Source organism: Chelatococcus sp. GCM10030263 (assembly GCF_042666455.1).
Lineage (GTDB): Bacteria > Pseudomonadota > Alphaproteobacteria > Rhizobiales > Beijerinckiaceae > Chelatococcus.
The window spans coordinates 1-52,064 of record NZ_JBHTDB010000007.1 but is presented as its reverse complement, the minus strand read 5'-3'; the positions used below and the strand labels follow the sequence as shown (position 1 = coordinate 52,064).

General features: G+C 64.5%; 69 protein-coding genes, 1 tRNA gene and 1 pseudogene (1 of these 71 running past the window's edge). 19 read left to right on the top strand and 52 right to left on the bottom strand.

Annotated elements, in window-relative coordinates; genetic code table 11:
* Window positions 1-1,218: the 5' portion of a PleD family two-component system response regulator gene (locus ACFQU1_RS16445; protein ID WP_378134538.1), read on the bottom strand. 156 nt of this gene lie to the left of the window's left edge; 1,218 of the gene's 1,374 nt are visible here — the first part of the coding sequence; its start codon is at window positions 1,216-1,218; its stop codon lies off the left edge, out of view.
* A 12-nt stretch (window positions 1,219-1,230) separates the two neighbouring features.
* Window positions 1,231-1,602, bottom strand: a complete 372-nt coding sequence (locus ACFQU1_RS16440) for a response regulator (protein ID WP_378134536.1) — start codon at window positions 1,600-1,602, stop codon at window positions 1,231-1,233.
* 247 nt (window positions 1,603-1,849) lie between these two features.
* Between ACFQU1_RS16440 and ACFQU1_RS16435 the strand changes: the two genes are divergently transcribed.
* Both ACFQU1_RS16435 and ACFQU1_RS16430 read left to right on the top strand, forming a co-directional pair.
* A complete protein-coding gene (locus tag ACFQU1_RS16435; protein ID WP_378134533.1) occupies window positions 1,850-2,149 on the top strand; it encodes a DUF3572 domain-containing protein in 300 nt (99 codons plus the stop codon).
* Window positions 2,146-3,435 carry a DNA polymerase IV gene (locus tag ACFQU1_RS16430; RefSeq protein ID WP_378134531.1) on the top strand — a complete coding sequence of 430 codons (1,290 nt, stop codon included), beginning with the start codon at window positions 2,146-2,148 and terminating at the stop codon, window positions 3,433-3,435. The genes ACFQU1_RS16435 and ACFQU1_RS16430 overlap by 4 nt, the downstream gene beginning before the upstream one ends.
* Window positions 3,436-3,496: 61 nt before the next feature.
* Here ACFQU1_RS16430 and ACFQU1_RS16425 read toward each other — a convergent pair whose 3' ends face one another.
* Window positions 3,497-4,339: a cell envelope integrity EipB family protein gene (locus ACFQU1_RS16425; RefSeq protein WP_378134529.1), complete on the bottom strand. Its 843-nt coding sequence runs from the start codon at window positions 4,337-4,339 to the stop codon at window positions 3,497-3,499.
* Window positions 4,340-4,491: 152 nt separating this feature from the next.
* Here ACFQU1_RS16425 and ACFQU1_RS16420 point away from each other — a divergent pair, with 152 nt between their 5' ends.
* From ACFQU1_RS16420 to ACFQU1_RS16405, 4 genes are all read left to right on the top strand, one after another.
* Complete coding sequence (locus tag ACFQU1_RS16420; RefSeq protein ID WP_378134527.1) at window positions 4,492-4,962, top strand: RidA family protein; 471 nt, start codon at window positions 4,492-4,494, stop codon at window positions 4,960-4,962.
* Window positions 4,963-4,965: 3 nt separating this feature from the next.
* Window positions 4,966-5,706 (top strand): glycerophosphodiester phosphodiesterase family protein, encoded by a 741-nt coding sequence (locus ACFQU1_RS16415; protein ID WP_378134525.1) that lies wholly within the window; start codon window positions 4,966-4,968, stop codon window positions 5,704-5,706.
* Window positions 5,707-5,816: 110 nt separating this feature from the next.
* Entirely contained in the window at window positions 5,817-7,157 is a 1,341-nt protein-coding gene (locus tag ACFQU1_RS16410; RefSeq protein ID WP_378134523.1) for a GNAT family N-acetyltransferase, read from the top strand.
* A 79-nt stretch (window positions 7,158-7,236) separates the two neighbouring features.
* Window positions 7,237-7,677, top strand: a complete 441-nt coding sequence (locus tag ACFQU1_RS16405; protein ID WP_378134966.1) for an HIT family protein — start codon at window positions 7,237-7,239, stop codon at window positions 7,675-7,677.
* Window positions 7,678-7,769: 92 nt separating this feature from the next.
* On the opposite strand, the gene ACFQU1_RS16400 is transcribed toward ACFQU1_RS16405, so the two are convergent.
* The 4 genes from ACFQU1_RS16400 to ACFQU1_RS16385 form a co-directional block, all read right to left on the bottom strand.
* Window positions 7,770-7,967: a hypothetical protein gene (locus ACFQU1_RS16400; protein ID WP_378134521.1), complete on the bottom strand. Its 198-nt coding sequence runs from the start codon at window positions 7,965-7,967 to the stop codon at window positions 7,770-7,772.
* Between the two features lie 4 nt (window positions 7,968-7,971).
* Entirely contained in the window at window positions 7,972-10,455 is a 2,484-nt protein-coding gene (clpA, locus tag ACFQU1_RS16395; protein WP_378134519.1) for an ATP-dependent Clp protease ATP-binding subunit ClpA, read from the bottom strand.
* Between the two features lie 27 nt (window positions 10,456-10,482).
* Window positions 10,483-10,818: an ATP-dependent Clp protease adapter ClpS gene (gene clpS, locus ACFQU1_RS16390; protein ID WP_378134964.1), complete on the bottom strand. Its 336-nt coding sequence runs from the start codon at window positions 10,816-10,818 to the stop codon at window positions 10,483-10,485.
* A gap of 501 nt (window positions 10,819-11,319) precedes the next feature.
* On the bottom strand, window positions 11,320-11,661 hold the full coding sequence (locus ACFQU1_RS16385; RefSeq protein WP_378134517.1) for a phasin family protein: 342 nt from the start codon (window positions 11,659-11,661) through the stop codon (window positions 11,320-11,322).
* Window positions 11,662-12,135: 474 nt separating this feature from the next.
* Here ACFQU1_RS16385 and ACFQU1_RS16380 point away from each other — a divergent pair, with 474 nt between their 5' ends.
* A complete protein-coding gene (locus tag ACFQU1_RS16380; RefSeq protein ID WP_378134515.1) occupies window positions 12,136-13,596 on the top strand; it encodes a serine hydrolase in 1,461 nt (486 codons plus the stop codon).
* 138 nt (window positions 13,597-13,734) lie between these two features.
* Here ACFQU1_RS16380 and ACFQU1_RS16375 read toward each other — a convergent pair whose 3' ends face one another.
* The 8 genes from ACFQU1_RS16375 to lipB form a co-directional block, all read right to left on the bottom strand.
* Entirely contained in the window at window positions 13,735-14,460 is a 726-nt protein-coding gene (locus ACFQU1_RS16375; protein ID WP_378134513.1) for a DnaJ domain-containing protein, read from the bottom strand.
* A complete protein-coding gene (locus tag ACFQU1_RS16370; protein WP_378134511.1) occupies window positions 14,457-15,161 on the bottom strand; it encodes a VWA domain-containing protein in 705 nt (234 codons plus the stop codon). The genes ACFQU1_RS16375 and ACFQU1_RS16370 overlap by 4 nt, the downstream gene beginning before the upstream one ends.
* A gap of 31 nt (window positions 15,162-15,192) precedes the next feature.
* Entirely contained in the window at window positions 15,193-15,495 is a 303-nt protein-coding gene (locus ACFQU1_RS16365) for a hypothetical protein (RefSeq protein ID WP_378134509.1), read from the bottom strand.
* An 88-nt stretch (window positions 15,496-15,583) separates the two neighbouring features.
* Window positions 15,584-16,018: a DUF1489 family protein gene (locus tag ACFQU1_RS16360; RefSeq protein ID WP_378134507.1), complete on the bottom strand. Its 435-nt coding sequence runs from the start codon at window positions 16,016-16,018 to the stop codon at window positions 15,584-15,586.
* Window positions 16,019-16,101: 83 nt separating this feature from the next.
* Window positions 16,102-16,962: a protein-L-isoaspartate O-methyltransferase gene (locus ACFQU1_RS16355; RefSeq protein WP_378134505.1), complete on the bottom strand. Its 861-nt coding sequence runs from the start codon at window positions 16,960-16,962 to the stop codon at window positions 16,102-16,104.
* A 54-nt stretch (window positions 16,963-17,016) separates the two neighbouring features.
* On the bottom strand, window positions 17,017-17,364 hold the full coding sequence (locus tag ACFQU1_RS16350) for a RidA family protein (RefSeq protein WP_378134503.1): 348 nt from the start codon (window positions 17,362-17,364) through the stop codon (window positions 17,017-17,019).
* 77 nt (window positions 17,365-17,441) lie between these two features.
* Complete coding sequence (locus ACFQU1_RS16345; protein ID WP_378134501.1) at window positions 17,442-18,197, bottom strand: SDR family oxidoreductase; 756 nt, start codon at window positions 18,195-18,197, stop codon at window positions 17,442-17,444.
* Window positions 18,198-18,274: 77 nt separating this feature from the next.
* Window positions 18,275-19,009 (bottom strand): lipoyl(octanoyl) transferase LipB, encoded by a 735-nt coding sequence (gene lipB / locus ACFQU1_RS16340; protein ID WP_378134497.1) that lies wholly within the window; start codon window positions 19,007-19,009, stop codon window positions 18,275-18,277.
* Window positions 19,010-19,245: 236 nt separating this feature from the next.
* Here lipB and ACFQU1_RS16335 point away from each other — a divergent pair.
* The 9 genes from ACFQU1_RS16335 (at window position 19,246) to ACFQU1_RS16295 (ending at window position 26,933) form a co-directional block, all read left to right on the top strand.
* Window positions 19,246-19,331: transfer RNA gene (locus ACFQU1_RS16335), tRNA-Leu, on the top strand.
* Window positions 19,332-19,536: 205 nt separating this feature from the next.
* A complete protein-coding gene (locus ACFQU1_RS16330) occupies window positions 19,537-20,037 on the top strand; it encodes a CAP domain-containing protein (RefSeq protein ID WP_378134495.1) in 501 nt (166 codons plus the stop codon).
* Between the two features lie 117 nt (window positions 20,038-20,154).
* Entirely contained in the window at window positions 20,155-21,555 is a 1,401-nt protein-coding gene (gene mgtE, locus ACFQU1_RS16325) for a magnesium transporter (protein ID WP_378134493.1), read from the top strand.
* A gap of 36 nt (window positions 21,556-21,591) precedes the next feature.
* Window positions 21,592-22,323 (top strand): GH25 family lysozyme, encoded by a 732-nt coding sequence (locus ACFQU1_RS16320; RefSeq protein ID WP_378134491.1) that lies wholly within the window; start codon window positions 21,592-21,594, stop codon window positions 22,321-22,323.
* Between the two features lie 92 nt (window positions 22,324-22,415).
* Window positions 22,416-23,588 (top strand): isovaleryl-CoA dehydrogenase, encoded by a 1,173-nt coding sequence (locus ACFQU1_RS16315; RefSeq protein WP_378134489.1) that lies wholly within the window; start codon window positions 22,416-22,418, stop codon window positions 23,586-23,588.
* Between the two features lie 216 nt (window positions 23,589-23,804).
* Window positions 23,805-24,647 carry an aspartyl/asparaginyl beta-hydroxylase domain-containing protein gene (locus ACFQU1_RS16310; protein ID WP_378134487.1) on the top strand — a complete coding sequence of 281 codons (843 nt, stop codon included), beginning with the start codon at window positions 23,805-23,807 and terminating at the stop codon, window positions 24,645-24,647.
* Window positions 24,648-24,661: 14 nt separating this feature from the next.
* Window positions 24,662-25,510: an aldo/keto reductase gene (locus ACFQU1_RS16305; protein WP_378134485.1), complete on the top strand. Its 849-nt coding sequence runs from the start codon at window positions 24,662-24,664 to the stop codon at window positions 25,508-25,510.
* Between the two features lie 22 nt (window positions 25,511-25,532).
* Complete coding sequence (locus ACFQU1_RS16300; protein ID WP_378134483.1) at window positions 25,533-26,081, top strand: lysozyme inhibitor LprI family protein; 549 nt, start codon at window positions 25,533-25,535, stop codon at window positions 26,079-26,081.
* Window positions 26,082-26,933, top strand: coding sequence for a YdcF family protein (locus tag ACFQU1_RS16295; RefSeq protein ID WP_378134481.1), 852 nt, complete (start codon window positions 26,082-26,084; stop codon window positions 26,931-26,933).
* Here the strand turns inward: ACFQU1_RS16295 and ACFQU1_RS16290 are convergent.
* The 3 genes from ACFQU1_RS16290 to ACFQU1_RS16280 all read right to left on the bottom strand — a co-directional run bounded on the left by ACFQU1_RS16290 (window position 26,893) and on the right by ACFQU1_RS16280 (window position 28,442).
* Window positions 26,893-27,126 (bottom strand): DUF3253 domain-containing protein, encoded by a 234-nt coding sequence (locus tag ACFQU1_RS16290; RefSeq protein WP_378134962.1) that lies wholly within the window; start codon window positions 27,124-27,126, stop codon window positions 26,893-26,895. The genes ACFQU1_RS16295 and ACFQU1_RS16290 overlap by 41 nt on opposite strands.
* A 42-nt stretch (window positions 27,127-27,168) precedes the next feature.
* Window positions 27,169-27,882, bottom strand: coding sequence for a DUF599 domain-containing protein (locus ACFQU1_RS16285; RefSeq protein WP_378134479.1), 714 nt, complete (start codon window positions 27,880-27,882; stop codon window positions 27,169-27,171).
* 101 nt (window positions 27,883-27,983) lie between these two features.
* Complete coding sequence (locus ACFQU1_RS16280; RefSeq protein WP_378134477.1) at window positions 27,984-28,442, bottom strand: hypothetical protein; 459 nt, start codon at window positions 28,440-28,442, stop codon at window positions 27,984-27,986.
* A gap of 285 nt (window positions 28,443-28,727) precedes the next feature.
* On the opposite strand from ACFQU1_RS16280, the gene ACFQU1_RS16275 reads away from it, so the two are divergent.
* Both ACFQU1_RS16275 and ACFQU1_RS16270 read left to right on the top strand, forming a co-directional pair.
* A complete protein-coding gene (locus tag ACFQU1_RS16275) occupies window positions 28,728-29,927 on the top strand; it encodes a dipeptidase (protein WP_378134475.1) in 1,200 nt (399 codons plus the stop codon).
* An 18-nt stretch (window positions 29,928-29,945) separates the two neighbouring features.
* Entirely contained in the window at window positions 29,946-30,995 is a 1,050-nt protein-coding gene (locus ACFQU1_RS16270; RefSeq protein ID WP_378134473.1) for a glycosyltransferase family 8 protein, read from the top strand.
* Here ACFQU1_RS16270 and ACFQU1_RS16265 read toward each other — a convergent pair.
* The 4 genes from ACFQU1_RS16265 to crcB form a co-directional block, all read right to left on the bottom strand.
* Window positions 30,970-31,689 carry an ATP12 family chaperone protein gene (locus ACFQU1_RS16265; protein WP_378134471.1) on the bottom strand — a complete coding sequence of 240 codons (720 nt, stop codon included), beginning with the start codon at window positions 31,687-31,689 and terminating at the stop codon, window positions 30,970-30,972. The genes ACFQU1_RS16270 and ACFQU1_RS16265 overlap by 26 nt on opposite strands.
* A gap of 24 nt (window positions 31,690-31,713) precedes the next feature.
* The gene (locus ACFQU1_RS16260; protein ID WP_378134469.1) at window positions 31,714-32,097 is read right to left on the bottom strand and encodes a DUF305 domain-containing protein; all 384 of its coding nucleotides are present in this window, start codon (window positions 32,095-32,097) and stop codon (window positions 31,714-31,716) included.
* Window positions 32,098-32,192: 95 nt separating this feature from the next.
* A complete protein-coding gene (locus ACFQU1_RS16255) occupies window positions 32,193-33,500 on the bottom strand; it encodes an RluA family pseudouridine synthase (RefSeq protein ID WP_378134467.1) in 1,308 nt (435 codons plus the stop codon).
* Window positions 33,497-33,913, bottom strand: coding sequence for a fluoride efflux transporter CrcB (gene crcB / locus ACFQU1_RS16250; protein ID WP_378134465.1), 417 nt, complete (start codon window positions 33,911-33,913; stop codon window positions 33,497-33,499). The genes ACFQU1_RS16255 and crcB overlap by 4 nt, the downstream gene beginning before the upstream one ends.
* Window positions 33,914-34,041: 128 nt before the next feature.
* Here crcB and ACFQU1_RS16245 point away from each other — a divergent pair, with 128 nt between their 5' ends.
* Window positions 34,042-34,422, top strand: coding sequence for a hypothetical protein (locus tag ACFQU1_RS16245; RefSeq protein WP_378134463.1), 381 nt, complete (start codon window positions 34,042-34,044; stop codon window positions 34,420-34,422).
* 14 nt (window positions 34,423-34,436) lie between these two features.
* Here ACFQU1_RS16245 and ACFQU1_RS16240 read toward each other — a convergent pair whose 3' ends face one another.
* From ACFQU1_RS16240 to ACFQU1_RS16095, 30 genes and pseudogenes are all read right to left on the bottom strand, one after another.
* Window positions 34,437-35,744 (bottom strand): replication-associated recombination protein A, encoded by a 1,308-nt coding sequence (locus ACFQU1_RS16240; protein ID WP_378134461.1) that lies wholly within the window; start codon window positions 35,742-35,744, stop codon window positions 34,437-34,439.
* A gap of 48 nt (window positions 35,745-35,792) precedes the next feature.
* Window positions 35,793-37,211, bottom strand: a complete 1,419-nt coding sequence (locus tag ACFQU1_RS16235) for a DegQ family serine endoprotease (protein ID WP_378134459.1) — start codon at window positions 37,209-37,211, stop codon at window positions 35,793-35,795.
* 154 nt (window positions 37,212-37,365) lie between these two features.
* On the bottom strand, window positions 37,366-37,794 hold the full coding sequence (gene rplQ / locus ACFQU1_RS16230; protein WP_378134457.1) for a 50S ribosomal protein L17: 429 nt from the start codon (window positions 37,792-37,794) through the stop codon (window positions 37,366-37,368).
* Window positions 37,795-37,916: 122 nt separating this feature from the next.
* On the bottom strand, window positions 37,917-38,933 hold the full coding sequence (locus tag ACFQU1_RS16225; protein WP_378134455.1) for a DNA-directed RNA polymerase subunit alpha: 1,017 nt from the start codon (window positions 38,931-38,933) through the stop codon (window positions 37,917-37,919).
* Window positions 38,934-39,133: 200 nt separating this feature from the next.
* Window positions 39,134-39,523: a 30S ribosomal protein S11 gene (rpsK, locus tag ACFQU1_RS16220; RefSeq protein ID WP_110375492.1), complete on the bottom strand. Its 390-nt coding sequence runs from the start codon at window positions 39,521-39,523 to the stop codon at window positions 39,134-39,136.
* A gap of 118 nt (window positions 39,524-39,641) precedes the next feature.
* Complete coding sequence (rpsM, locus tag ACFQU1_RS16215) at window positions 39,642-40,010, bottom strand: 30S ribosomal protein S13 (RefSeq protein WP_378134453.1); 369 nt, start codon at window positions 40,008-40,010, stop codon at window positions 39,642-39,644.
* Window positions 40,011-40,230: 220 nt separating this feature from the next.
* Window positions 40,231-40,812 (bottom strand): adenylate kinase, encoded by a 582-nt coding sequence (locus ACFQU1_RS16210; RefSeq protein ID WP_378134451.1) that lies wholly within the window; start codon window positions 40,810-40,812, stop codon window positions 40,231-40,233.
* Window positions 40,809-42,155: a preprotein translocase subunit SecY gene (gene secY, locus ACFQU1_RS16205; protein WP_378134448.1), complete on the bottom strand. Its 1,347-nt coding sequence runs from the start codon at window positions 42,153-42,155 to the stop codon at window positions 40,809-40,811. The genes ACFQU1_RS16210 and secY overlap by 4 nt, the downstream gene beginning before the upstream one ends.
* A gap of 82 nt (window positions 42,156-42,237) precedes the next feature.
* The gene (gene rplO / locus ACFQU1_RS16200) at window positions 42,238-42,714 is read right to left on the bottom strand and encodes a 50S ribosomal protein L15 (RefSeq protein ID WP_378134446.1); all 477 of its coding nucleotides are present in this window, start codon (window positions 42,712-42,714) and stop codon (window positions 42,238-42,240) included.
* Between the two features lie 12 nt (window positions 42,715-42,726).
* Window positions 42,727-42,939 (bottom strand): 50S ribosomal protein L30, encoded by a 213-nt coding sequence (gene rpmD, locus ACFQU1_RS16195; RefSeq protein ID WP_378134444.1) that lies wholly within the window; start codon window positions 42,937-42,939, stop codon window positions 42,727-42,729.
* A gap of 14 nt (window positions 42,940-42,953) precedes the next feature.
* Window positions 42,954-43,520 (bottom strand): 30S ribosomal protein S5, encoded by a 567-nt coding sequence (gene rpsE / locus ACFQU1_RS16190; RefSeq protein WP_378134442.1) that lies wholly within the window; start codon window positions 43,518-43,520, stop codon window positions 42,954-42,956.
* A gap of 127 nt (window positions 43,521-43,647) precedes the next feature.
* Window positions 43,648-44,010: a 50S ribosomal protein L18 gene (gene rplR / locus ACFQU1_RS16185; RefSeq protein ID WP_378134440.1), complete on the bottom strand. Its 363-nt coding sequence runs from the start codon at window positions 44,008-44,010 to the stop codon at window positions 43,648-43,650.
* Between the two features lie 10 nt (window positions 44,011-44,020).
* Complete coding sequence (gene rplF / locus ACFQU1_RS16180) at window positions 44,021-44,554, bottom strand: 50S ribosomal protein L6 (RefSeq protein ID WP_378134439.1); 534 nt, start codon at window positions 44,552-44,554, stop codon at window positions 44,021-44,023.
* A gap of 35 nt (window positions 44,555-44,589) precedes the next feature.
* Window positions 44,590-44,988, bottom strand: coding sequence for a 30S ribosomal protein S8 (gene rpsH, locus ACFQU1_RS16175; RefSeq protein ID WP_378134438.1), 399 nt, complete (start codon window positions 44,986-44,988; stop codon window positions 44,590-44,592).
* Window positions 44,989-45,000: 12 nt separating this feature from the next.
* Window positions 45,001-45,306, bottom strand: coding sequence for a 30S ribosomal protein S14 (rpsN, locus tag ACFQU1_RS16170; RefSeq protein ID WP_378134437.1), 306 nt, complete (start codon window positions 45,304-45,306; stop codon window positions 45,001-45,003).
* A gap of 33 nt (window positions 45,307-45,339) precedes the next feature.
* Window positions 45,340-45,915 (bottom strand): 50S ribosomal protein L5, encoded by a 576-nt coding sequence (gene rplE, locus ACFQU1_RS16165; RefSeq protein ID WP_378134435.1) that lies wholly within the window; start codon window positions 45,913-45,915, stop codon window positions 45,340-45,342.
* Window positions 45,908-46,225: a 50S ribosomal protein L24 gene (gene rplX / locus ACFQU1_RS16160; protein ID WP_378134433.1), complete on the bottom strand. Its 318-nt coding sequence runs from the start codon at window positions 46,223-46,225 to the stop codon at window positions 45,908-45,910. Before rplX ends, rplE begins: the two co-directional genes overlap by 8 nt.
* A complete protein-coding gene (gene rplN, locus ACFQU1_RS16155; protein WP_378134431.1) occupies window positions 46,225-46,593 on the bottom strand; it encodes a 50S ribosomal protein L14 in 369 nt (122 codons plus the stop codon). The genes rplX and rplN overlap by 1 nt, the downstream gene beginning before the upstream one ends.
* 92 nt (window positions 46,594-46,685) lie before the next feature.
* Window positions 46,686-46,928 (bottom strand): 30S ribosomal protein S17, encoded by a 243-nt coding sequence (rpsQ, locus tag ACFQU1_RS16150; RefSeq protein ID WP_378134429.1) that lies wholly within the window; start codon window positions 46,926-46,928, stop codon window positions 46,686-46,688.
* Between the two features lie 10 nt (window positions 46,929-46,938).
* Window positions 46,939-47,154 (bottom strand): 50S ribosomal protein L29, encoded by a 216-nt coding sequence (gene rpmC / locus ACFQU1_RS16145; protein ID WP_378134427.1) that lies wholly within the window; start codon window positions 47,152-47,154, stop codon window positions 46,939-46,941.
* Window positions 47,155-47,162: 8 nt separating this feature from the next.
* Window positions 47,163-47,576: a 50S ribosomal protein L16 gene (rplP, locus tag ACFQU1_RS16140; RefSeq protein ID WP_378134425.1), complete on the bottom strand. Its 414-nt coding sequence runs from the start codon at window positions 47,574-47,576 to the stop codon at window positions 47,163-47,165.
* 21 nt (window positions 47,577-47,597) lie between these two features.
* On the bottom strand, window positions 47,598-48,308 hold the full coding sequence (rpsC, locus tag ACFQU1_RS16135; RefSeq protein WP_378134422.1) for a 30S ribosomal protein S3: 711 nt from the start codon (window positions 48,306-48,308) through the stop codon (window positions 47,598-47,600).
* A gap of 10 nt (window positions 48,309-48,318) precedes the next feature.
* Window positions 48,319-48,711, bottom strand: coding sequence for a 50S ribosomal protein L22 (gene rplV, locus ACFQU1_RS16130; RefSeq protein ID WP_378134420.1), 393 nt, complete (start codon window positions 48,709-48,711; stop codon window positions 48,319-48,321).
* Between the two features lie 3 nt (window positions 48,712-48,714).
* Window positions 48,715-48,993 (bottom strand): 30S ribosomal protein S19, encoded by a 279-nt coding sequence (rpsS, locus tag ACFQU1_RS16125; protein WP_378134418.1) that lies wholly within the window; start codon window positions 48,991-48,993, stop codon window positions 48,715-48,717.
* Window positions 48,994-49,003: 10 nt separating this feature from the next.
* Window positions 49,004-49,843, bottom strand: a complete 840-nt coding sequence (gene rplB, locus ACFQU1_RS16120; RefSeq protein ID WP_378134416.1) for a 50S ribosomal protein L2 — start codon at window positions 49,841-49,843, stop codon at window positions 49,004-49,006.
* 22 nt (window positions 49,844-49,865) lie between these two features.
* On the bottom strand, window positions 49,866-50,177 hold the full coding sequence (locus ACFQU1_RS16115) for a 50S ribosomal protein L23 (RefSeq protein ID WP_378134414.1): 312 nt from the start codon (window positions 50,175-50,177) through the stop codon (window positions 49,866-49,868).
* Complete coding sequence (gene rplD / locus ACFQU1_RS16110; RefSeq protein WP_378134412.1) at window positions 50,174-50,794, bottom strand: 50S ribosomal protein L4; 621 nt, start codon at window positions 50,792-50,794, stop codon at window positions 50,174-50,176. Before rplD ends, ACFQU1_RS16115 begins: the two co-directional genes overlap by 4 nt.
* Window positions 50,794-51,528, bottom strand: a complete 735-nt coding sequence (rplC, locus tag ACFQU1_RS16105; RefSeq protein ID WP_378134410.1) for a 50S ribosomal protein L3 — start codon at window positions 51,526-51,528, stop codon at window positions 50,794-50,796. The genes rplD and rplC overlap by 1 nt, the downstream gene beginning before the upstream one ends.
* Window positions 51,529-51,577: 49 nt before the next feature.
* Entirely contained in the window at window positions 51,578-51,886 is a 309-nt protein-coding gene (gene rpsJ, locus ACFQU1_RS16100; RefSeq protein ID WP_110375515.1) for a 30S ribosomal protein S10, read from the bottom strand.
* 66 nt (window positions 51,887-51,952) lie between these two features.
* Window positions 51,953-52,064: pseudogene (locus tag ACFQU1_RS16095) on the bottom strand (elongation factor Tu); the annotation flags it as partial.

Sequence of the window (52,064 nt, the reverse complement as noted above, 5' to 3'; positions counted from 1 at the left end):
GCGGATCGGGAATGGTTCCGATTCCACCCGTTCGCGAATGCGCTCGGCCACCGCTTGCGCCGCCTCGAGCGTCACATCGGGGACGAGGATCACGACCTCCTCGCCGCCGAACCGCGCGACCACATCGACGCCGCGCGTGTGGGTTCTGATCCGGCCGGCGAATTCCTTGAGCACCTCGTCTCCGACGTCATGGCCATGGCCATCGTTGATGGTCTTGAACCGGTCGATATCGAGAACGAGGAGGACGAGTTGCCGGCCGGCAAGCTCCGGCGCCTCGAAATAGGCCGCGAGATGGCTGTCGAGATAGCGGCGGTTGTAGAGCCCGGTCAAAGCATCGATGACGGCGAGTTGAAAGGATGCCTGGACGCTCTCGCGCAGCCGATCGGCGAAACGCTTGCGCCGCACCTGCGTGCGAACGCGCGCCACCAGCTCGTTGCGGTCGACCGGCCTGAGCAGATAGTCGTTCATGCCGATGTCGAGGCCGCGCAGGATGCGCTGCTTGTCCTCGGCGCGGGCCATCATGAGCACGACGGCATTGCGCGTGGCCTCGACGGCGCGTAGCTGCCCGCACAATCTCAGGCCGTCGAAACCGTCGATGTCGAGATTGGCGAGAATGACGTCATAGCTCTCCTCGGCGGCGCGCGCCAAGGCCCGCTGCGGGTCGGCTTCGCTGTCCACGCGATGGTAAGGGGCGAGTGCTGCGACGAGCCGCTCGGCGGTCGCGGGGCGATCCTCGATGACCAGAATGCGCGCATTCTGGCCCGTTTCGGCCGTGGCGACCGCGAGCGGATCCCGAAAGCCATACATCGGCGAGGCCATCACGCGGCTGCGCAATTCGTCGGTCACAGCCTTGAGGCGAACGAGACTGCGCAGGCGAGCGATCAGCGCCATGTCGTCCACAGGCTTCGTCAGGAAGTCGTCCGCGCCGGCTTCAAGCCCCCTCAACCGATCGCTCGGCTGGTCGAGGGCGGTGATCATCACCACGGGGATGTGGACGGTAATAGGCTGCGTCTTGAGTGTCCGGCAGACCTCGAAGCCGTCCATGCCGGGCATCATCGCGTCGAGCAGCACGATATCGCAGCGATTCTGCTCGCAGATCGCCAGAGCCTCCGGTCCGTCCGAGGCGCTGATCACGTCGAAATACTCGGCCGACAGCCGCGCCTCGAGCAGCCTCACATTGATGGGCGAGTCGTCGACGACGAGCACACGGGCGGACATTGCTTTCTCCGCTCAGGCCGCGTCGAGATAGTTACGCACCGTCTCCAGAAAGCGCGAGACGGAGATCGGTTTCGACAGGTAAGCTTCGCAGCCGCCTTCCCGAATCCGCTCCTCGTCGCCCTTCATGGCAAAGGCCGTCACGGCAATGACGGGAATAGCCTTCAGCTCGTCGTCGGCCTTGAGCCAGCGCGTCACCTCGAGGCCGGAGACCTCGGGCAGCTGAATGTCCATGATGATGAGATCGGGCCGGTCGCTGCGCGCAAGCTCCATGGCCTCGATTCCGTTCGACGTCTTCAGCGTCGCGTAGCCATGGGCTTCGAGGAGATCGCTGAACAGCTTCATGTTGAGCTCATTGTCCTCGACGATGAGCACCGTCTTGCGCATCAGCAACCCCCATACCGCAGATCGCGATGGATGAGGATCGCATCGATCTCAATCCATGCACGTGACCGATTCCAAGACGCAAGAGCATGATGCCGCCCATGAGCCGATGTCCACCTTATCACGGCCGGGACTTTCGCTTCAGCATCATCCGGTGGTGTAATCTGCGCGGCAACGGCATCGCCGATCATTAGCACGGACCCGTTGACGAAACACAAACTTGAGCCCCACATCAAGGCAGGACGAGACCATGGCTACCCATCGCACCGCCCCGCCCCCCGACCCCGAGGAGATCGCCGTCCAGGCGCTGTCGTTCCTTGCGAGCGACCCCGAACGCTTGGGCGCCTTTCTCGCTGCCACTGGACTTGGGCCGGAGACGATCCGCGCCAGCGCCCGGCAGCCCGGCTTCCTCTTGGCCGTGCTCGACCATCTCGCGTCCGACGAGGGCCTTCTCCTGACCTTCGCCGCCAATCTGAGGCTCGATCCGGCGGCGGTAGCGAAGGCACAGCTCCAGCTCGCTGCAGCCGTCGATCGAGGCCGGCGTCCGTGAGCACCCTGGCGACACGCGCCCTCTGTCGCGATTGTCTGACCGATACAGCCGCCGTTCCGCCCCCTCGACGGTGCGCCAGCTGTGGCAGTCCCCGCCTCATCATTCATCCTGAGCGCGACGCACTCGACATCGCCCATGTCGACTGCGATGCCTTCTATGCCGCGATCGAAAAGCGCGACGACCCTTCGCTCGCCGTCAAGCCCGTCATCATCGGCGGCGGCAAGCGCGGCGTCGTATCCACCGCCTGCTATGTCGCACGCACTTACGGCGTCCGTTCCGCTATGCCGATGTTCCAGGCATTGAGGGCCTGCCCCGACGCGGTCGTCATAAAGCCGGACATGGCCAAATATGCCCGCGTCGGTCGCGAGATCCGGCAGATGATGCTGGAGCTCACGCCCCTGGTGGAGCCCCTGTCGATCGACGAGGCCTTCCTCGATTTGAGCGGCACGGCCCGGCTTCACCATGCGAGCCCCGCCGTCACCCTCGCCCGTTTCGCGCGACGGGTGGAGCAGGAAATCGGCATCACGGTCTCGGTCGGGCTGTCGGTCAATAAATTCATGGCCAAGATCGCTTCCGATCTCGACAAGCCGCGGGGCTTCACGATCATCGGCGCGGCCGAAGTCGAGAGCTTTCTCGCGGACAAGCCCGTCTCGATCATCTTCGGCGTCGGCGCGGCCATGGTGGAGAAGCTTCAACGCGCCGGCATTCGCCGGATCAGCGACCTGCGGGCGGCCTCCCCGGCGACCCTTCTGGCCCTCATCGGACGTGAAGGCGCGCGCCTCAAGCGGCTCGCGCATGGCCTCGACGACCGTCGCGTCAGCCCGGACCGGGAAGTCAAAGGCCTCTCGGCGGAAACGACCTTCAGTGAAGATGTGAGCTCGGCCGAGGCTTTGATCCCCATTCTCTGGCGCCTCAGCGAGAAACTCTCGGATCGGCTCAAGAAGGCGGAGTTTGCCGGCCGTTCCGTCACGCTGAAGTTGAAGACCGCCGACTTCAAGCTGCGCAGCCGCTCACGCTCCGGCCTGCCCCCGACGCAGCTTGCGGGACGCTTGTTCGAGGTCGGACGCGAGCTCCTTCTGCCCGAATTGACGGGCACCCGCTTTCGCCTGATCGGCATTGGCGCTGCCGACCTCTGCCCAGCGGCCGACGCCGATCACGGCGATCTCGCCGACCAGACGGTGAAACGCCAAGCGCGCATGGAACGGGCGGTCGACGATCTCAGAGCCCGCTTCGGCACCGACGCCGTTTTCAAGGGCATCGTCTTCGACCACCGGCGGAAGCACTGAGCAACGCCCGGCGGCATCGGCTCGGCGCGGACGAAGCTCCCGCCGACCCTGCCGGCCATGATCAGTCGCAGGTCGAGGATTTCAGGAGCTGAAGCTGCTTCAGCTCACCCTTCAGGGTAAAATCATTGTACTGCAGCGCCAGCGAACGGGCGATCCCATTCTCGTAGAGGTCGAAGGACACGACATAGGTCGGAAGGCTCTCGCCCCTGAGCTTTGCCGGCCCGAAATAGCTGACCGACACCGGCCAGTGGGGCACATTGTCGAAAGCGGCGTTCATGGCTTGAGACGTCGTCTTGCCGGTTTCCACGGTGGCTCCCCCGGCCGCCGTTGCGCCAGACCGCCCGATCACGGCCAGCGTGTCGTAGGATTTTCGCCCGTCGTCCGACCCGTCGAAGACGCGTGCGGACACCAGCCTCTCTCCGCTCTTGGCGGCGCCGATCAGTTTCGCCAAATGCGCCATGGGAAAGATGATATCGCCGTTCAACTGAACCTTGCCGCGGCGTGGCTTCGTCAGCCTCACCGCGAGACCGTCTCCGCGACGAACGGCGTCGCCGTCGACCACCTTGCGCGCCTCCCGGCCGTTGCGCGTCTCGGTCTTGAAGCGGAATTTAGCCCCGCGCGGGTCCTCGAAGGTGGTGGTCCGCATGTCTGTCGCGACGGTGCCGCTCTCGCTTTCCAGCACGAGGACCTGGCGGGTTGTCGAGGCATATCCCTCGCAAGCGCCGCCCGTGACCTCGTAGACGATTCGCCCCCGCGCCGATTGCACGCTGCCGCTGTCGTCGGCGAGCGACAAATCATAGACCGCGCGATGCGCCGCAAGCGGAACTGCGGGGCCCTGCGCCTGCGCCGGGACGATCAGCCACACTGTCGCGAGAGCTGCAGGTGCAAGCCATACTCTTGTCATCACAGGATCCTTCAATGCCCCGCCCGATATTAGAGCTTGAGGACACCTGATCAATGATGGCCTTGCGAAGCGGGTGTGGCTGAGCGACAACCCCGAACGAGACAACGAACGGCTTCGTGCCGCAACGCCTCATTGCAAAGGGACCCTGCTTCATGAGCCGCATTGCATCCAAGCTCGCCGAACTCGGCATCGTCCTTCCAACGCCGGCCGCGCCCGTGGCGAACTATGTGCCCTATGTTCAGAGCGGCCGTCTGCTCATCATTTCCGGCCAGCTCTGTCTCGGCCCCGACGGCAGGATCGCGGATTCGTACAAGGGCAAAGTCGGCGCCGAGGTATCGCTCGAAGCCGGACAGGCGGCGGCACGGCTCTGCGGCATCAACCTTCTCGCCCAGGTGCATGCCGCGCTGGGCGACCTCGATCGCGTACGACGGGTCGTACGGCTCGGCGGCTTCATCAATTCAGCCCCGGACTTCGGCGCTGTGCCCGGCGTGATGAATGGCGCCTCCGACCTGATGGTGGAGATCTTCGGCGATCTCGGGCGCCATGCGCGCAGCACCGTCGGCGTGGCGCAGCTCCCCCTCGACGCCGCCGTCGAGGTGGAGGGCATGTTCGAGGTCGCGTAACCGATGGCCGCCCCCGATTGGCTTACCGCCCGACCGGTTGCCCATCGCGGTCTGCACGACCGCAAGCGCATCATCGAAAATACCGCCGACGCGGCCGAGGCTGCAATCGCCAAAGGCTTCGCCATCGAATGCGATGTCCAGCTGACGGCAGACGGCGAGGCTGTCGTCTACCACGACTTCATCCTCGATCGCCTGACCGAGGGGTCGGGCCGGCTCGACGCGCAAACGGCCGCGGCCCTGGCAGCCGTGCCCTACAAGGCGACCGGAAACCGCATCGAGCCACTCGCGGCCTTTCTCGACCGGATTGCCGGGCGTGTGCCCGTCGTCATCGAGATCAAGAGCCGCTTCGACGGCAATCTGACCCTCCTTCGTCGAACAGTCGAAGTGGTCCGGGAGCGCTCGGCGCCTCTTGCCCTCATGTCTTTCGACCCGGATCTGGTGGAGGCCCTGCGGGACCTTGCGCCTTCGGTGCCGCGCGGCGTCACCGCCGAGGCAACCTATGACGACGCCGATTGGGGCCATCTCAGCCCCACGCGCCGGCGCGATCTCGCGCATTTTGCGCATGTCGGGCGTACGCGCCCGGATTTCATCGCCTGGCATGTCACAGACCTGCCGAACGGCGTGCCGACCATGGCGCGCTATTTCGGCATGCCCGTGCTGACCTGGACGGTGCGCAGCCCGGCCGACCGGGAGCGCGCTGCCGCCCATGCCGACCAGATGATCTTCGAGGATTTCCTACCCTGATCGGCAACAGCGCCGTTTCCTAAAACGACGCGTGGCCGTTATGCTGCCATGATGCCGTTCTTCCGTAACGGGATGTCCCTCAATCGCCAACCGCGGCGGTGGCTTCACCCATGAGCAGCCCATTGTCCATCAGCGCGACGGGCTCGATCGCCAGCGTCGCTGCGGCGGATTGGGATCGCTGCGCCAATCCCGCCTCTACGGCCGAGATCGCGCTGGAAAGATCGCCTGCAAGCATCGGCCAGGACTCGGCAAATCCGGCTGGCCCTGCAGGCCCGAGACCGCCATCCCCCCGCTCCGTTGAATCGCTCTCTGAAGATCCTGAATCCAGCTGTGAGACGACTAAATCAAAGTCTCAGCAAGAGCGGCATAACCCCCTCATTAGTCACGCTTTTCTCAAAGCACTGGAGGATTCGGGGTCGGTTTCGCCGAAGACCGGCTGGGCGCCTGCCCATGTCCTGGTACACCGCGCCGGTGAGCTGATTGCCGCCGCCCCCACCTACATCAAATCCCATAGCCTCGGCGAATATGTCTTCGACCACGCCTGGGCCGATGCCTATGAACGCGCCGGCGGCGATTATTATCCGAAGCTCCAGGTCAGCGTGCCCTTTGCGCCCGCCACCGGTCGCCGCCTCCTCGTCCGCGCCGGCATCGATCAAGGCGAGGCGCGGACCACCCTGGTCAAGGGTTTGCGTGCGGTCAGGGAGCGCCTCGGCGCTTCCTCCATCCACGTCACCTTTCTGCCCGAAGACGAATGGCAGGCGCTCGGGGCCGCTGGCTTCCTGCAGCGCACGGACCGGCAGTTCCATTGGGACAATGAGGGCTATCCGACCTTCGACGACTTCCTCGGCGCGCTCGCCTCACGCAAACGCAAGACCATCCGCCGCGAGCGGCGTGATGCCCTGGCGCCTGGGATAGAGGTCGAGTGGCTCACCGGGTCGGATATCCGCGAAGCCCATTGGGATGCCTTCTTCACCTTCTATCAGGACACCGGCTCGCGGAAATGGGGGCGGCCTTATCTGACCCGGCGCTTCTTTTCGCTGGTTGGCGAAGCGATGGCCGATCGCATCCTGCTCGTGATGGCACGACGGGCGGGCGCCTATATCGCGGGCGCGCTTAATTTCATCGGCGACGACGCGCTCTACGGCCGCCACTGGGGCGCCATCGAGGAGCATCCCTTTCTGCATTTCGAGCTGTGCTATTATCAGGCGATCGACTTTGCCATCCAGCGCGGCCTGAAGCGCGTGGAAGCCGGCGCGCAGGGCGAGCACAAGCTGGCGCGCGGCTACCGGCCGGTCCTGACCTATTCGGCTCATGATCTCGCCGACCCGGCGCTCCGCCGGGCGGTGGCCGCCTATCTCGAGCGCGAACGTCTCTATGTGGCGGAGGAGGCCCGCGCGCTCGATGACTTCACGCCCTTTCGTCACGCGAGCGATACCGAGCGCCAAGAGTAGGCGCATCCCCACAGATGCTCTTGACGCTGCCCGCGACGGCTGCGACTCCTTGCTGACCAGCGAGTAAGGGGTGATTGTCGTGACGGCCTATGACCCGAATAATATCTTCGCCAAGATCATCCGAGGGGTCCTGCCCTGCGAGCGTGTCTTCGAAGATGAGCATACGCTCGCGTTCATGGACATCATGCCGCAAGGCGACGGCCACGTCCTCGTCGTGGCGAAATCGGCCTCACGCAATCTCCTCGATGCCGATCCGGCCGTGCTCGGGCCGCTCATGGTGACCGTCCAGCGCCTCGCCAAGGGCGTGAAGGCGGCCTTCGGCGCCGATGGTGTCACCATCATGCAGTTCAACGAAAGCTCCGCCGGTCAGACCGTGTTCCACATCCACGTCCATGTCATCCCGCGCTGGAACGACGTTCCGCTGCGCGGGCATACCGGCGAGATGGCGGACCCCGAATTGTTGCGGACACAAGCCGACAAGATCCGGCGCACCATCGGCTTCGTCGGTTTCACCGGCTGACCGGCCTTGATTTTGGCGGATTCGGGAGCTGGGCGGAAAAATAGAAGCGGGACGGCCGCACAAGGCAAGCCATCCCGCTCGGGAGCAACGGATTACGGCACGTTGTTGCCGCTGCCGCTCGTGAGATCGCGAATGAGCGCCCGCGCCGGCTCCTGGAAGGCTCCGTAGAGCTGGGTGCCGACCCACCACGTCATGATCACGACCATCGGCACGACGATCCAGGCAACAATTTCCTCGAAACGTTGCCGGCTGCGCCGCCGCTCGCGGCGGCGCTGAAAGTAAGACGCCACGAGGTCAGCTCCTGATCAGGGGCACCTTCGGCACAGTACGCACCGCTAGCGCCCCGCCACCACCGTCATCGCCCGAGCTTTTTGGCCGACGCGGCTTGCCCGCGCCCGGCTTTTTCGGCGAAGACGACCGCGGCTTGGCACGCTTTTTCACAGCCTCCGCGACGTCGGGCTCCGGCTTCGGCGTCACCGGTCCCTCGGGGAACTCGAAGCCGAGCGTCTTCGTGCCCTTCTCGTCCGTCTCGACGACAACCTTGACGGCGCCTCCGCCGCGCAGCCGCCCGAATAGCACGGCATCGGCGAGAGGCGTCTTGATCGTCGACTGAATGAGACGGGCCATCGGCCGCGCGCCCATCGTCTCGTCATAGCCGTGCTCGACCAGCCACTCACGCGCCTCTTCGCTGAGCTCGATCGTGACATTGCGATCGGCGAGTTGCGCCTCGAGCTGCAGCACGAACTTGTCCACCACCTTGGAGACGACCTCCTTGGGCAGGTGGCCGAAGGAAATGGTCGCGTCGAGCCGGTTGCGGAACTCCGGCGAGAATAGCTTGGAGATCGCCTCCTGGTCGTCGCCTTCCCGCTTGGTGCGCGTGAAGCCATAGGCAGGCTTCACCATGTCGGCGGCGCCCGCATTCGTCGTCATGATCAGGATGACGTTGCGGAAGTCGACCTGCTTGCCGTTGTGGTCGGTCAGTTTGCCGTGATCCATCACCTGCAGGAGCACGTTGAACAGGTCCGGATGCGCCTTCTCGATCTCGTCGAGCAGGAGGACGCAATGCGGATGCTGGTCGACGCCGTCGGTGAGCAGCCCGCCCTGGTCGAAGCCGACATAGCCGGGAGGCGCACCGATGAGCCGCGAGATGGTGTGGCGCTCCATATATTCCGACATGTCGAAACGCAGGAGCTCGACCCCGAGCGCATGACTGAGCTGACGGGCGACTTCCGTCTTGCCGACACCGGTCGGTCCCGCGAAGAGATAGCAGCCGATCGGCTTCTCTCCGTCGCGCAGGCCGGCACGGGCCAGCTTGATGGCCGACGAGAGCGCCTGGATCGCCGTGTCCTGGCCATAGACGACCCGCTCCAGCGTCTCATGCAGATGCTGCAGCACCTCGGCATCGTCCTTGGAGACGGTCTTGGGCGGAATGCGCGCCATCGTGGCGATCGTCGACTCGATCTCCTTGACGCCGATGGTCTTCTTCCGCCGGCTTTCCGGGACCAGCATCTGCGAAGCGCCGGTCTCGTCGATGACGTCGATGGCCTTGTCCGGCAATTTGCGATCGTGGATATAGCGCGCCGAGAGTTCCACCGCCGCCTTGATGGCGTCGTTGGTATAGCGCAGCTTATGGAAATCCTCGAAATAGGGCTTGAGCCCCTTCAGGATCGCGATCGTGTCGGGGACGCTCGGCTCGTTCACGTCGATCTTCTGGAAGCGACGCACCAGGGCCCGGTCCTTCTCGAAATACTGCCGGTACTCCTTGTAGGTCGTCGAGCCGATGCAGCGCAGCGTTCCCGAGGCGAGGGCCGGCTTCAGAAGGTTGGACGCATCCATCGCCCCGCCCGAGGTTGCACCAGCGCCGATCACCGTATGGATCTCGTCGATGAACATGATGGCGTTGGGATGGGCCTCGATCTCCTTCATCACCTGCTTCAGGCGCTCTTCGAAATCACCTCGATAACGGGTGCCGGCGAGCAGAGTGCCCATGTCCAGGGAAAAGACCGTCGCATCGGCGAGCACGTCTGGAACGTCGCCTGTCACGATCTTGCGCGCCAAGCCTTCGGCGATGGCCGTCTTGCCGACACCGGGATCGCCCACGAGCAAGGGGTTGTTCTTCTGCCTACGGCAAAGAACCTGGATGGTGCGCTGGATTTCGGGCTCGCGCCCGATCAAGGGGTCGATGCGCCCGTCCCTCGCCTTCCTGTTCAGGTTGACGCAATAGGCTTCCAGGGCATCCCCCTTCTTCTTGCGCTGGCCCTCGGCCTCCTCGGTATTGGCAGATCGGCTGTCGCTTTCCTCGTCCGTCCCGCGGGATGGCCGATTTTCCGACAGCCCCGGCCGCTTGGCAATGCCATGGCTGATGTAGTTGACCGCGTCGTAGCGCGTCATGTCCTGCTCTTGCAGGAAATAGGCCGCATGGCTCTCGCGCTCGGCGAAGATGGCGACGAGCACATTGGCGCCTGTCACTTCTTCGCGACCCGAGGACTGCACATGGATCACGGCCCGCTGGATAACGCGCTGGAAGCCGGCGGTCGGCTTTGAATCCTCGCGTCCGTCGGTCACCAGGTTCGTGAGCTCGGCGTCGACATATTCGTGGAGATTACGGCGGAGCGCTTCGAGATCGACATTGCAGGCGCGCATCACCGCCGCCGCATCCTGATCGTCGATCAGGGCGAGAAGCAGATGCTCGAGCGTGGCATATTCGTGATGCCGCTCATTGGCAAATGCGAGAGCCCGGTGCAACGCCTGCTCTAGGCTGCGAGAAAATGTGGGCAACGTCGAATCCTCTTGCGGTGGTGGCCGCTACTTCTTTTCCATCACACATTGCAGGGGATGCTGATGCTTGCGGGCAAAATCCATCACCTGCGTCACTTTCGTCTCGGCCACCTCATAGGTGAACACGCCGCACTCGCCGACGCCGTTGCGGTGCACATGCAGCATGATACGGGTCGCCTCTTCACGATCCTTATTGAAAAAGCGCTCCAGCACGTGAATGACGAACTCCATGGGGGTGTAGTCGTCATTCAGCAGTAGAACTCGGTACATGCTCGGGCGTTTCGTCCGAGGTCGTGTCTTCGTCAGAAGGGCAGTCCCGGGCCCTTCTGGGCCGACCGAATTGCCACGGCGGCGCTCCGCCATGCCGGTCGGCACAGCTTTGCTTGTGTCAGCACTCGCAGTTATCGTGACCATCCAACAATCGATCGGAATCCATTTCATTCGGTCGAGATTGGCGCGCCTTCGACCCCGCGGCAACCTCCAGCCGCCTCCTCCGCTCTAATCTAATGTCGCGACGGGTTTGGCGCCAGTGCGTTCACACGCCACACTCACCAACTTCAACGCCCCGTGAAGCTTGCGCCGGATTGCCTGCGCTTCGCAAGCGCTAGCCGAGCAACGGAAAAAGCCCGGCGTAGCGCCGGGCTTTGGGTCTCTATCGATCGAGAAATTTGGTTCACAACCGCGAAATCGCGCCGGCATGTGGCAGCCGGATGCGGTAGCGAACCGGTAACGAGGCCGGTCTATCCGGCGTCGGCGGCCAACCCGATCAAATTTGATGTCGGGCAACCGAGCAGTTCGGGAATTTTCGTGATCAATGCCGAAGCGTTCATCGCGCGGGGCTGAGCAGCCATCGCGACGACCGGCTCAGTTCGCCGCGTTATTCACCTTGGCATAAAGCCCTTCATAAGGCTTGAACATTTCTTTGGCGAGATCGGCATAGAGCTCGCTGAGCTTCGTGGACTGAGCGATGAAGCCCTCATAGGCGGTCTTCATATAATCGGTCTGAATCTCGACGGCCTTGTCGAGAGTCTTGGCACCGACAAGCTTCTCGATCGTTGCCGTGCTTTCCTCGAAAGACTTCTTCGAGTAATCAGCCAGCTCGACGGCAATATTCTGCGCGCCCTTGGACACGGATCCGAATGTCTTCAGAGTAGCCTCGACCTGTTCTTTGCCGAGCTTCTGAAAATTATCGAAGGGAACATTCATAGTGAGCCTCCTAAGCCCGCAGGGCGCCTTGCAGTGTGGCGACGGCACGCCAATGTGAACCGACGTCACTTGCTGGCCTTATATAGGTGCACCGCACAATGAAAGTCAAGACGGTTGCTGCGGCGCAAAATAGAACCGAATGAGACGATCAGGGAAGCACCCCGCCCGCCCAGATGCCCGGCGCGTGTCGCCCCCTTCCAGCACGCGTCAACCGCCCTCCCGACGAGAAGACACCGCCCCGGCAGAGGAGCCCCCGCCCTATGAACCGCCGCACATTGCCCACCCTTGAAGCACCTCGAACAAGCTTAACAAAGTATAAATATACTTTTTCTCGCCAATACGTTCATCACTACACCCTATTAACTCATCCGTAACCGCACGCACCTAGCGTCATTGACCGTGCCGCGCATGTAACGGTCTCAACGAAGGACCGACGCGCAGAGTAACTGTTTATCGAGTCGGGGACAGACGAATATGGTCTGGGGTTGCGTTGCGACCAAGCGCCAACGCCCTATGGCGCTTGCGGGTATCATCGGTGTCGTCACATTGTCCATGCTTGCGGCTTCGCCTGCAGAGGCGCGCCGCAAACGGGCACCCGCCTATCAACCTCCCTTCGCCGCGCTCGTGGTCGATGCCAAGACCGGCCGCGAGCTCTATGCGAAGAATGAGGACGCGCCGCGTATTCCGGCGTCCCTGACCAAGGTCATGACGCTCTACCTTCTGTTCGAGCGCCTCGACGAACGTCGCATCTCCCTCAACACGCCTTTGCAGGTTTCGGCCAGGGCCGCCAGCGAGCCGCCGACGAAGCTGGGCGTGCGCCCCGGATCCACCATCGACGTCGAGGACGCGATCAAAGCGATCGTGACCTTGTCGGCCAATGACGTGGCCACGGTGATCGCCGAAAACCTGGGCGGTTCGGAGGAGGATTTCGCGCGGATGATGACGGCCAAGGCACGCGCCTTGGGCATGAGCCGCACGACCTTCCGCAATGCCCATGGGCTGCCGGACAATCCGCCGAACGTCACCACGGCTCGCGATCTCGTGCTGCTCGGCCGGGCCATCCGCGAGCGCTTCCCGAACTACTTCAGCTATTTCGAAACGCGCGCCTTCACCTATAAGGGGCGCACCATCCGCGGGCACAACCGCCTGCTCGGCCGGATCGATGCGGTCGACGGTATCAAGACCGGCTATACCCGGGCCTCCGGCTTCAATCTCTTGACGTCGGCAAAGTCGAACGGCCGCGAGATCGTCGCCGCCGTCCTCGGCGGGCGCTCCGCCGCCCAGCGCGACAATATCATGGCCTCGCTCGTCACCAAGAACCTGCCGCGCGCCTATGCCGGCACTCGCCAGTCCTCGGCACTCGCCTATGCCGCACGTGAACCGGAGAAGCCGGTGCGCGTCGCCTCGGCCGCCGCGGCGGTGCTCGACGACACGACGAGTTCGATCTCCCCAACCCCGCGGACCAAGGCGCTCAATCTCGCCAGCATCCGCCCGGTGGTCGCCTCCGCCTCCGGCTCGGCAGTCACGCCTTCGCAGAGCATGCAGTGGTCACGCGGCGCCCAGCCGGTCCGGACCGCGGCGCCGGCGAAAGTTGAGGCGCCGGCTCAAAAGGTTGCGGCGCTGACGACTGTCGCCAAGACGGACGTGAAATCCGACGCCGATGACGAACCGTCAGTCAAGCTGACCCGGTCCAGCGGCTGGGTGATCCAGCTCGGTGCGACTGCCGATGCTGACAAAGCCAAGGACATTTTGTCGGAGGCCAAGGCCAAGTCGCGGGGCGTGCTCGCGAAGGCTTCACCGTTCACCGAGAAGATCGTCAAAGGCGGCACCACGCTTTATCGCGCGCGCTTTTCCGGCTTTAACCCCGACAGCGCTCAAGCGGCGTGCAAGACGCTCAAGCGCAAGGGCTTCTCCTGCTTTGCCACGCGCGGCTGATATGGGGAGAGCTGCCATCCAGCCGCGGCCCTCGGCTCAATCGAAGACAGTGATCCGGGGCGCGCGCATCTTGAAGCTGCAATGCGACGCAGCGTATGACATGATAAGCTTGGCTGCCGCCGATGTGCGAGCGGAGCGTTAGTGATGCCGGTTCAGCAGGACATCCTTGGCCTGGTTCACGCGGGAAGCGAGATAGGTCGAGCCCCCCTGGTCGGGGTGGAGTTTCTTCATGAGGGAGCGGTGCGCACGACGGATGTCGTCATCGCTCGCTCCCGGCGCAAGACCGAGTATCTGAAGCGCTTCCTCTTCGGTCAGCGTTCGCGTGCCACGGTCGCCACCGCGCCGCGCGTTCACGTCCGCCTCAGCGTTTTCACGCCAGGCGGGAAACCGGCGGTCCAGATAAGCCTCTAGCAGGCGGGCGCCCTCAGGGTCGGCTCCCAACGCCTCGCCGCGCAGGGCGATCAGTTCACCCTGTGCGAAGCTGGCGAGATCACGACCCGCCAAAGGACCGGCGGTGATGCGGCCCAACATCTCGCCGGTGTCATGGTCGAGTTCCATGGTGACCGTCGCCGAGCGCACCGAGGAGCGCCGCCCGGGCTTGGGTGCTGTGTCGCCGCGCCCCACCCCGCCCCAGCCCGGCAGGCTCAGGCTGCGGCCACTGAACAGCCACCAGCCGAAGCCCGCGAGCGGCACGGCCATGTCGAATCGCCCGCGCACGAGAAGAACTGCGGCAACGCCCATCGCCAACACGCCGCCGCCACGCCGCATCAAGTTCGCCAGCTTCTTGGGATCGGCGCGCGTGTAGTTTTGGCCAAGCCAACAGAAGAAAACCAGGGCGAGCACCCCTCCAAGCAGCGGGATCATCGCTCTTTCCCGAGTGTCGTGAGAAGGCGGCGGGCTGTCGGGTCGGATCCGGCGAGCCGGCTCAGGCCGGAAACGCCGCCGCTTGCATAGACGGCAGCCGCCCGCAACAAGGCCGCAAGCGACTGCGGCGCTCCGCTGTCGAAGCGCTCGTGCACACCGCCTGTCAGCCGCGCGACCTCGGCGAAGGCCCGTTCGGCCTGAGGATCATTGCCCTCTTGGAACATGAAGGCCTTGACGCCGACAAGGCCGAGCTCGCCCGCCGCCGCGCAGATTGCGTCGATATTCTCTTCCATCGCATCGCCGACGAAAACCAAAGCGCCGACGCGGGTGCGGGCGGCCTGAACCTTGACATGGCTCAGAACCCGCTCGAGCTGCGTGCGCCCTCCCCTGCAGTCGATGCGGTTCATCAAGGTCGTCAAAGTGCTCGCGTCGTCGAGCCATCGCGACGCCCGACACTCGCCGAAGCCGCGGAAATAGACGAGCTGCACGCGCAAGGCGCCGGTGCCGGCGACGGCCTCGAACATGCCGGCCTGGAGGCGGCAGGCGAGATCCCAGGTCGGCTGCCGGCTCATGGTCGCGTCGAGCGCGAAGACGAGATGGCCCTTGCCCTCGCCTGCAGGGGCAAGGGCTGTGGCTTTCTCCAAAAAGACATCGATCTCAGAGCCTTGACCGGTCGTCGGCGGTCTGTTCTTGCCTGTCATCGGCACTCCCCGGCCGGATGCGCTCCGTCCATCAACGGTTGAACGAGCCTTCGGCTCGCACTTGGCCGCCGATGCGGATCTCCGTATTGCCGAAACGCATGAAACCTGGAGTGCGATCCCCGACCGGCCGGTCGGCCCCACGGGCCGTATGAGGCTCGACGAAGCCCTTGCAGCCGGCAGCGGTCTTCCGGCCGTCGGCCTGCCACGCGGCGGGCGACCGCGACGTCGCCGATACGCCAGGTAGTACTTCGAACTCCGGGCAGGATGCAGCAAGCGCGACGGAACTCCCCATCGACGCCGCAAGGGCCGCGATGGCAATAACGCGAGGCAGCATGACTTGAACTCCCGGCCTGACCCGTTTGGCCCTCAACCGGTTCGAATCTACGCGAGGCGCAGCGCCGAACCAAGCATTCTCCTGCATCTTAGAGGAGACCGAGGCTCACGAGTTCGCGCCGCATCGGTTCGGGCATGTCCTCGGCGGCATCGCCACCAAAGAGGTCCTCGGGGGAATCCTTGATCGCGAGATAGCGCCAGCCCTGGAAGGGGCGCATCGGCCGAGGACGAAGGCGGGTCAGGATAGGCTCCAGCACGAGCGCGCACCGCCCGATCCCGTCACCATCCGTGAAGACGCGGACGTCGAGGAGCTTCTGGCGGCAGGCGATCTGCCCCTTGATCACCCAGAAGAGCGAGCCGCCGGACAGGAGCTCGTCGACGCGCTTCGGTGCCATTCGCGTAATATGCGTATGCTCGACGGGTTGACCCAGTCGCTTCTTGTCGGCCAATCGGCGCGCGATCCAGTCCTCGAGCTCCTGGATCGTCTCGACGCCGACGCATAACTTGATCAGATTGAGGGCCATGGATCCATCATCGTGGAGATGATCGGGCGAGACAACGGCCGCCCTGGAACGTTCCACGGAATATTGTCGCTGATGCGAGGCGCTCATTTCAAGGATCGGCTGGACAGCCACCAGCCCTCGCCCTTCAGGATGCAGGTGGCCGGATCGGCGTGAGGACCGAGGAACAGCGACCTGACACGCCGCAAACGGCCCTCTTCCGCCGCCGTGGCAATATGCGGGCTCGCCAGGTTGTCGCGGCCACCGACGAGCGGGATGAATTGAACAGATCCCAGGCAGCGAGCCGCAAAGGCATCCGCCATGGCCCGGCGCTCGACCAGCAGCATCACGCCCGTTCCGTCTTCGCCGGTCAGCGGAAACATGAGGCGCCCCTGCTCGCGAAGAGCAGCGATCCAGGCCGTCAGCGGCCCCCCGGCACCGGCGCTCACATAGATGGCATCGGCGTCGGGCAGCGGCTCGTCGCACTCGGCTGGATCGTGAATTGTCACGTTGCTGCGGTCGGCGAGATGCCGCGCAGCGAGCGAAGCAAGCCCGGCATCGATCTCGTAGCCGTGCACCTGGCCTCCGGCCCCGACCAGTTCCGCCAGGATCGCGGTGTAATAGCCGGTGCCGCAGCCCACATGCACCACACTATCGCCGCTGCCGAGGCGGAGTGCCGCCATTGCAGCCGCATGCAGCGACGGCTGGCCGTTGTTGAGGCGCCGAACGGGATCGAGCGCCACGAGCACGTCGTCGTAGATATGGGCGGGATCGGCGTCGGGCGTGCGGATATAGCCCTCACCGACGCGAACGAGCCACGGTCCCGGCCCGACGAAACGCTCCCGCGGCACGCGGGCAAAAGCTGCCACGAGCCGCGCATCGGGCGGGCGCACGCGGCCCGTGATGCGCTCCGCGAAGGCGAGGCGCACCGCCTCCAGACGTTCGAGCTGCCGCGGCGTCCTCGCCATGATGGAAGTCGTCCGCCGGCGCCCTTGCGAGCCCGGCGCCGGACCGCGCCGCGATCAGCGGGCGGCCACGACCATGATCTCAACGAGGATGTCCGGCGCGGCAAGCTTTGCCTCCACCGTGGCGCGTGCAGGCGTATGCCCCTGCGGCACCCAGGCGTCCCAGACCTCGTTCATTGCGCCGAAGTCCTTGATTTCGGCCAACCAGATATTGGCCTTCAAGATCTTCGTCTTGTCCGTCCCGGCCTTCGCCAGCGTCTCGTCGATGGATGCCAGGATCTGCCGCGTCTGGTCCGCGGCGCCCTGGCTCCGGTCGTTGGCGACCTCGCCCGAGAGAAAGACCAGATTGCCGTATGCCACCGCCTCGCTCATACGGGGGCCGACACCGAAACGCTCGATTGACATGAAGCTCTCCTAAAAAGCGGAGCCGATCGTCGATCGGCATCCGAAGACATGCGGATTTGACCCTTGTCCAGCGCGGCTCAGCCGCGGCCGACGAAGGGCATCTTGGTGGCCATGATCGTGATGAACTGGACGTTCACGTCGAGCGGCAGATTGGCCATCTGCAGCACTGCTTCGCCCACATGGGTCACGTCCATCAAGGGCTCGGGGCGAATTGAACCGTCCGCCTGCGCAACGCCCGTCGCCATCCGGCTCGCCATGTCGGTGGCTGCATTGCCGATGTCGATCTGGCCGCAGGCGATGTCATATTTGCGCCCGTCGAGCGACGTCGACTTCGTCAGGCCGGTGATGGCATGTTTCGTCGCCGTATAGGGCGCGGAATTGGGCCGCGGCGCCGTGGCCGACACCGAACCATTGTTGATGATGCGCCCGCCCCGCGGATCCTGATCCTTCATGATGCGGAAGGCTTCGCGCGTGCAGAGGAACGGGCCGGTGAGATTGACGTCGACCACTTCGCGCCACTTCTCGACGGGCAATTCCTCGAGCGGGACGCCCGGCGCATTCGTGCCGGCATTGTTGAAGAGGACGTCGAGGCGGCCGAAGCGGTCCTTGGCGGTCGCGAACAGGGCGGCCACCGAATCGGCGTCGGACACGTCGGTCGGCACGGCCAGCATGCGGTCGCCGGTCGCTTCGGCGAGCTTGATCGTCTCCTGAAGCGCCTCGGCACGCCGGCCGGCGAGCACGACCTGATATCCGTCGCGCGCGAAGGCGAGCGCCACCGCCCGGCCGACGCCGGACCCAGCGCCCGTAATGATTGCCACCTTGCCACTGCTCATGCGCCTCTCCCCGAACTCTTGTCGCGGTAACCTTCGCCCAGCTTATCGGCCGAGGCAACGGCAGGATGCAAGAGCGTTTAGGCCCGGACGAGATCGCGCCCCGCCGTCGCCGTCGGACCGAATTGGGTTTCGAAGGTAGCGCGCAGCACCTGGTCGACCTCCGGCATGGTCACTGGAATGCCGAGATCGACCAGGCTGGTGACGCCGTGCTGCCTGACGCCGCAAGGGACGATGCCGGAAAAATGACCGAGATCCGGCTCTACGTTCAGGCTGATGCCATGGAAGGTCACCCAGCGGCGAACACGGATGCCGATCGCCGCGATCTTGTCTTCGGCCATCACGCCTTTGTCGGGGCGGCGCACCCAGACGCCGACCCTGTCCTCGCGCCGCTCGCCGCGGATGTTGAAGGCATCGAGCGTTCCGATCAGCCAGCCCTCGAGCGCCGACACGAAGAGGCGCAGGTCCTGCGCCCGACGCCTAAGGTCGAGCATCACATAGGCGACCCGCTGGCCAGGCCCGTGATAGGTATATTGGCCGCCCCGCCCGCTCCGATAGACGGGAAAGCTCCCGGCATCGACCAGGTCGGCATCATTAGCTGACGTGCCGGCCGTATAGAGCGGCGGATGTTCCAAGAGCCACACGCATTCGCTCGCCTCGCCGTCCGCGATGGCGGCCACGCGCGCCTCCATCGCCGCAACGGCCGCCTCGTAATCGATCAGGCCGTCGCTCACCGTCCATTCGACCGGCGGCCCGGGCGAAATCGGCAAAAGGGGATTGGCGAGGCTGTCGCGGGATCGTTCGGTAAGCGTCATCGCAAGTGGCTGCATGTGAACGGCGGCGCGCCCGTTAGGCGACCGCGTCGGCAGCCCCTAACTTGGGCTTCGCTCGCGCTCGCGGCAACCCCTTGCGCTTGCGCCGCTTCGGAACGGCGCACGTCATCTCCGGCGCGCCGTTGCGGAAAGTCTCCCGAAAGCGGCGCGCTGCTCTTGTGGACCCTACATCGATCTGTTACATCGACGCCCGCTTCGGCATCGACCGCCGAAGCACTGCGGTCGTGGCGGAACTGGTAGACGCGCTACCTTGAGGTGGTAGTTCCCAAAAGGAGTGGAGGTTCGAGTCCTCTCGACCGCACCATCACATTCGACGTGATGGTCCCGCCAAAATCTTTCAAACAGACGCGCTTTGCGGATTTGCCGCCAATTCCCGGCTGGCAAGTTGGCCTGTCCGGCCCATTGAGCCTGTCCGGCTCCATGGCCGCGTCTTGCAGTTGAGCGCGGCCATCGAATTGCCACGTCGATGCTGTTCTCGGGACCGCCGCTGAAGCTGTCAGGTCCTTGCAATGTTCGTCACCCGCCGAGCCGTTCTTCTCGTCTGCCTTCTCGTCGCCGCCTGCGCCGCCCCTCGCGCCCACCTCAATGTGGACGAGGTCACGTCGCGTGATGCCTCCGCGGCGGCCGAGGCGGTCTCACAGTTCCGCAAGGCCAATGGTCTCGGGCCAGTCACCGTGGACCCGCGTTTCAACGAGGCGGCGCAGCGCCAGGCGGAAGCCATGGCGGCGAGCGCGACCTTGTCGCATACGGTCGCCGGGAATTTTTCCAGCCGCATGAAGGCGATGGGCTTTACCTGGGGCTACAGTGCCGAAAATCTCGGCATGGGCTATGCCGATGTCGCAGGCGCGATACGCGGCTGGCGCAAATCTCCCGGGCACCGCGAGAACCTTCTGATGCCGCAGGTAACCCGGATCGGCTTTGCCATGGCTGGTGCCGGTGGGCGCAAGTACTGGGCCCTCATTCTTGCAAGTCCGGATATGACGCCCACCGGCCAGCCGCGACTGTTCTGACGCGCACATTCGCGGCCAAAATTCTGTGAACGGCAAGGGAAGACTAGCAATCCGGCTTGGTCAGCGCCTATAGGCAGTTCGACAGCCCGTCCCGACAGCGAAGATCGGAAGTGAAGCATGGCTGACGTCGAAGAACCGGCGGCTGAGGCGGTCGTCTTTCGCGATGACGAGGGACGGATTGCGCCTGACTATGTCGAGCAGGCGACCTCCGCAATCCGCGCTCGGGACGCCGAGCGGTTGCGGACACTCGTAACCGATCTGCACGAGGCCGATCTCGGCGGCTTGATCGAAGCGCTAGAGTCGGACGACCGTGGGCATCTGATCCAGCTCCTCGGCAAAGACTTTAATTTCGCCGCGCTGACCGAAGTCGACGATTCGGTGCGCGAGGAGATCCTCAGGGATCTCCCCACGGAGACGGTCGCCGAGGGCGTCCGCGATCTCGATATCGACGATGCCGTCTACATCCTCGAAGACCTCGACGAGGGCGACAAGGCGGAAATTCTCGAGAAGCTGCCGGCGCTCGAACGCGTCGCGCTGCAGCGCAGCCTCGATTACCCGGAAGAGACAGCCGGACGGCGCATGCAGACGGACTGCATCGCCGTGCCGCCGTTCTGGACCGTGCGGCAGACGGTCGACTACATCCGCGACACGGCCGATCTGCCTGACACCTTCTACGAGGTCTTCGTCGTCGATCCCGGCTATCGCCTCCTCGGCACGGTGCCGCTCGACAAGCTGATGCGCGCCCGCTGGGCGGAGCGTGTCGGCGATATCGCTTCGTCCGATCGCCATCTTGTACGGGCAACCGACGACCAGGAGGAAGTGGCGCGCCTGATGCAGCGCTACAACCTCGTCTCGGCGCCCGTCGTCGATGACGGCGACCGGCTCGTCGGCGTCGTGATGGTGGATGACATCGTCGATGTCATCGAGGAGGAGGCAGACGAAGACCTGAAGGCGCTCGGCGGCGTCAACCGGCACGAGGAACTGACGGACCGGGTCTGGTTTATCGCCCGCAGCCGGTTCAGCTGGCTCTTCGTCAATCTGCTTACCGCCTTCCTCGCTTCGAGCGTGCTTGGGTTGTTCGAGAAGCAGCTAGAGCAGATGGTGGCCCTGGCGGTGCTCGCGCCCATCGTCGCGAGCCAGGGCGGGAATGCCGCCACGCAGACCATGACGGTCGCAGTGCGCGCCCTCGCCACACGCGAACTCGGCCGGGCCAACGCGATGCGCATCACATTGCGCGAAGTGCTCGTCGCGGTGATCAATGGCTTGGGCTTTGCAGTGATTACAGGAGCCGCCGCCGCCCTGTGGTTCGGCATGGTCGGCCTCGGCCTCGTCATCGGCGCGGCCATGATGGTCAACCTCGTTGCGGGGGCGCTCGGCGGCATTCTCATCCCGCTTGCGCTGGAGCGCTTCAAGGCCGATCCGGCCGTCTCATCCGGCACTTTCGTGACGACTGTGACGGATGTCGTCGGATTCTTTTCATTTCTGGGGATTGCAACGCTCTGGTTCGGCCTCTCGTAAAGAGAAACTCAACAATTTGCATCAAATCGTCTTGTCATGGTCACGCTGTATTCAAAACCCCTCTTCGCCGTCCTTGCCACCATGCTCGTGCTGGGCGTCGCCGCCTGCGCCACCTTCGAGAGGGAGCCGGTCCCGGAGGACTACCCGATCCACGGCATCGACGTCTCGCGATATCAGGGCGACATCGATTGGAATGCGGCGAGGCGAGGCGGCGTGGCTTTCGCTTGGATCAAGGCGACCGAGGGCGGCGACCACAGCGACCCGAAATTTCTCGAAAACTGGTATGAGGCCAAGGCGGCCGGCATGCCGCGCGGCGCCTATCACTTCGCCTACTGGTGCCGCCCGGCGATCGAGCAGGTGGAGTGGTTCAAGCAGAACGTGCCCTATGATCCGGACGCGCTGCCGCCTGTGCTCGACGTCGAGTGGAATGGCCATTCCAAGACCTGCCCGAAGAAGGTCTCCCGGTCCCAAGCCCGCGCTGAGATGCGCATCATGCTGGCGGAAATGGAGCGCGCCTATGGCAAGCGCCCGGTCATCTACACGGATATCACCTTCTTCAACGACGTCATGAAGGACGACTTCGAGGCCTATCCCATCTGGGTCCGCAGCATCCGCCGCTACCCGACGAGCCGCTTCGATCACCGCAACTGGTGGTTCTGGCAGTACACGGCAGTCGGCAAGGTGCCCGGGATCAAAGGCAATGTGGATCGCAACGCCTTCTTCGGCACCGCCAGCATGTGGGAAAAATTCCTCGACGGCCGCCTCTGACGGAGACCTGCCCCGCTCTCTCGTGCGATGACTTCGCTTGCGCCGGCGCTTAGACTGCTGGTCAAGAACGGACCACCACGGAGGACGCCGCCATGCTCGCCAATGCCACTGTGGGTTTGCGGTTCGACCTCGGCGAAGTGGCCGATGCCATTCGCGAGTCGGTGCGGTCCTTTGCCGCCGCAGAGATCGCGCCGCGCGCCGCCGAGATCGACCGCAGCAATGTCTTTCCCCGTGACCTCTGGCCGGCCATGGGCGCGCTCGGCCTGCATGGCATCACCGTGGAGGAGGAATACGGCGGCGCCGGCCTTGGCTATCTCGAGCATTGCATCGTCATGGAGGAAATCTCCCGCGCCTCCGCCTCGGTCGGCCTGAGCTACGGCGCCCATTCCAATCTCTGCGTCAACCAGATCCGCCGCAACGGCACGGAGGCGCAGAAGACGCGCTATTTGCCCAAGCTCATCTCCGGCGAGCATGTGGGCGCGCTCGCCATGTCCGAGCCCGGCGCCGGCTCCGACGTCGTCTCGATGACGACTCGCGCCGAGAAGCGCGGCGATCGCTATGTGCTGAACGGCCGGAAGATGTGGATCACCAATGGTCCGGTCGCCGAGACCCTGGTCGTCTATGCCAAGACCGATCCGGCGGCTGGCCCGCGTGGCATCAGCGCCTTCATCGTCGAGAAAGGCATGGCCGGCTTCACGACCGCCCAGAAGCTCGACAAGCTGGGCATGCGCGGCTCCGATACCTGCGAGCTTCTGTTCGATGATTGTGAGGTGCCGGCCGAGAACATCCTCGGCGAGGAGGGCCATGGCGTCCGCGTGCTGATGTCGGGACTCGACTACGAGCGTGCGGTGCTGGCAGCCGGGCCGATCGGTATCATGCAGGCCTGCCTCGACGTGGTCGTGCCCTATGTCCACGAACGCAAGCAGTTCGGCCGGCCGATCGGCGAGTTCCAGCTCGTCCAGGGCAAGCTCGCGGACATGTATGTGACGACCAATGCCGCACGTGCCTATGTCTATGCCGTGGCCAGGGCTTGCGACCGCGGCGACACCACCCGCGAGGACGCCGCCGGCGCTATTCTCTATGCCGCCGAGCGGGCGACCCAGTGCGCGCTCGACGCTATTCAGCTCCTCGGCGGCAACGGCTACATCAACGATTATCCAACCGGGCGGCTGTTGCGAGACGCCAAGCTCTACGAGATCGGCGCCGGCACGAGCGAGATCAGGCGCATGCTGATCGGGCGCGAGTTGTTCGAAGCCTCGAGCTGATCTGCGCGGCCGACGAGCACAGGCGCCCTCCACGATGCGCCAACTTGAACTTCAGCCGAGCTAAGGCAGCCATCCGCGACGATCTGTGGAATTTGCGTGCAAATGCAGGATCATGGCATTGTCGCCCAAATGGCTGCTGAAGGCATTGTAATCGCCGGGGGATCGCCGCGGCCCCCTCGCCGAGCCAACACGCGTTGTATCAACGGACTTCGCACAATGAACGCACCCGTGACGACCAAGCCGACGATTCAGTCGGCAACGACCGAGGCCCAACAAACCTTCGGCACCGAAGGCATCGCGCCCATGGAGCGCCCCAGCCTCGTCACCCGCATCCTCATGGCTGTGGTCGCCTGGGCAGAGCGCCTCAATCTGAAACATTCGAAGGTCGGCAATCCGCCCGTCTACGACAACGCGACCTTTCCCTGGGCGGCGGAGATCGAGAAGGAATGGCATCTGATCCGCGCCGAACTCGAGCGCGTGCTGGTACGCCAGAGCGAGTTGCCCTCGTTTCAGGATATATCGACGGACGTAAAGACCATCAGCCAGGACACTGGCTGGAAGACCTTTTTCCTCGCCGGCTACGGTCTGAAATCGGAAAAGAACGTCGCCCAGTGCCCCGAGACCTGGCGTATCGTGCAGAAGATCCCGGGTCTCAAGACGGCGATGTTCTCCATCTTCGAACCGGGAAAACATCTGCCGGCACATCGCGGCCCCTATAATGGCGTGCTGCGGTTGCATCTGGGCTTGATCGTGCCCGAACCGCGCGACAAGCTCGCCATTCGCGTCGAAAATCAGATTTGCCACTGGGAGGAAGGCAAGGCGCTCATTTTCGACGACGCCTTCAATCACGAGGCCTGGAACCATACGGACAAGACGCGCGTGGTCCTCTTCGTCGATTTCGTAAAGCCGCTGGGTTTCCCGGCGCGCTTCGTGAATTGGGCGCTGTTGAACATCGCCATCTTCACGCCCTTCATCCGCGAGGGGCTCGACAACCACAACGAGTGGGAAAAGCGGTTCTATGCCGAGGCGGAAGCCTTCCGCAACCGCGCAGCATCCTGATCGGACGGATAACCATGGCAGACAGCATGACTTCGGTCACCACGCCGGTCGTCGAGGCGCATGGTGCGAAAATCCCGGTGATCGGTTTGGGCACCTGGCGTGCGGGCACGGATGTCGCTGCAGCGGCCGTCGCGGCGGCGCTGCAATGCGGCTATCGCCACATCGACACGGCGATCGCCTATGCCAATGAGGAAGCGGTCGGCGAGGGGCTGCGTTCAGGCGGCGTGCCTCGCGACGAGATTTTCATCACGACGAAGATCCCGCCTGACCAGATCGGCTTGGGTGCGCTCGAACGCGCGGCGGAGGCGAGCCTGAAGCGCCTGAAGCTCGATCAGGTCGACCTCCTCCTCATCCACTGGCCGAATTCCGCCATTCCGCTGAACGACAGCATGCGTGCGCTTTGCGCGGCCAAGCGCGCCGGGCTCACGCGCCATATCGGCGTCTCGAATTTCCCGGTGGCGCTCCTCGACGAAGCGGTGCATCGCGCCGACGAGCCGCTGGTGACCAACCAATGCGAATATCACCCGCGGCTCGGTCAGACAGCGCTCATCGAATCCTGCCGACGGCACGGGATCGCCTTCACCTCCTACGCGCCGCTCGGCCGCACGCAGATCCTCGACGACGCGGTCGTGACCGCGATTGCCGCCCGGCTGCAGCGCACCCCCGCGCAGGTCATCCTGCGCTGGCACATTCAGCAGCCCGATGTGGTGGCGATCCCCAAATCGCAGTCGCCGGCGCGCATCAAAGAGAATTTCGAGATCTTCGATTTCGAGCTGCCGCCGGAAGATATGGCGGCGCTGTCGGCGCTCGCCCGCCCGGATGGACGCCTGGTCAATCCCGCCTGGGCGCCGCGCTGGGATTGATTGCCCAACCGAGAGCTGTGCCATGATCTTGCCGCGCCTGAGTGGCATAGCAGTCCGCATGAGACGATTGTCAGCGCTTTTCGCCATCTTCGCCCTGGTGCCGTCGATTGCTCTGGCGGCCGAGACTGCGGCACCGACGACGGCACCCGTCGAGGCAAAGCTCGTGGCCGGCCCCACCGACCAGGAGGCAATCGCCAACTGCTTGGCAGAAAGCGCCGATTCGCCCTACGCCTGCATCGGCTCGATCGCCGTCGTGTGCGCGCGCCTGGCGAGCAGCCGAGGCGATGATCCTGCCCTGACCTGTACCGAGCGCGAGGAGGCCATCTGGCGGTCCAGGCTCGATACCGCGGTTTCCGAACTGCGGCGCTCGCTGCCGGCCAGCGCGTTCCATCGCTTCGTTACCCTCCAGCAGGCTTGGCAGAACTATTATGCGCTGAAGTGCTCCTTCCTGGGCGAAGAAGGCGGCAGCCGCGCCGAACGCAGGAAGAATGGCTGTGAGCTGCGCGAGGTCGCCATGCGCGCCATCGAGGTGGATCGCTACCTGCGGCGGCAGAAGAAACAGCGCAGCTGAATGTTCTTCTATGCCGCGAAGCTGATCTGGTTCCTCGCCGCTCCTTCCACCCTCCTGACGCTTGCAGCCGCTCTCGGCGCCGTCCTTCTCTTCACCCGCTTCTTTCGTATCGGCCGCGTGCTCGTCGCGATGGCGGCGGCGGGTTTCGTTCTGTTCGGCTCAAGTCCCCTGCCCCGCCTGATGATCCGCAGTCTGGAAAACCGTTTTCCCCCCGGCGCGATGGATCCGACCCAAGTGGTTGACGGCATCATCGTGCTCGGCGGAGCGCTGGATTACCGACGCGGGCAGATGCGCCTGACCGACTCGGGCGTCCGCATGACGACGGCGCTCGCCCTCGCCCGGCGCTATCCGGAGGCCCGCGTCGTCTTTACCGGCGGCAGCGACGCGATCCTGCTGCGCGCGCCCGTTTCGGAAGCGGAGATGGCGCAGGCGCTCTTCCGCGACGCTTCGCTCTCCGGCAGCCGCGTCGTCTATGAAGGCCAGTCGCGCAACACGCACGAGAACGCTCTCTTCACCGCCCGCCTGGTGAAGCCGCAGCCCGGCGAGCGCTGGCTCCTGGTGACCTCGGCCTTCCACATGCCGCGTGCGGTCGGCACGTTCCGCGCCGCCGGCTGGCCAGTGGTCGCCTATCCCGTCGATTTCCGCTCGGATGACAGCTCCGACGACCTGCGTCCCTTCCGCATGGTCTCCGAGGGGTTGCGCATCACCGATGTCACGGTTCGGGAATGGCTCGGGCTCCTCGCCTACCGGCTGAGCGGCTATACCGACGCGCTCCTGCCCTCCCCATCCGATCCGGACGAGGCGACACCGGTCAGTCCGGCGGCGGAGGGCCCAGCCGGTAGACGCCCTTGAAATCCGCAGGATCGACTGGCCGGCCCTTGCGATAGATGACGAGCCGCCCCTCCTGGGCGAGCTTCACCGCCGCCCGCCGCACCGGCTGCATCATGCGCCCCCAGGCGTCCGGCGATGATCCTGCGACGGCGCGGGCCACCTCCGCCGGATCGATGGTTTTTCCAGCGCCGCGTTCAGCGAGCAGCGCCAACATGACGCGCGCCAGATCTTCATCGGAAGTCTGATCGGCCGACACTCAATTTCCCTCGCTTACTGGGCGCGCGGGCGGATCGTCATCTTCGGAGCCGAGCGCGGCGAGCGCCTCGGACGAGAATTGCCGCCGCCACATCACGACGAGCACGCCGCCGGTCGTGATGATGAGCGCATAGGGATTGATGAACCAACCGAGATAGGCCAGCGCGAAGAAAATGGCCCGCTGGCCGCGATTGAAATGGCGGGCGGCCGCGATACTCATGAGCGCTGCCCGGCGCGCAGCGGCCTGGGCCTGCGGTTCGTCCTTGTCGATCGCCATCGGCGTCGCGCCGATCAGGATCGCCGAATAGTTGAACAGCCTGTAGGACCAGGCGAATTTGAAGAAAGTATAGCCGAAGATGACGACGAGCCCGACGACCTTGGCCTCCCAGGCGACACGCGAGACAGGCACTCCGAGCGGCAGGTCGCTCAAGAGGGTCAGAGCTTCCTCGCCGGACCGCAGCAGCGCCAGCGCGCCGCCGAGCGCAATGATCGAGCTCGAAGCAAAAAAGGCCGCGCCGTTCTGCAACGTGCCCATGATCGCCGTATCGATCATGCGCAGATCGCGGTTGAGCATCTGATGCATCCAGGCATGCCTTGCCCGATGCATCCGGCTGTTGAGTCCCCGCCCCGCGAAGCGCGATTCCTCCACCGCGAAGCGGTAGCCGAGCCATGCCGTGATGAAGAAGGCGAGCCCCACATAATCGGCCACGGTCAATGGTCGATCTCCCCGGCTGTTCCCTGCCCGGATGGGCCATACACCCGTCGAACGAAGACTGCCACAATCCTCCGGTGAGCGCCCGCCGAATTCCGGCTGCGTCAGGCGGCCACGACTTTGCGCATGGGCCTGCGGTACTGGGCGAGATCCTCGACGGTTTCGGGCATGCCGCGCTGGCTGCGCAGGATGAAGGTCAGCAAGGTCTCGTCGACCTGGGCCGCCTCGCGCACGATCTCATGGGCGAGGCGCAGCGCCGTCTGGGTCGGCCCGCCGCCGGCTCCGAGCGACACCACCAGCCAATGCGCATCCTCGCCGCGCACGATGCCGCTCGGCCGTTCGCCCCAGACCACGTAATCGACGATGAGCGCCGTCATGACGTCGCTCCATGCCCGGGACTTCGGTGCCACGATCCGATCCACCGCGATAAGCGCATCAGCCTCTGCGCGGGTGGCAATGCCGTCCGTGAGGATGTCGCGCTCCAGGCGCTGCACGTCCTCGTCGGAGATGCTGTTGTGGTCGAGTGCCCTGTCGACGAACTCGCGAAGCTTTTTGTTGATCATCGGTCGACGCCTCCGCAGCTTTGATTTTTTGCCGCTTGATTGCCTTTGATGCGTCAACCTTCGTGCAAGCCTCCTAGCCAAGACGTTAATGGGAAAGTGTGACCGGATTTTCAGGTTAAGCGATGCTGATCACGCGTGGTTGATCATTCCTTGTCATTCCTCGCGCCACCGCACGAAACCGACGCTTTTCGTATCGGCTGTCCGCAACGCTTGCGCTATTCTGGTGCGGGCCGATCCCGATCGGCGCGGTGGGAATTGCGGCAGTCATCCAACAGGAGAAGAACCATGGCCCATGCGCTCCAGGGCTCGCGGACCGGCAAGGATGCTGCCCTGCAACGGGCCGAGCGGCTGCTCGAGACCATTCCCCTCGTCGACGGTCACAACGACCTTCCCTGGCTCATTCGCATCGACCGCACAGCGCGCGGCGACGTCGCCGCCTATGATCTCACGCGCCATCACCAGGGCACCGACACGGACATCCCCAGGCTCATCGCCGGCCGGGTAAGCGCCCAGTTCTGGGCCGCCTTCCTGCCGACCTCCGTGCCGCATCCGGCTCGCGCGGCACTGGAGCAGATCGATCTCATCCGCCGCATGAACGAGCTTCACCCGGACGTCTTCCTGCCGGCGACGCGGGCAAGCGACATCGTCAAGGCGAAGCGCCTGGGCAAGATCGCCTCCTTCATGACGGTGGAGAGCGGGGTCGGCCTGGAGAACAGCTTGGCGCCCCTGCGCATCTGGTATGCGGCAGGCGTGCGCCTGATGACCCTCTGCCACAACGAGACGCTGGACTGGGTCGATTCGGCGACCGACGCGCCGCGCCACGGCGGCCTCACCGCCTTTGGGCGCGCTGTGGTTCGCGAGCTCAACCGCCTCGGCATCGTCGTCGACTGCGCCCATGTCTCGGCCGATGTCATGCACCAGGTGCTCGACGTCTCGACCGCGCCGATCGTCTTCTCCCATTCCAACGCGCGTGCGCTCTGCGACCATCCGCGCAATGTGCCGGATGACGTTCTCACACGCGTCAAGGCCAACGGCGGGCTCGTCATGGCGACCTTCGTGCCGGATTTCATCAGCCAGGCAGCGCGGGACTGGACGCGGCCCTTCAAGGACGAATTCGGCAAGACGCTGCCGGGCGTCGATATGGCGGCTGTGCGATCGCGCGCCCGCGACATCGGCCCCCAGCCGCGTGCCACCCTGGAGCAACTCGCCGATCACATCGTCTATATCGCCGACAAGGTCGGTCCGGCCCATGTCGGCATCGGTTCCGACTTCTTCGGCGGCCCTGTGCCCGACGGCCTCGAAGACGTGAGCCGCTTCCCGCATCTGCTCGCCGAGATGATCCGCCGCGGCTGGTCTGACGAGGCGGTCGCCGGGCTTGCCGGCGGCAATTTCCTGCGGGTTTTCCGGGCCGTCGAGCGGGAGAGCAAACGCTTGCGCGAGACCGAGAAGCCGGCGATCGGCACGACCAGCGACCACGACGGCTGACGCAAGGCTGGTCCGGCTATGATCGACGTCGCCATGTCGCCCGGGGCGAACCGGGCAGCCGTCTGCCTCACGCCGGATGCGCGCTATTTCCGCGTCGCGGTTTTCGTCGCGCAAGCGCTGCTCGCCCAGGAGCCGGAGGGGCAGTTCGACATCCTGATCCTCTGCGAGGGCAAAGACGTGGCCGCGGGCTATGGTGATCTACCGGCGGGCCTGCGGGCGCAGATCACCCTCTTGCCATGGGCCGAGGCGGGAGCGACTTGTGGTCTTCCCCTCGGCCGCCATATCACTCCCGCCGCCTATCGCCGGCTCTTCCTGCCGGCTGTCCTGCCGGAGCGCTACGAACGCATTCTCTATCTCGACTCCGATGTGGCCGTCGTTCGCCCCGGCATGGCCGACGTTCTGCAGGTGCCGCTCGGCGACAAGCCCCTTGCGGCGGCGATCGACATGATCTTCCTGAAGGATTTCGAGAACGGCCCGCTGACGGCAGAATTTCGCGCCTATCGAGCCGGCCTGGGGCTTCCCGTCGATACGCCCTATTTCAACTCCGGCGTTCTTCTCATCGATCGGGCGAATTGGCAGCGCCGGGATGTGACCGGAAAGGCGCTCGCCTATCTGAGAGAGAATGCGGACCGCTGCCTGTTCCACGACCAGAGCGCGCTCAATGCCGTTCTGCGCGATGACTGGCTGGCGCTGTCGCCGCGCTACAATTTCATGGGCGACTTTCTGCGGCTCGATGTCGAGACGGCCCTCGCACCGGTCGTGCTGCACTTCGTCAATCACCCAAAGCCCTGGCATTTCGACGCGTGGCAGGGCGAGCGGCGTTTCGCGGAGATCTACCGCGCGTTCTTGGCCGCCACGCCTTGGGCAACCGAGGCCAAGCCCGCCCTGGAAGCGACAGGCGGCCTCGCGCTGCCGCTGACGCCGGAATTCGCGCGCTTCCGCAAGCGGCTCCTGGCCTTTCTCGCGAGCCAGACATTTATCGATTGCCCCGGCGGACGCCTCCGGCTTCCTTCAGCCGCCGAGCCGGCTGGAAAAGCGCAGCTCAGCTTGCGTCCTGCGCGAGCCTGATGGCAGTTGCGGCCGCCGCGAAATCCCGCCAGCGCGCCTGACGACGCGCGGTCGCCTCGGCATCCTCGCCCCAGAACTCGATCTGCACGTCCTCGTCCACATGGGCCGCGGTCCAGGCGTCTTCGGGGGTGAGGCGTCCGTCCGCGACCGCCAGCGCGAGCAGGACGGAGCCCGTCAACGTCGTCATGATGTGAAGCGCAGCCAAGGCAAAGGGCGAGGAATAGCCGGCGATCCTCTGCCGGATCGCCTCCACCGCGGGCTCCGGCTGCTCGACGAAGATCACTCCCTCGGCCAGGATAAAGCGGGCGCCGAGCGCCTCCTGCGCCCAGCCGAGCACCGGATCCCAGAGCGTGTTCTGGCGGGCGACGAGCTTGTCCGGATGACCCGCGCGATAACAGAGGAGGTCGGAAGCGGCATATTTGGCGACCTCGCCCGACACGGCCGCGACCGCCTCGCCCACGCCGTCGAGCGCTGTGTTGGCGAGCCGGGTCAGCGGCATCCGCGCGGGATCGATCGCCCCCTCCTGAGCGCTCCACTCGCCGGCGACGGCCTCCGCCAAAGCCCGGGTCGGCACCACGAGAGGCTTGCGCCCCGGCGTGCGCGCGCTGCGCCCGTCGAGCATGATCGCAAAGCCCTCGGGATGAGCCTCAACCGTCACCGTCTTATAGAAGCGCTTCGGAAGTTCGGTGTTCATCTCACCTCGAGCCGGTCTGCGGCACTACTTGCCGTGTTTGGCGAGCCAGGACTGCATGAAGGCGATCTCCTTCTCCTGAGCCGCAATGATCTCCTGCGCCAGCTTCTTGATCTCCGGGTCCTTGCCATGGGCAAGCACGACCTTGGCCATGTCCACGGCCGCCCGATGATGCGGCATCATCTGCCGCACGAAATCCACGTCGGCATCCCCCGTGAAGGGGATGTTCATGGCGCGATGCATCGCCTCGTTCGCCGCCTTGTAGCCTTCGGTCGATGCCGAGGAGGTCTGCGCCGACCCCATCGGCATGCTGTGGTTGGAGTGAGGCGTCTGCTGTTGCGAGAGGGCTTGTTCGCCGAAGGGGGCGATTGCCACGAGGGAAGCCAGAACCGCAAGCACCACGTATTTCATATCAGGATGCTCCTTCAACCGTCCAATGGTCGAAACGCTTGAGGCTTCCCTCGTGGCAAGGTCAAGAACCCGCCGAGCTGACGGTCGTTCCAGCCTCACTCCTCCGGCGCTTCGACGATCGGATCATAAAGGCTGGTATCGAAACCGAGCAGGTTCCAGGTCTGCTGCATATGCGGCGGCAACGGCGCGGTCACGTCGATCGGCTTACCCGTGCGGGGATGGGGGATCACGATGCGGCGGGCGAGCAGATGCAGCTTCTTCTGGATGCCGCCCGGCAGTTCCCAATTCTCGATCTCGAAATATTTGGGATCGCCGACGATGGGATGCCCCATATGGGCGGCATGCGCGCGCAACTGGTGAGTCCGGCCGGTGACCGGCTTCAGCGACAGCCAGGCGAGCTTCTGGGCCATCGTGTCGACCACGGCGTAATAGGTCACCGCGTGGCTCGCCCCCTCTTCACCGTGGCGCGCAACGCGCATGCGGGCGTCCCCGTCCATCACCTCTTCCTTGGCGAGATAGGTCGAGATCCGCCCTTGCTTGACGCGTGGCACGCCGGCGACGAGCGCCCAATAGATCTTGCGCGCCGCCCGCGAACGGAAGGTCTTGGCCAGCGTTGCCGCAGCAATGCGCGTCTTCGCGACGACGAGGCAGCCGGCCGTATCCTTATCGAGGCGATGAACGAGCCGCGGCTTCTGGCCATCCGCATCGCGCAGCGCTTCGAGCAGACCGTCCACATGGCGCGTCGTACCGGAGCCGCCCTGTACCGCAAGCCCCATCGGCTTGTTCAGCACCATCACGTCCTTGTCCTCATAGAGCGTGATGGACTTGAGAAAGGCGCTGTCCTCCTGATCGCGGCCCGCCGCGCGCACCGGCGCCTTGCGTTCCTCCAGTTTCAGGGGTGGCACGCGGATGGCCTGACCAGCGGCGAGCCGATCATTCGGCTTGGCGCGTTTGCCATCGATGCGCAGTTCTCCCTTGCGAACGATGCGCTGGATATGGGTGAAGGCGAGTTGCGGAAAGCGGGCCACGAGAAAGCGGTCGAGGCGCATGTCCGCCTCGTCCGGGGTAACGGTGAGCGTCTGCACACCGCTGGTCAGTGTCTCGGTCGCTGCATCCTTCTGCTGCCGCTTCGATGGCTTGGGCTCTGCAGCCGATGCAACGCGCGGCGATTTGCCCACCGGAGCCGCCCGCTTGGCTGCCGCATGGGGCGCCGCAGTTTTCGGCGGCACGCGATCGCCTCGTTCGGATGCGCGAGACCCGGACGGCGATGCAGCCCTCGCGGGCCCCTTGGTCATCGACCGCGCAGCGGTCTGCTCCGACCCGGCACGCTTGCCGCCAGCCGGCCGGCTGGTTCTGCCCGTCCCTGTGCGGCCGCGACCGGTCCGCCGATGTTCATCACTCATGCAAAACTTCTCACGACGGCGAGCCCAGCCGCGAGCGCCAGCACGGAGGCGACCACGGATCCGACCATATAGCCGAATGCGGCCCCCACGTCTCCCCGCTCCCAGAGCAGCACCGCATCGAGCGAGAAGGTGGAGAACGTGGTGTAGCCACCGAGCACCCCCGTTGCCAGGAAGAGGCGCAGGCCTTGCGTCCAGTTCACCCCGGACTTGAAGGTCAGCCAACCCGCCACGAGGCCCATCATCAAAGAGCCCGTTACATTGATCGCGAAGATGCCCCAGGGCCAATCGGTCCCTAAGAGGCGCCCGACGCCGATATTGACGAAATGGCGCAGGCATCCCCCAAGGCCTGCACCCAGGAAGACGAAAATGGCAGCTTGCATGGAATGGACACTGGTTCGCAGCGGCAAAGCCATCGTTTATCCCGTCTCGACCGCTGCCGCCAGTGCGGCACGGAAACGCTCCCTACGAGGCCATGCGCGGGCGCTGCATCGAAGCGCCGTGCCGGGCGTGCTTGAGATCAGCTCCCTTTATGGAGCTATCCATGGACATTCGACCTGTTCTTGCCACCCTGCTTTTTCTCACCGCCTGCGCCGGGCGTGAAGCCCACCCGGTCGCCGTGACCAAGATCACCGATTCTGCGCTCGACTGCATGAGCATCGCCCGCGAATTCGAGGCGAACGAGGCGAGAATCATCGCGACCGTCCGCGAGCGCGACGGCCAGAACATGAAGAACGCGGCACTCGCAGCCGGCGCCGTCATCTTCCTGCCCACACTCTTCTTCATGGATCTGAAGGGCCCCGAACGCATCGAGCTGCAGGCGCTCAGGGGGCGCAACCAGGTGCTGATGCAGCTCGGCGCCCATAAGAAGTGCCACATGCCGGCGCCGCGCGTGCAGGGCTTGTACGACAACAGCGCCCTGTAACCCGGAAGACGTGATCAGCCCTGCCGTTCCTGCCGGAGCTTTTCCCACCATTCCAGCCGCTTACGGATCTCGCGCTCGAAGCCACGCTCGACGGGGGCGTACACACGCTGCCTGCCGAGCGCCTCCGGCCAATAGTCCTGGCCGGAGAACGCATCCGGCTCGTCGTGATCATAGGCATAGCCTGAGCCGTAGCCTTCGCCCTTCATGAAACGTGTCGGGGCGTTCAGGATGACCTTCGGCGGCATCAGCGATCCCGCCTCCTTGGCGATCTTCTTGGCCGCGCTGAAGGCCTTGTAGACGGCGTTCGACTTCGGCGCCGTCGCCAGATAGACGACGGCCTCCGCCAGCGCGAGTTCCCCCTCCGGCGATCCCAGGAAGTCGTAAGCGTCCTTCGCGGCATTGGCGACGACGAGCGCCTGCGGATCGGCGAGCCCGATATCTTCCACCGCCATCCGCACGATCCGGCGGGCGAGGAAGAGCGGATCCTCCCCGGCATCGAGCATGCGCGCGAGGTAATAGAGTGCGGCATCTGGATCCGACCCGCGCACCGTCTTATGCAAGGCAGAGATGAGATTGTAGTGGCCTTCCTGCGCCTTGTCGTAGATGGGCGCGCGCCGCTGCACGATCTCCTGTAGCGCGGCCGCATCGAAGACCTCGCCCTCCCCCGCCGCACGCCAGACTTCCTCCGCGAGCGTCAGCGCCGCCCGGCCGTCGCCGTCGGCCATGCGGACGAGGACGGCCCGGGCCTCGTCATCGAGCGGAAGAGGTTTTCCTTCGATAGCCTCAGCTCTTGCGAGGAGTTTTTGAATCGCTTCCTCATCGAGCGCGCGAAAGGTCATGACGCGCGCGCGCGAGAGCAGTGCCGCATTGAGCTCGAAGGATGGGTTCTCCGTCGTCGCGCCGACCAGCGTGATGGTGCCGTCTTCCATCACCGGCAGGAAGGCGTCGAGCTGGGCGCGGTTGAAGCGATGGATCTCGTCCACGAAGAGCAGCGTGCCCTGCCCTATGGCGCGCCGCCCGCGCGCCACGTCGAAAGCTTTCTTGAGATCGCCGACACCGGAAAAGATCGCCGACATCGGCTCGAAGACGAGGTCCGTCTCGTTGGCGAGCAGCCGCGCGACCGTGGTCTTGCCGGTACCGGGCGGGCCCCAGAACACCAAGCTGCCGATGGTACCCGAACGCAGCAGCCGCGTGAGCGCGCCCTCAGGGCCGACGAGGTGATCCTGGCCGACAACCTCGCTCAGCCGCCGCGGCCGGAGCCTGTCGGCGAGCGGCCGCGGTGCGGATTTGTCGAGACCGGCGGAAGCGAAGAGATCGGGCATGAGATGTTTTCGCTCCCCGCCGGCCGGACGGCAAGAGCCACCAAGCGCTCAACCGCCGAACATGGTGGTGACGACCTGCCCTTTACGGTCGAGCGTGATCTGCCAATAGCCGGCGCGATTGCGCATCGCTCGGTCGAGATCCCGTGTCGTCTCGACCTTGCGACCATTGACCGCCAGAATGACGTCGCCGGGCTGGAAGCCGAGCCGGCTGGCCGGTGAATCGTCCGGCACCTCTTGCAGAGCCACGCCCTGTTCAGCCCCCTGGATCGACATCTCCTCGGCAACGGCCGGCGACAGATTGACGACGGTGGCGCCGCCGAGCGGCGAATTGGCGGCGATCTTCACCGGATCGCGGGGCGGCTGTTCCGGCGCCACCGCAAGTTCGATCGGCACCTCAACCCGCTGACCACCGCGGAGCACGGTCAGTCGCGCCGTGGCGCCGAGCGGCCGCGTCGCGAAGCGATAGCCGAAGCTGTCGGGATCATCGATCGGCTGCCCATCCATCGCGATGACGACATCGCCCGGCTTGAGCCCGGCAGTGCGCGCGGGGCTTCCAGCCACTGTCGAGACCACCAGCGCGCCGGTCGGGCGCTCGAGGCCCAAGCTCTCGGCGATCTCGGACGAGACCGTCTGCAGCTTGGCGCCGAGCCAGGGCCGCCGGACGGACTTGCCGCCGGTCTTTGCCGATCCCAGGACGACCCGCACCATAGCCGCAGGAATGGCAAAACCGATCCCCATGCTGCCGCCCGAGCGCGAAAAGATGGCCGTGTTGATGCCCACCACCCGGCCGCTGGTATCGACCAGCGGTCCGCCGGAGTTGCCCGGATTGATGGCGGCGTCGGTCTGGATGAAGGATTGATAATCGCTGATCCCGACCTGGGTGCGTGCAAGCGCCGAGACGATGCCCTGCGTGACCGTCTGCCCGACACCGAAGGGATTGCCGATGGCGATCACGAAGTCGCCGACCTCCATGGCGTCATCGCCGCCCAACTCGGCGGTAGGAAAGGCGCCGTTGCCTTTGATGCGCAGCACCGCCAGATCGCTGCGCGGATCGCGCAGCACGATCTCGGCCTCGAACTCGCGCTTGTCGGCGAGCGCGACGCGCACCTCCGTCATGTTCGCGATGACATGGTTGTTGGTGACCACGAGACCAGCCGGATCGACGATCACGCCCGAGCCGAGCGAGCGTTGCACCCGTTCCTGCGGAACCCCGAAGCCCTCGCCGAAGAAGCGCCGGAACATCGGATCCGCGAAGAAAGGGCTTTGGCGCTGTGTCTCGACCCGCGTGCCGTAGACATTGACGACAGCCGGCGCCACCCGCTTCACCACAGGAGCGAGCGAGAGCTGAACCTGGGCGCGCGAGGCCGGAACTTCCCGTGTCTGTGCATGCAGGCCCGAGTTGCTCGCAAGCATCATCAGGACGGCAAAGGTCGGGGTGAGACGGGGCAGAACGATTGCTTTCAGCATTGCGGGCTCCGCTATCTGCCGCAGATATAGGACAGGGCCAGCAGCAAGCAAATCGTCGGCGTGTTCCCCGCGGCAATTGCTCCGCCGAGGCGAGCCCATGAAAAAGGGCGGCCGAAGCCGCCCTGCGATCTCGCGATGCACTGCCGCCTGCCGCTCAGGCGGCCGCGTCGCTCTCGACCACTTCATCCTTCTGCGTCGGGCCCGAATCCAGGCCCTTGGCATCGACGTCGCGATCGACGAATTCGATGACCGCCATGGCCGCACCATCGCCGTGGCGGAAGCCCGCCTTCAGCACCCGGGTATAGCCACCGGCACGATCCTTGTAGCGTGGGCCGAGCACGTCGAAGAGCTTCTTCACCAGCGTGACATCACGCACCGCGGCGATCGCCTGCCGGCGCGCGTGCAGGTCGCCGCGCTTGCCGAGCGTTACGAGCTTCTCGACGACAGGACGCAGATCCTTCGCCTTCGGCAGCGTCGTCACGATCTGCTCATGCTTGATGAGCGCCGCCGACATATTCATGAACATCGCCTTGCGATGCTCGGACGAGCGGTTGAACCGCCGATGGGCAAAACCGTGACGCATTGGCTCTCTCCTTGCTTAGACGGCCGCCGTGCCACGGTACGGCCGCTGCTGGTGCCCGGACGCCGCATAAGCGCCGGCAGCTTTCTCAGATGGACCGCAGCCGAAGCTGGCGGTCCAATGGGTCAGTAATGCTCCTCGAAGCGCTTGGCGAGCTCTTCGATATTGTCCGGCGGCCAGCCGGTCACTTCCATGCCGAGATGGAGGCCCATGGACGCGAGAACTTCCTTGATCTCGTTGAGCGACTTGCGGCCGAAATTCGGCGTGCGCAGCATCTCGGCTTCCGTCTTCTGGATGAGGTCGCCGATATAAACGATGTTGTCGTTCTTCAGGCAGTTCGCCGAGCGGACGGACAACTCCAGCTCGTCCACCTTCTTGAGGAGAGCGGGATTGAACGGCAGCTGCGGCGTCGAGATCGACGTCTCTTCCCGGCGCGGCTCCTCGAAATTGACGAAGACCGCGAGTTGGTCCTGCAGAATGCGCGCGGCATAGGCTACGGCATCCTCGGCCGACACCGCACCATTGGTCTCGACCGTCAGCGTCAGCTTGTCGTAATCGAGGATCTGGCCCTCACGGGTGTTCTCGACCCGATAGGAGACCTTCTTGACCGGGCTATAGAGCGCATCGACGGCGATAAGGCCGATCGGCGCATCTTCCGGGCGGTTCCGCTCGGCCGGGACGTAGCCCTTGCCGGTATCCACCGTGAATTCCATGCGGATTTCCGCGCCCTCGTCGAGGGTGCAGAGCACGAGATCGGGATTGAGGATCTGCACATCGCCGACGGTCGCGATGTCGCCGGCGAAGACCGGGCCGGGGCCCTGCTTACGCAGTGTCATCCGCTTCGGGCCTTCGCTCTGCATCTTGATGGCGACCATCTTGATGTTGAGCACGATGTCCGTCACGTCCTCGCGCACACCGGCGATCGAGGAGAACTCGTGGAGAACGCCGTCGATATGCACCGCCGAGACGGCAGCCCCCTGCAGCGACGACAGGAGAATACGACGCAGGGCATTGCCGAGGGTCAGGCCGAAGCCGCGCTCGAGCGGCTCGGCGACGATCGTCGCAATCCGCTTGGGATCGTCACCGGGGGTGACGTCAAGCTTGTTCGGCTTGATCAATTCTTGCCAGTTTTTCTGGATCACGACCGCACCTCATGCCAGTCTTGCGGAGAACGGTGCCGTCCATCGGGCCCCGTTCTATCAAATTTATCATTGCGGCGGCTCTCGGCCGCCCGACGCATTCGGCGAGCCATCCGGCATCGCCATATCTGCGTCACTTCAACGGATATCGGGCATGTCCCTCCAAAGGCCCAAGAGGCCCGAAGGGACAGGCCCGACGGCCGTCAGACGCGCCGACGCTTGCGCGGACGGCAGCCGTTGTGCGGGATCGGCGTCACATCGCGGATCGACGTCACGGTGAAGCCGACCGACTGCAGCGCCCGAAGCGCCGACTCACGGCCCGATCCGGGACCGGACACCTCGACCTCGAGCATGCGCATGCCGTGTTCGGAAGCCTTGCGTGCCGCATCCTCGGCCGCCACCTGCGCCGCATAGGGCGTCGACTTGCGCGAGCCCTTGAAGCCCATCGAACCGGCCGAAGACCACGAAATCGTGTTGCCCTGGGCGTCGGTGATGGTGATCATGGTGTTGTTGAACGAGGCGATCACATGCGCGACGCCGGACACGATATTCTTGCGTTCGCGGCGGCGGACGCGGGCGACTTCTCTTGCCATCTTCTCTTATTTCCTATCCTTCAAGCGCGCCCGTCATGCCAGGCGCTCGGGATTGCCTTGGGCAGTAGCTGATAGGCACCGGTAATCGGAGCGAATCCGACTCCCACTGCCCCTGCCGTTACCTCTTCTTGCCAGCGATCGGCTTGGCCTTGCCCTTACGCGTGCGGGCGTTGGTATGCGTGCGCTGGCCACGGACCGGGAGGCTGCGCCGATGGCGCAAACCGCGGTAGCAGCCGAGGTCCATCAGGCGCTTGATATTCATGGAGACATCGCGGCGAAGATCGCCTTCGACCGCATAGTCGCGGTCGATTGTCTCACGAATCTGCAGCACTTCCTGGTCCGTCAGCTGATTGACGCGTCGGTCGGACGGGATAGCGACCTTCTCGCAGATCTCCTGCGCCTTCCGCGACCCGATGCCATGGATATACTGAAGCGCGATAACGACGCGCTTGTTCGTCGGAATGTTGACGCCTGCGATACGGGCCACGTTCCTGTCTCCTCAACCCTTGTCCTGCGAAGCCTCGGCTTCGTGTCATTCGATCCATGCCGCCCCGGCCTAGCCGGAGATTAGTTTGCGAACGGCCCATACGACAACACCGGCCGGTGCCCTGTTCCAGGATACCGGCACGGTCACGGACTATCGTCGGCAGAGTCCCGTATTTAGGGGTTCGCGCAACTTTCGTCAACCTCTTGCCCGCACCAGCCGATCACGCACCGATAGCGGTGCGGATCGCCTCCGTCACCTCGTCGATCGGCGCCATGCCGTCCACCGACCGCAACTGCCCCTTGCGGCTGTAGTAGTCCACGAGCGGTGCCGTCTGCTGCCGGTAAGCCTCGACCCGTGTACGGAAGACCTCCGGATTGTCGTCCCGCCGCACGGGTTCGCCGCGTTCTTCGGTTTCCTTGGCGCGTCGGACGATCCGGTCGACCAGAATGTTCTCGTCGACCCTGAACTCGATGACGGCATCGAGCTGGATGAACTTTTCCGCCAGCATGCGGTCAAGCGCTTCCGCCTGCCCCACCGTGCGCGGGAAGCCGTCGAGAATAAAACCCTTGCGGGCGTCCGGTTCCTCGATGCGGGCCGCGACGATGGCCACGACCACCTCGTCGGGTACGAGCGAGCCCCGGTCCATGATTTCCTTGGCTTGGAGGCCGACGGGCGTGCGAGCCTCGACTGCCGCGCGCAGCATGTCGCCGGTCGACAGCTGCGGAATGCCGAGACGCTCCACCAGTCGAGCCGCCTGCGTTCCTTTTCCCGCGCCGGGCGGCCCGAGCAGTATCAGCCTCATCTGCGCCTCGCCCCTTTCAGTTTCGACTTCTTGATGAGCCCCTCATACTGATGGGCCAGGAGATGTCCGTGGACCTGCGCCACGGTATCCATCGTCACACTGACCACGATCAACAGCGAGGTACCACCGAAATAAAAGGGAAGAGAGGCGTAGGAGATCAGAATCTCGGGGATCAGGCAGATGAGCGCGAGATAGGCCGCACCGATCACCGTCACCCGCGTCAGGACGTAGTCGATATATTCGGCCGTGCGCTCGCCCGGACGGATGCCGGGAATGAAGCCGCCGTGCTTCTTGAGGTTGTCGGCCGTCTCGGTCGGGTTGAAGACGATCGCTGTGTAGAAAAAGGCGAAGAACACGATCAGCGCGACATAAAGGACCATATAGAGCGGTCGTCCATGCGCCAGATAGGTCGCGATCGTCGACAGGATGCCCGTGCCTCCCGCATCCGGAGTGGCCTGGGAGAAGCTTGCGATTGTCGTCGGCAGAAGCAGAAGCGACGAGGCGAAGATCGGGGGAATGACACCGGACGTGTTGAGCTTCAGCGGCAGGAACGAGCTCTGCCCTTCGTACAAGCGGTTGCCGACCTGGCGCTTCGGATAATTGATCAGCAGCCGGCGCTGCGCGCGCTCCACATAGACGATGACCGCAATAACGGCGATCGCCATGACGATGACGCCCAGGATCACGGCCGTCGAAATCGCACCCTGACGGCCGAGTTCGAGCGTGCCGGCGATGGCCCGCGGCAGTTCCGCGACGATACCGGCGAAGATGATCAGCGACGTACCATTGCCGATGCCGCGCGACGTGATCTGCTCGCCGACCCACATCAGAAACATGGTGCCGCCGGTCAGCGTGATCACCGTCGAGATCCGAAAGAACATCCCGGGATCAGCCACGACATTGCCCGACCCTTCGAGGCCGACCGAAATGCCGTAGGCCTGGAAAATCGCGAGCACGACCGTGAGATAGCGCGTGTACTGGTTGATGACCTTGCGGCCCTGCTCGCCCTCCTTCTTCAAGGCTTCGAGCGAAGGCAGCACGCTGGTCAGAAGCTGAACGATGATCGATGCCGAGATATACGGCATGATGTTGAGCGAGAAGATCGCCAGACGGCTGACCGCCCCACCCGAAAACATGTTGAACAGCCCGAGAACGCCGCCTTGCGTCTGCCGAAAGATCTCGGCCACCGCCTCGGGGTTGATGCCGGGCAGCGGGATGTAGGTCCCTAGCCGATAGACGAGAAGCGCACCCAGCGTGAACCAGATGCGCTTCTTGAGTTCCTCGGCCTTGGCCAGGGCTCCGAAGTTGAGATTTGCTGCAAGCTGTTCGGCTGCCGACGCCATCGATCACCAATCCCGCAAATGCTTAGTGGCGGCGCCGAGACCCTTCGGTCCGACTCCGCCACAGGCTGAAATGGGGCTTCCCTTACTCGCCCGCAGGGGCTGCGCCGATAATTTTTACCGAGCCGCCCGCCTTCTCGATCGCCGCGACGGCCGATTTCGACGCGCCGGCCACCTCGAAAGTAAGCCCGGCCTTGAGTTCGCCCTGCCCGAGGATCTTCACACCGTCGCGCGCCTTCGAGACGACACCCGCCGCGATGAGCGCCTCTGCGGTAACGGGACCCGAAGCGTCGAGCTTGCCCGCATCCACAGCCGCCTGCACGCGCCCGATATTGACCTCGTTGAGATCGCGCGAGAAGGGGTTCCAGAAGCCACGCTTCGGCAGTCGCCGATGCAACGGCATCTGGCCGCCCTCGAAGCCCTTGATGCTGACGCCCGTGCGGGACTTCTGCCCCTTCACGCCGCGTCCAGCTGTCTTGCCCTTGCCGGAACCGATGCCGCGGCCAACGCGCATGCGTGCCTTGGTCGCCCCGGGATTATCTCTGATATCCGTGAGTTTCATGGGACGCCCTCCTCACCGCGCTGTCGGCGTGTCGTCGACGACGCGCACCAGGTGCTTGACCTTGGCGATCATGCCGCGAACGGCCGGCGTGTCTTCGAGCACCGAACGACGGTGAAGTTTGTTGAGACCAAGACCGATCAGAGTAGCGCGCTGCGCCGCCACACGGCGGATCGGGCTGCCGATCTGTTCGACCGTCACGGTCGCCTTCGTCGAGGATTGAGCCATCGGTTCACCTCCCCTTACGCTTCAGCGCCGGCCGCATCGCTTTCGGCGTCGCGGCGGCGGGACTGAAGGGCGGAGACCTTGAGGCCACGGCGGGCAGCAACCGAGCGCGGGCTGTCCTCGTGCTTCAGGGCATCGATCGTCGCGCGCACCAGATTGTACGGGTTGGACGAACCGAGCGACTTGGCGACGACATCGTGCATGCCGAGCGTCTCGAAGACAGCACGCATCGGGCCACCGGCGATGATGCCGGTACCGGCAGGCGCTGCCCGCAGGATGACCTTGCCCGCCCCCCAACGGCCAGCGACATCATGATGCAGGGTGCGGCCTTCCTTCAAGGGAACACGCACGAGCGCGCGCTTGGCGGCTTCCGTCGCTTTGCGGATCGCCTCCGGCACTTCGCGCGCCTTCCCGTGCCCGAAGCCGACACGCCCCTTCTGGTCGCCCACGACGACCAGCGCGGCAAAGCCGAACCGGCGGCCGCCCTTGACCACCTTGGCCACACGATTGATATGCACCAGCCGATCGACGAATTCGCTGTCGCGGTCGTCGCGATCACGCTGCTGCTGACGTTCTCTCGCCATCCTTCATCTCCACTTTCGCAGGGCGGCGGCCCCGCTCGCTTCGATCGCCACCTAATCCGCCGCTTGGTAACAACCTGTCATGTCACCCCCGGCATAGGCCGAATGTGACCGACGAGGCAAGCCTCGCTCAGAAGTTCAGCCCGCCTTCACGCGCCGCATCGGCCAAAGCCTTGACCCGGCCGTGATAGATGAAGGCGCCGCGGTCGAAGACCACATCCTTCACCCCGGCCGCAATGGCACGCTCGGCAATCAGTTTGCCGATCGCCACCGCAGCGTCCGTATTCGCGCCGGTCTTCAGGCTCTCGCGCATCGCCTTCTCGAGCGTCGAAGCCGCCGCGAGTGTGCGGCCCTCCGCGTCGTCGATGATCTGCGCATAGATCTGCTTCGACGAGCGATGCACCGACAGACGTGGACGGCCGTTCGCCGCCTCCCGCAGGGCTCGCCGGACGCGTGCCTTCCGGCGATCCGTGGATCCGAGTTTCTCCGCCATCGTCCGACCCTTACTTCTTCTTGCCTTCCTTGCGGAAGATGAACTCGTCAGCGTATTTCACGCCCTTGCCCTTGTAGGGCTCGGGACCGCGAAACCTGCGGATCTCGGCAGCTGCCTGACCGACCTTCTGCTTGTCGATGCCGGTCACGACGACTTCCGTCGGACGCGGCGTCGTGATCGTCAGCCCCGCCGGGATCTCATAGTCGACGTCATGGCTGTAGCCGAGCGACAGCTTGAGCACCTTGCCGGCAACCGCGGCCTTGTAGCCGACGCCGCTGATCTCGAGCTTCTTCTCGAAGCCCTTCGACACACCCGTTACGAGATTCTCGACTTGGCTGCGCGACATACCCCAAAGCGCACGGGCGCGTTTGGTCTCGTCGCGCGGATCGACCTTGATCTCGCCGTTGTCCAAGGCAACCGAAACGTTATCCGGAACAACAAAGGACAACTCGCCCTTCGCGCCCTTGATCTTCACCGTCTGCCCCTCGACCGCCGCGGTGACGCCAGCGGGGACGGGAACGGGCTTTTTACCGATACGAGACATGCTGGTCTCCCGTGGTTCTCGTCCGTGCCGCGCGATCAGAAGATCTTGCAGAGCACTTCGCCGCCCACGTTACTCTCTCTGGCCTGATGGTCGGCCATTACCCCGCGAGGGGTGGAGAGAATGGTGATGCCAAGTCCATCCGCGACACGCGGCATGGTGTCGACGGAGGCATAGACGCGACGGCCGGGCTTCGATACGCGCTGGATCGAGCGGATGACCGGAGTGCCGTCGAAATATTTGAGCTCGATTTCGAACTCCGTGCGTCCGTTGCCGTATTCCGTGGTCGTATAGCCGCGGATGTAACCCTCTTGCTGCAGCACATCGAGAACACGTGCACGCAGCTTTGAACCCGGGGTTCCCACCTTGCCGCGCCGCCTCATCTGGGCATTGCGGATACGTGTGAGCATATCGCCCAGCGGATCATTGATGGACATCGCCGATCCTCCTTACCAGCTCGACTTGACGAGACCGGGGACGAGCCCCTGCGATCCGAGCTCACGCAGCGCGATACGCGACATCTTGAGCTTGCGGTAGAACGCGCGCGGACGCCCCGTGACCTCGCACCGATTGCGGATGCGCGTCGGATTGGAGTTGCGCGGCAGCGCGGCGAGCTTCAGCCGTGCCTCGAAGCGCTCTTCCACGCTTTTCGACTCGTCATTGGCAATCGTCTTCAGCCGCAGGCGCCTGCCCGCATACTGCTTGGCAAGCCGCTCGCGCCGCTTGTTCTTCTCGATTGAACTTTTCTTAGCCATGTATGTCTCCGGTGTCCGCGTCTGAGAGAATTCTCACTGCCGGAACGGGAAGTCGAAGTGCTTGAGGAGCGCACGCGCTTCCTCATCGGTCTTGGCCGTGGTGCAGACGATGACGTCCATGCCCCAGATAGCCTCGACCCGATCATAGTTGATCTCGGGGAACACGATATGTTCCTTGATCCCCAGAGCATAATTGCCGCGCCCGTCGAACGACTTCGGGTTCAGCCCGCGGAAGTCGCGCACGCGCGGCAAGGCGATCGTGACGAGCCGGTCGAGGAACTCGTACATGCGATCCTTGCGCAGCGTCACCTTGGCGCCGATCGGCATCTGCTCGCGCACCTTGAAGGTGGCGATCGCCTTGCGAGCCCGGGTGACGACCGGCCTCTGACCGGCGATCAACGCCAGATCCGCAGCCGCGACAGTCGCCTTCTTCGAGTCGTTGACGGCCTCGCCCACGCCCATATTGAGGACGACCTTCTCGATGGCCGGAACCTGCATGGGGTTCTTGTAGCCGAACTCCTCGACGAGTTTCGGCCGCACGACCTCATCATAATGCTTCCTCAGGCGCGGCAGATAACCTGCGCCGAGATCTTGAGCCGCCTCAGCCATCGATCATTTCTCCCGAACGCTTGGCAACACGCACCTTGCGCCCGTCATCCAACACCTTGAAGCCGACGCGGGTCGGCTTGCCGTCCTTCGGATCAGCCACCGCGATATTCGACAGATGCAGCGGTGCTTCCTTCGAAATGATGCCACCTTCGGCATTCGCGGTCTGGCGCTGGTGACGCTTCACGAGATTGACGCCGCGCACCAAGGCCCGCTCTTCCTTCGGCAGGACCTGGACCACCTCGCCCGACTTGCCCTTGTCGCGGCCGGTGAGAACGACGACCTTGTCGCCCTTCTTGATCTTCGCGGCCATCACAACACCTCCGGCGCGAGCGAGATGATCTTCATGTGATTGCGGGCGCGCAGCTCGCGCGGCACCGGCCCGAAGATACGCGTGCCGACCGGCTCCTTCTGGTTGTTGATCAGCACGGCCGCATTGCGGTCGAAGCGGATCACCGAACCATCGGCGCGGCGAATGTCCTTGGCGGTGCGAACGACGACCGCCTTCATGACGTCGCCCTTCTTCACGCGGCCGCGTGGAATAGCTTCCTTCACCGACACCACGATGATGTCGCCGACACCCGCATATTTGCGCTTCGAGCCACCGAGCACCTTGATGCACATTACCCGCCGGGCGCCGGAATTGTCGGCGACGTCGAGATTCGTCTGCATCTGGATCATGGCAACGATCCTTTCTCTGTCTCAGGTCGGTTTCCGGCTCCTGCCGGACTACGACTGACGGGGATCTGTGGTCCCCCTGCCTCTATGACGCCTCAGGACGCGGTCGCGCTCTCGAGCACGACCCACGTCTTGAGTTTGGAGATCGGACGAGTCTCCTCGATCCACACCGAATCGCCGACCTTGAACTTATTGCCCTCGTCATGGGCATGGTAGTTCTTGGTCCGACGAACCGTCTTCTTGAGAAGCGGGTGGGTGAACCGGCGCTCGACCTTCACGACGACCGTCTTGTCCTGCTTGTCGCTGACAACGACGCCCTGCAATACACGTTTCGGCACGGAGGCCTCCTCAAACCTGGCGTGCTTCAGTCAGCTTGCGCTGCTGAAGCGTCCGCACACGAGCGATCTCGCGGCGCACCACCCTGACCCGGCTCGTATTCTCGAGCTGGCCCGTGGCGCGCTGGAAGCGCAGGTTGAACTGCTCCTTTTTCAGCTTCAGGAGTTCGTCCTGCAGCTGATCCGGCGACATCGCGACGAGGTCGGACAAACGTTGTTTCGTCTTCATTATAGGCCTCACTCGGCAATGCGCTGAATGAACCGCGTCTTGATCGGCAGCTTGGCTGCGCCGAGCCGCAGTGCCTCGCGCGCGATCTCTTCCGAGACGCCGTCGAGCTCGAACATGATCCGCCCGGGATGGACGCGGGCCGCCCAATATTCGGGAGCACCCTTGCCCTTACCCATACGGACCTCGGTCGGCTTGTCCGTCACCGGAACATCCGGGAAGATCCTGATCCACACGCGGCCCTGACGCTTCATCTGACGCGTGATGGCGCGCCGGGCGGCCTCGATCTGCCGCGCCGTCACCCGCTCGGGTTCCAGCGCCTTCAGACCGAACTGACCGAAATCGAGATTCGTGCCGCCCTTGGCCGTTCCGTGGATCCGGCCTTTGAACTGCTTACGAAATTTCGTCTTCTTGGGCTGCAGCATCGTCTGCCTCCTGAAGCGGCTTTACGCCGCAGCCTCTCTGCGGCCATGGCTGCGCTGGCCGGCGCCTTCCTCAGCCATGCGCTTGTCCTGGGCCATCGGATCATGTTCGAGGATCTCGCCCTTAAAGATCCACACCTTGATCCCGCACGTGCCATAGGTCGTGAAGGCGGTGGCCGTACCGTAATCCACGTCCGCGCGCAAGGTGTGCAGCGGCACGCGGCCTTCGCGATACCACTCCATTCGCGCGATCTCGGCGCCGCCCAGGCGTCCCGAGCAGTTGATACGGATGCCTTCCGCGCCGAGCCGCATGGCCGACTGAACGGCCCGCTTCATGGCGCGGCGAAACGCCACGCGACGCTCGAGCTGCTGGGCGATCGATTCCGCGACGAGCTTGGCATCGACTTCCGGCTTGCGCACTTCGATGATGTTGATCGCAACATCGGCGTCGGTCATCTTGCCGACCGTCTTGCGCAGCTTGTCGATGTCGGCGCCCTTTTTGCCGATCACCACACCCGGACGCGCCGAATAGATCGTCACCCGGCACTTCTTGTGCGGACGCTCGATGACGATTTTCGAAACCGCGGCCTGCTTCAGCTGCTTCATGAGAGCGCGGCGGATCGCCATGTCCTCGTGCAGCAGCTTGCCGTATTCGATCTTGCCGGCGAACCAGCGCGAATCCCAGGTCCGGTTGATGCCGAGTCTGAGGCCGATCGGATTGACCTTCTGTCCCATCGTATCCTCCTCAGGCCCCGCGGCCGGTTTCCTGCGCCACTTCGCGAACCACGATGGTCAGGTTCGAAAAGGGCTTCTCGATGCGCACGCCCCGTCCACGGGCACGGGCATGAAAGCGCTTCATGACCAATCCCTTGCCGACAAAGGCTTCGGCAACGACGAGATCGTCCACGTCGAGCTCGTGGTTGTTCTCGGCATTGGCGATGGCGCTCTCCAGCGTCTTCTTGACGTCGATGGAGATGCGCTTGCGGCTGAACTCCAGATCCGCCAAGGCGGTCGAGACCTTCTTGCCGCGGATGAGCGCCGCCACGAGATTGAGCTTCTGCGGGCTCACCCGCAGATTGCGCGCCACGGCCTTCGCCTCGTTATCCTTCAGCGCGCGAGGATTTGCTGGCTTGCCCATCGCCTACCTCCTCTTCGCCTTCTTGTCGGCGGCGTGGCCATGGAAGGTCCGCGTCGGCGCAAATTCACCGAACTTGTGACCCACCATCTCCTCGCTGACGAAGACGGGAATGTGCTTCTGTCCATTATGGACGCCGAAAGTCAGGCCCACGAACTGCGGCAGGATCGTGGAGCGACGGCTCCAGATCTTGATCACTTCGGAGCGCGCCGAAGCACGTGCCGCCTCGGCCTTCTTGAGGAGGTAGCCGTCGAAAAACGGACCCTTCCAGATCGAACGTGCCATCGCCCGCCCCTTATCTCTTCTTCCGCTGGTGACGCGACGTCACGATGAAGTCGTCCGTCCGCTTGTTCGAACGTGTCTTCTTGCCCTTGGTCGGCTTACCCCACGGCGTCACCGGATGACGACCGCCGGAGGTGCGTCCCTCACCACCACCATGCGGATGGTCGATCGGGTTCATTGTCACACCGCGGTTATGCGGCCGACGACCGAGCCAGCGCGAACGCCCGGCCTTGCCGACGGATGTGTTCATGTGGTCGGGGTTCGACACCGCACCGACCGTCGCAAAGCACTGACCGTGAACCAGCCGCTGCTCGCCCGAATTGAGCCGCAGGATGACATAGCCCTGGTCGCGCCCGACGATCTGCGCATAGGTGCCAGCCGAGCGCGCCAGCGCGCCACCCTTGCCGATCTTGAGCTCGACATTGTGCACGATCGTGCCAACCGGGATATTGCCGACCGGCATTGCATTGCCCGGCTTGATATCGACCTGGCTACCCGCGATCACGGCGTCGCCGACCGCAAGCCGCTGCGGCGCCAGGATATAGGCCAGCCCGCCGTCGTCGTACTTCACCAGCGCGATGAAGGCGGTGCGGTTCGGATCATATTCGATCCGCTCGACCTTGCCCGGCTGCTCCAGCCGCTCACGGCGCTTGAAGTCGACGAGACGGTAGGTGCGCTTGTGGCCACCGCCACGGAACCGCACGGTCACGCGGCCCGTGTTGTTACGGCCGCCCGCCGACGACTTGCCTTCGGTCAACGCCTTGACCGGCTTGCCCTTGTAGAGCTCGGAGCGGTCGACGATCACCAGCTGTCGCTGGCTCGGCGTCACCGGTTTGAAGGATTTCAAAGCCATAGGTTCAGTCCTTCACCAGCCCTTAAAGGCCCGTCGTCACATCGACGCTGTGACCCTCTGCGAGGGTGACAATCGCCTTCTTCACATCCGAGCGCTGGCCAAGCGTGTTGCGGAAGCGCTTCACCTTGCCCTTGGTCACGAGTGTGTTGACGCTCACGACCTTCACGTCGAACAATTTCTCAACCGCCGCCTTGATCTGCGGCTTGGTCGCCTTGGGCGACACCTTGAACACCACCTTGTTGTGCTCCGACAGCGTCGTCGCCTTTTCGGTGATGACCGGCCCGAGGATCACATCGTAATGCCGCGGATCGAGCGTCTTGGAAGCCTGGCTCATTTGAAGCGCGCCTCCAGCGCATCGACGGCGGCCTTGGTCAGAACGAGGGTCTCACGCCGCAGAATGTCATACACATTGATGCCCTGAACCGGCAGGACATCGATATTCGGAATGTTGCGCGCGGCGAGCCGGAAATTCGCCTCAACCTCCGCCCCATCGATCACCAGGGCATTTGCGAGCCCCAGCTTGCCGAGGCTCACCTTCAAGGCCTTCGTCTTCGGCTCGGCGACACTCGCCTTGTCGAGCACGACGATGGCGCCGTCCTTGGCCTTGGCCGAAAGAGCGTGGCGCAACGCAAGCGCCCTCACCTTCTTCGGCAGGTCATGGGCATGGTCGCGCACCACCGGGCCGAAAGCCTTGCCGCCGCCGCGAAACTGCGGCGCACGAGCAGCGCCGTGGCGCGCATTACCCGTGCCCTTCTGGCGATAGAGCTTCTTGCCGGTGCGGTTGATCTCCGACCGGCCGAGCGACTTGTGCGTTCCCGCCTGGCGCTTGGCAAGCTGCCATCGCACATAGCGGTGGATGAGGTCGGCCCGCGGCTCCAGGCCGAAGATCGTCTCGTCGAGATCGATCGCGCCGGCCGTCGCACCGTCGAGCGTGGTCACGTCGAGTTTCATCACCCGTTCTCCTGCCCTTCGGCGGTTGGGGCAGCCTCAGCCGGAGCGGCCGCAGACTTCGGCTCGCGGAACTTGCCCGGAAGCGGAGCTTCCTTCGGCAACTGCCGCTTCACCGCGTCGCGCACCAGGATCCACCCGCCGGATACGCCCGGCACGGCGCCCTCGACCAGGATCAGCCCGCGCTCGACATCCGTCTGGACGATGCGCAGGTTCTGCGTGGTCACGCGCTCGACACCGAGATGCCCCGGCATCTTCTTGTTCTTGAACGTCTTGCCCGGATCCTGACGGCCGCCGGTCGAACCGATCGAGCGGTGCGAGATCGACACGCCATGGCTCGCGCGCAGGCCGCCGAAATTCCAGCGCTTCATGCCGCCCGCGAAGCCCTTGCCCGTAGACGTGCCCGTCACATCGACGAACTGGCCGGGAACGAAGTGATCGACCGTGATCTCGGCCCCGATCGGGATCATGTGATCGGGGTCGACGCGGAACTCCGCGAGCTTCTTCTTCGGCTCGACACTGGCGACGGCAAAGCGACCACGCTCGGCCTTCGAGACGTTCTTGACCTTGGCCTTGCCCGTGCCGACCTGCAGCGCGGTGTAGCCATTTGTATCCACGGTGCGGTGGGCGACGACCTGGCAGCTGTCGACCTTCAGAACCGTTACCGGGACATGTTCACCCGCGTCCGTGAAGACACGTGTCATCCCGACCTTCTGTGCGATGACGCCTGAGCGCATGAGCGTATCCTCTAAGGCGTTCCGTTACCTGACCTGCCCAAGGGCGAGGTCAGAGCTTGATTTCCACTTCCACGCCCGAGGCGAGGTCGAGCTTCATGAGCGCATCGACCGTCTGCGGGGTGGGCTCGACGATGTCGAGAACGCGCTTGTGAGTGCGCATCTCGAACTGCTCGCGCGACTTCTTGTCGATGTGCGGCGAGCGGTTCACCGTGAATTTCTCGATACGCGTCGGCAACGGAATAGGCCCCCGTACCTGCGCCCCGGTCCGCTTGGCCGTCGACACGATCTCCCGCGCCGAAGCGTCGAGGGCGTCGTGATCGAACGCCTGCAGGCGGATACGGATATTCTGGTTGGTCATGACTTACGCCCTCGGGCCTGAAATGGTCGCCCGGGAGCGCCATGGCTCCCGGGATAGATGTCAGCTTTATTCGATGATCGAGGCGACGACGCCGGCGCCGACGGTGCGCCCGCCCTCGCGGATGGCGAAGCGCAGCTTCTCTTCCATCGCGATCGGCACGATCAGCGTCACCTCCATG

What these genes read in the sequence shown, in the direction of transcription:
- ACFQU1_RS16440 (WP_378134536.1), bottom strand. Translation starts at nt 1,602, where the DNA reads ATGCGCAAGACGGTGCTCATCGTCGAGGACAATGAGCTCAACATGAAG.
- ACFQU1_RS16435 (WP_378134533.1), top strand. Translation starts at nt 1,850, where the DNA reads ATGGCTACCCATCGCACCGCCCCGCCCCCCGACCCCGAGGAGATCGCC.
- ACFQU1_RS16425 (WP_378134529.1), bottom strand. Translation starts at nt 4,339, where the DNA reads ATGACAAGAGTATGGCTTGCACCTGCAGCTCTCGCGACAGTGTGGCTG.
- ACFQU1_RS16420 (WP_378134527.1), top strand. Translation starts at nt 4,492, where the DNA reads ATGAGCCGCATTGCATCCAAGCTCGCCGAACTCGGCATCGTCCTTCCA.
- ACFQU1_RS16415 (WP_378134525.1), top strand. Translation starts at nt 4,966, where the DNA reads ATGGCCGCCCCCGATTGGCTTACCGCCCGACCGGTTGCCCATCGCGGT.
- ACFQU1_RS16410 (WP_378134523.1), top strand. Translation starts at nt 5,817, where the DNA reads ATGAGCAGCCCATTGTCCATCAGCGCGACGGGCTCGATCGCCAGCGTC.
- clpS (WP_378134964.1), bottom strand. Translation starts at nt 10,818, where the DNA reads ATGGCGGAGCGCCGCCGTGGCAATTCGGTCGGCCCAGAAGGGCCCGGG.
- ACFQU1_RS16385 (WP_378134517.1), bottom strand. Translation starts at nt 11,661, where the DNA reads ATGAATGTTCCCTTCGATAATTTTCAGAAGCTCGGCAAAGAACAGGTC.
- ACFQU1_RS16380 (WP_378134515.1), top strand. Translation starts at nt 12,136, where the DNA reads ATGGTCTGGGGTTGCGTTGCGACCAAGCGCCAACGCCCTATGGCGCTT.
- ACFQU1_RS16375 (WP_378134513.1), bottom strand. Translation starts at nt 14,460, where the DNA reads ATGATCCCGCTGCTTGGAGGGGTGCTCGCCCTGGTTTTCTTCTGTTGG.
- ACFQU1_RS16370 (WP_378134511.1), bottom strand. Translation starts at nt 15,161, where the DNA reads ATGACAGGCAAGAACAGACCGCCGACGACCGGTCAAGGCTCTGAGATC.
- ACFQU1_RS16365 (WP_378134509.1), bottom strand. Translation starts at nt 15,495, where the DNA reads ATGCTGCCTCGCGTTATTGCCATCGCGGCCCTTGCGGCGTCGATGGGG.
- ACFQU1_RS16360 (WP_378134507.1), bottom strand. Translation starts at nt 16,018, where the DNA reads ATGGCCCTCAATCTGATCAAGTTATGCGTCGGCGTCGAGACGATCCAG.
- ACFQU1_RS16355 (WP_378134505.1), bottom strand. Translation starts at nt 16,962, where the DNA reads ATGGCGAGGACGCCGCGGCAGCTCGAACGTCTGGAGGCGGTGCGCCTC.
- ACFQU1_RS16350 (WP_378134503.1), bottom strand. Translation starts at nt 17,364, where the DNA reads ATGTCAATCGAGCGTTTCGGTGTCGGCCCCCGTATGAGCGAGGCGGTG.
- ACFQU1_RS16345 (WP_378134501.1), bottom strand. Translation starts at nt 18,197, where the DNA reads ATGAGCAGTGGCAAGGTGGCAATCATTACGGGCGCTGGGTCCGGCGTC.
- lipB (WP_378134497.1), bottom strand. Translation starts at nt 19,009, where the DNA reads ATGACGCTTACCGAACGATCCCGCGACAGCCTCGCCAATCCCCTTTTG.
- ACFQU1_RS16330 (WP_378134495.1), top strand. Translation starts at nt 19,537, where the DNA reads ATGTTCGTCACCCGCCGAGCCGTTCTTCTCGTCTGCCTTCTCGTCGCC.
- mgtE (WP_378134493.1), top strand. Translation starts at nt 20,155, where the DNA reads ATGGCTGACGTCGAAGAACCGGCGGCTGAGGCGGTCGTCTTTCGCGAT.
- ACFQU1_RS16320 (WP_378134491.1), top strand. Translation starts at nt 21,592, where the DNA reads ATGGTCACGCTGTATTCAAAACCCCTCTTCGCCGTCCTTGCCACCATG.
- ACFQU1_RS16315 (WP_378134489.1), top strand. Translation starts at nt 22,416, where the DNA reads ATGCTCGCCAATGCCACTGTGGGTTTGCGGTTCGACCTCGGCGAAGTG.
- ACFQU1_RS16310 (WP_378134487.1), top strand. Translation starts at nt 23,805, where the DNA reads ATGAACGCACCCGTGACGACCAAGCCGACGATTCAGTCGGCAACGACC.
- ACFQU1_RS16305 (WP_378134485.1), top strand. Translation starts at nt 24,662, where the DNA reads ATGGCAGACAGCATGACTTCGGTCACCACGCCGGTCGTCGAGGCGCAT.
- ACFQU1_RS16300 (WP_378134483.1), top strand. Translation starts at nt 25,533, where the DNA reads ATGATCTTGCCGCGCCTGAGTGGCATAGCAGTCCGCATGAGACGATTG.
- ACFQU1_RS16295 (WP_378134481.1), top strand. Translation starts at nt 26,082, where the DNA reads ATGTTCTTCTATGCCGCGAAGCTGATCTGGTTCCTCGCCGCTCCTTCC.
- ACFQU1_RS16290 (WP_378134962.1), bottom strand. Translation starts at nt 27,126, where the DNA reads ATGTTGGCGCTGCTCGCTGAACGCGGCGCTGGAAAAACCATCGATCCG.
- ACFQU1_RS16280 (WP_378134477.1), bottom strand. Translation starts at nt 28,442, where the DNA reads ATGATCAACAAAAAGCTTCGCGAGTTCGTCGACAGGGCACTCGACCAC.
- ACFQU1_RS16275 (WP_378134475.1), top strand. Translation starts at nt 28,728, where the DNA reads ATGGCCCATGCGCTCCAGGGCTCGCGGACCGGCAAGGATGCTGCCCTG.
- ACFQU1_RS16270 (WP_378134473.1), top strand. Translation starts at nt 29,946, where the DNA reads ATGATCGACGTCGCCATGTCGCCCGGGGCGAACCGGGCAGCCGTCTGC.
- ACFQU1_RS16265 (WP_378134471.1), bottom strand. Translation starts at nt 31,689, where the DNA reads ATGAACACCGAACTTCCGAAGCGCTTCTATAAGACGGTGACGGTTGAG.
- ACFQU1_RS16260 (WP_378134469.1), bottom strand. Translation starts at nt 32,097, where the DNA reads ATGAAATACGTGGTGCTTGCGGTTCTGGCTTCCCTCGTGGCAATCGCC.
- ACFQU1_RS16255 (WP_378134467.1), bottom strand. Translation starts at nt 33,500, where the DNA reads ATGAGTGATGAACATCGGCGGACCGGTCGCGGCCGCACAGGGACGGGC.
- crcB (WP_378134465.1), bottom strand. Translation starts at nt 33,913, where the DNA reads ATGGCTTTGCCGCTGCGAACCAGTGTCCATTCCATGCAAGCTGCCATT.
- ACFQU1_RS16245 (WP_378134463.1), top strand. Translation starts at nt 34,042, where the DNA reads ATGGACATTCGACCTGTTCTTGCCACCCTGCTTTTTCTCACCGCCTGC.
- ACFQU1_RS16240 (WP_378134461.1), bottom strand. Translation starts at nt 35,744, where the DNA reads ATGCCCGATCTCTTCGCTTCCGCCGGTCTCGACAAATCCGCACCGCGG.
- ACFQU1_RS16235 (WP_378134459.1), bottom strand. Translation starts at nt 37,211, where the DNA reads ATGCTGAAAGCAATCGTTCTGCCCCGTCTCACCCCGACCTTTGCCGTC.
- rplQ (WP_378134457.1), bottom strand. Translation starts at nt 37,794, where the DNA reads ATGCGTCACGGTTTTGCCCATCGGCGGTTCAACCGCTCGTCCGAGCAT.
- rpsK (WP_110375492.1), bottom strand. Translation starts at nt 39,523, where the DNA reads ATGGCAAGAGAAGTCGCCCGCGTCCGCCGCCGCGAACGCAAGAATATC.
- ACFQU1_RS16210 (WP_378134451.1), bottom strand. Translation starts at nt 40,812, where the DNA reads ATGAGGCTGATACTGCTCGGGCCGCCCGGCGCGGGAAAAGGAACGCAG.
- secY (WP_378134448.1), bottom strand. Translation starts at nt 42,155, where the DNA reads ATGGCGTCGGCAGCCGAACAGCTTGCAGCAAATCTCAACTTCGGAGCC.
- rplO (WP_378134446.1), bottom strand. Translation starts at nt 42,714, where the DNA reads ATGAAACTCACGGATATCAGAGATAATCCCGGGGCGACCAAGGCACGC.
- rpmD (WP_378134444.1), bottom strand. Translation starts at nt 42,939, where the DNA reads ATGGCTCAATCCTCGACGAAGGCGACCGTGACGGTCGAACAGATCGGC.
- rpsE (WP_378134442.1), bottom strand. Translation starts at nt 43,520, where the DNA reads ATGGCGAGAGAACGTCAGCAGCAGCGTGATCGCGACGACCGCGACAGC.
- rplR (WP_378134440.1), bottom strand. Translation starts at nt 44,010, where the DNA reads ATGGCGGAGAAACTCGGATCCACGGATCGCCGGAAGGCACGCGTCCGG.
- rplF (WP_378134439.1), bottom strand. Translation starts at nt 44,554, where the DNA reads ATGTCTCGTATCGGTAAAAAGCCCGTTCCCGTCCCCGCTGGCGTCACC.
- rpsH (WP_378134438.1), bottom strand. Translation starts at nt 44,988, where the DNA reads ATGTCCATCAATGATCCGCTGGGCGATATGCTCACACGTATCCGCAAT.
- rpsN (WP_378134437.1), bottom strand. Translation starts at nt 45,306, where the DNA reads ATGGCTAAGAAAAGTTCAATCGAGAAGAACAAGCGGCGCGAGCGGCTT.
- rplE (WP_378134435.1), bottom strand. Translation starts at nt 45,915, where the DNA reads ATGGCTGAGGCGGCTCAAGATCTCGGCGCAGGTTATCTGCCGCGCCTG.
- rplX (WP_378134433.1), bottom strand. Translation starts at nt 46,225, where the DNA reads ATGGCCGCGAAGATCAAGAAGGGCGACAAGGTCGTCGTTCTCACCGGC.
- rplN (WP_378134431.1), bottom strand. Translation starts at nt 46,593, where the DNA reads ATGATCCAGATGCAGACGAATCTCGACGTCGCCGACAATTCCGGCGCC.
- rpmC (WP_378134427.1), bottom strand. Translation starts at nt 47,154, where the DNA reads ATGAAGACGAAACAACGTTTGTCCGACCTCGTCGCGATGTCGCCGGAT.
- rplP (WP_378134425.1), bottom strand. Translation starts at nt 47,576, where the DNA reads ATGCTGCAGCCCAAGAAGACGAAATTTCGTAAGCAGTTCAAAGGCCGG.
- rpsC (WP_378134422.1), bottom strand. Translation starts at nt 48,308, where the DNA reads ATGGGACAGAAGGTCAATCCGATCGGCCTCAGACTCGGCATCAACCGG.
- rplV (WP_378134420.1), bottom strand. Translation starts at nt 48,711, where the DNA reads ATGGGCAAGCCAGCAAATCCTCGCGCGCTGAAGGATAACGAGGCGAAG.
- rpsS (WP_378134418.1), bottom strand. Translation starts at nt 48,993, where the DNA reads ATGGCACGTTCGATCTGGAAGGGTCCGTTTTTCGACGGCTACCTCCTC.
- rplB (WP_378134416.1), bottom strand. Translation starts at nt 49,843, where the DNA reads ATGGCTTTGAAATCCTTCAAACCGGTGACGCCGAGCCAGCGACAGCTG.
- ACFQU1_RS16115 (WP_378134414.1), bottom strand. Translation starts at nt 50,177, where the DNA reads ATGAGCCAGGCTTCCAAGACGCTCGATCCGCGGCATTACGATGTGATC.
- rplD (WP_378134412.1), bottom strand. Translation starts at nt 50,794, where the DNA reads ATGAAACTCGACGTGACCACGCTCGACGGTGCGACGGCCGGCGCGATC.
- rplC (WP_378134410.1), bottom strand. Translation starts at nt 51,528, where the DNA reads ATGCGCTCAGGCGTCATCGCACAGAAGGTCGGGATGACACGTGTCTTC.
- rpsJ (WP_110375515.1), bottom strand. Translation starts at nt 51,886, where the DNA reads ATGACCAACCAGAATATCCGTATCCGCCTGCAGGCGTTCGATCACGAC.